Annotated in this window: 48 protein-coding genes (1 of these 48 running past the window's edge); 30 read left to right on the forward strand and 18 right to left on the reverse strand. The window is 66.3% G+C overall.

Annotated elements, in window-relative coordinates:
• Nucleotides 1-35: 35 nt before the first annotated feature.
• Nucleotides 36-764, reverse strand: a complete 729-nt coding sequence (locus tag ACEN9P_RS12265) for a TerC family protein (protein ID WP_477662118.1) — start codon at nt 762-764, stop codon at nt 36-38.
• A gap of 438 nt (nt 765-1,202) precedes the next feature.
• Here ACEN9P_RS12265 and ACEN9P_RS12270 point away from each other — a divergent pair, with 438 nt between their 5' ends.
• From ACEN9P_RS12270 to ACEN9P_RS12280, 3 genes are all read left to right on the forward strand, one after another.
• A complete protein-coding gene (locus tag ACEN9P_RS12270; protein ID WP_495619396.1) occupies nt 1,203-2,903 on the forward strand; it encodes a T6SS phospholipase effector Tle1-like catalytic domain-containing protein in 1,701 nt (566 codons plus the stop codon).
• A gap of 127 nt (nt 2,904-3,030) precedes the next feature.
• A complete protein-coding gene (locus ACEN9P_RS12275) occupies nt 3,031-3,468 on the forward strand; it encodes a DUF3717 domain-containing protein (RefSeq protein ID WP_495619397.1) in 438 nt (145 codons plus the stop codon).
• A 56-nt stretch (nt 3,469-3,524) separates the two neighbouring features.
• Nucleotides 3,525-3,845 carry a DUF2007 domain-containing protein gene (locus ACEN9P_RS12280; RefSeq protein ID WP_495619398.1) on the forward strand — a complete coding sequence of 107 codons (321 nt, stop codon included), beginning with the start codon at nt 3,525-3,527 and terminating at the stop codon, nt 3,843-3,845.
• Here the strand turns inward: ACEN9P_RS12280 and purB are convergent.
• Nucleotides 3,842-5,233, reverse strand: coding sequence for an adenylosuccinate lyase (gene purB, locus ACEN9P_RS12285; protein WP_477701160.1), 1,392 nt, complete (start codon nt 5,231-5,233; stop codon nt 3,842-3,844). The two genes, ACEN9P_RS12280 and purB, sit on opposite strands and share 4 nt — an antisense overlap.
• Before the next feature lie 136 nt (nt 5,234-5,369).
• On the opposite strand from purB, the gene ACEN9P_RS12290 reads away from it, so the two are divergent.
• The gene (locus ACEN9P_RS12290; RefSeq protein ID WP_495619399.1) at nt 5,370-5,987 is read left to right on the forward strand and encodes a glutathione S-transferase family protein; all 618 of its coding nucleotides are present in this window, start codon (nt 5,370-5,372) and stop codon (nt 5,985-5,987) included.
• 396 nt (nt 5,988-6,383) lie between these two features.
• On the opposite strand, the gene ACEN9P_RS12295 is transcribed toward ACEN9P_RS12290, so the two are convergent.
• Nucleotides 6,384-7,019: a glutathione peroxidase gene (locus tag ACEN9P_RS12295; protein WP_495619400.1), complete on the reverse strand. Its 636-nt coding sequence runs from the start codon at nt 7,017-7,019 to the stop codon at nt 6,384-6,386.
• Nucleotides 7,020-7,310: 291 nt separating this feature from the next.
• On the opposite strand from ACEN9P_RS12295, the gene ACEN9P_RS12300 reads away from it, so the two are divergent.
• Genes ACEN9P_RS12300 through rfaE2 form a run of 3 tightly spaced genes read left to right on the forward strand, consistent with a single transcriptional unit; the run spans nt 7,311 to nt 9,043 of the window.
• Complete coding sequence (locus ACEN9P_RS12300) at nt 7,311-8,180, forward strand: ferritin family protein (RefSeq protein WP_477662112.1); 870 nt, start codon at nt 7,311-7,313, stop codon at nt 8,178-8,180.
• Nucleotides 8,180-8,530: a Rid family hydrolase gene (locus tag ACEN9P_RS12305; protein WP_477662111.1), complete on the forward strand. Its 351-nt coding sequence runs from the start codon at nt 8,180-8,182 to the stop codon at nt 8,528-8,530. Before ACEN9P_RS12300 ends, ACEN9P_RS12305 begins: the two co-directional genes overlap by 1 nt.
• A 9-nt stretch (nt 8,531-8,539) precedes the next feature.
• Complete coding sequence (gene rfaE2 / locus ACEN9P_RS12310) at nt 8,540-9,043, forward strand: D-glycero-beta-D-manno-heptose 1-phosphate adenylyltransferase (RefSeq protein ID WP_477662110.1); 504 nt, start codon at nt 8,540-8,542, stop codon at nt 9,041-9,043.
• Between the two features lie 16 nt (nt 9,044-9,059).
• Here rfaE2 and ACEN9P_RS12315 read toward each other — a convergent pair whose 3' ends face one another.
• From ACEN9P_RS12315 to glnE, 8 genes are all read right to left on the reverse strand, one after another.
• On the reverse strand, nt 9,060-10,304 hold the full coding sequence (locus ACEN9P_RS12315) for a beta-ketoacyl-[acyl-carrier-protein] synthase family protein (RefSeq protein WP_477662109.1): 1,245 nt from the start codon (nt 10,302-10,304) through the stop codon (nt 9,060-9,062).
• A gap of 27 nt (nt 10,305-10,331) precedes the next feature.
• On the reverse strand, nt 10,332-10,559 hold the full coding sequence (locus ACEN9P_RS12320) for an acyl carrier protein (protein WP_051001974.1): 228 nt from the start codon (nt 10,557-10,559) through the stop codon (nt 10,332-10,334).
• Nucleotides 10,560-10,684: 125 nt separating this feature from the next.
• Entirely contained in the window at nt 10,685-11,731 is a 1,047-nt protein-coding gene (locus ACEN9P_RS12325; RefSeq protein WP_477701161.1) for an SDR family oxidoreductase, read from the reverse strand.
• A gap of 153 nt (nt 11,732-11,884) precedes the next feature.
• Complete coding sequence (locus tag ACEN9P_RS12330; RefSeq protein ID WP_477662107.1) at nt 11,885-14,992, reverse strand: efflux RND transporter permease subunit; 3,108 nt, start codon at nt 14,990-14,992, stop codon at nt 11,885-11,887.
• An 11-nt stretch (nt 14,993-15,003) separates the two neighbouring features.
• Complete coding sequence (locus tag ACEN9P_RS12335; RefSeq protein ID WP_477662106.1) at nt 15,004-16,167, reverse strand: efflux RND transporter periplasmic adaptor subunit; 1,164 nt, start codon at nt 16,165-16,167, stop codon at nt 15,004-15,006.
• A 48-nt stretch (nt 16,168-16,215) separates the two neighbouring features.
• Nucleotides 16,216-17,745 (reverse strand): efflux transporter outer membrane subunit, encoded by a 1,530-nt coding sequence (locus ACEN9P_RS12340; protein WP_495619401.1) that lies wholly within the window; start codon nt 17,743-17,745, stop codon nt 16,216-16,218.
• The gene (locus tag ACEN9P_RS12345; RefSeq protein WP_477662104.1) at nt 17,732-18,490 is read right to left on the reverse strand and encodes a CerR family C-terminal domain-containing protein; all 759 of its coding nucleotides are present in this window, start codon (nt 18,488-18,490) and stop codon (nt 17,732-17,734) included. The genes ACEN9P_RS12340 and ACEN9P_RS12345 overlap by 14 nt, the downstream gene beginning before the upstream one ends.
• A gap of 45 nt (nt 18,491-18,535) precedes the next feature.
• On the reverse strand, nt 18,536-21,298 hold the full coding sequence (glnE, locus tag ACEN9P_RS12350) for a bifunctional [glutamate--ammonia ligase]-adenylyl-L-tyrosine phosphorylase/[glutamate--ammonia-ligase] adenylyltransferase (RefSeq protein ID WP_495619402.1): 2,763 nt from the start codon (nt 21,296-21,298) through the stop codon (nt 18,536-18,538).
• A gap of 73 nt (nt 21,299-21,371) precedes the next feature.
• On the opposite strand from glnE, the gene ACEN9P_RS12355 reads away from it, so the two are divergent.
• Genes ACEN9P_RS12355 through ACEN9P_RS12370 form a run of 4 tightly spaced genes read left to right on the forward strand, consistent with a single transcriptional unit; the run spans nt 21,372 to nt 29,147 of the window.
• A complete protein-coding gene (locus ACEN9P_RS12355; protein WP_495619403.1) occupies nt 21,372-25,616 on the forward strand; it encodes a YhdP family protein in 4,245 nt (1,414 codons plus the stop codon).
• A gap of 2 nt (nt 25,617-25,618) precedes the next feature.
• Nucleotides 25,619-26,425: a carbon-nitrogen hydrolase family protein gene (locus ACEN9P_RS12360; protein ID WP_495619404.1), complete on the forward strand. Its 807-nt coding sequence runs from the start codon at nt 25,619-25,621 to the stop codon at nt 26,423-26,425.
• A gap of 13 nt (nt 26,426-26,438) precedes the next feature.
• Complete coding sequence (locus tag ACEN9P_RS12365) at nt 26,439-28,511, forward strand: two-component system sensor histidine kinase NtrB (RefSeq protein WP_477662100.1); 2,073 nt, start codon at nt 26,439-26,441, stop codon at nt 28,509-28,511.
• A gap of 9 nt (nt 28,512-28,520) precedes the next feature.
• Nucleotides 28,521-29,147, forward strand: a complete 627-nt coding sequence (locus ACEN9P_RS12370; RefSeq protein WP_007870111.1) for a response regulator transcription factor — start codon at nt 28,521-28,523, stop codon at nt 29,145-29,147.
• 15 nt (nt 29,148-29,162) lie between these two features.
• Here ACEN9P_RS12370 and ACEN9P_RS12375 read toward each other — a convergent pair whose 3' ends face one another.
• Nucleotides 29,163-29,306 (reverse strand): hypothetical protein, encoded by a 144-nt coding sequence (locus ACEN9P_RS12375; protein WP_477662099.1) that lies wholly within the window; start codon nt 29,304-29,306, stop codon nt 29,163-29,165.
• On the opposite strand from ACEN9P_RS12375, the gene mltA reads away from it, so the two are divergent.
• Nucleotides 29,254-30,501, forward strand: a complete 1,248-nt coding sequence (gene mltA / locus ACEN9P_RS12380; RefSeq protein WP_477662098.1) for a murein transglycosylase A — start codon at nt 29,254-29,256, stop codon at nt 30,499-30,501. The genes ACEN9P_RS12375 and mltA overlap by 53 nt on opposite strands.
• Nucleotides 30,502-30,519: 18 nt before the next feature.
• On the forward strand, nt 30,520-30,846 hold the full coding sequence (locus ACEN9P_RS12385) for a hypothetical protein (RefSeq protein WP_495619405.1): 327 nt from the start codon (nt 30,520-30,522) through the stop codon (nt 30,844-30,846).
• An 8-nt stretch (nt 30,847-30,854) separates the two neighbouring features.
• Here the strand turns inward: ACEN9P_RS12385 and ACEN9P_RS12390 are convergent, their stop codons facing one another.
• The gene (locus tag ACEN9P_RS12390) at nt 30,855-31,499 is read right to left on the reverse strand and encodes a hypothetical protein (protein WP_495619406.1); all 645 of its coding nucleotides are present in this window, start codon (nt 31,497-31,499) and stop codon (nt 30,855-30,857) included.
• 135 nt (nt 31,500-31,634) lie between these two features.
• Between ACEN9P_RS12390 and ACEN9P_RS12395 the strand changes: the two genes are divergently transcribed.
• The gene (locus ACEN9P_RS12395; RefSeq protein ID WP_495619407.1) at nt 31,635-32,060 is read left to right on the forward strand and encodes a hypothetical protein; all 426 of its coding nucleotides are present in this window, start codon (nt 31,635-31,637) and stop codon (nt 32,058-32,060) included.
• A 62-nt stretch (nt 32,061-32,122) separates the two neighbouring features.
• Here the strand turns inward: ACEN9P_RS12395 and ACEN9P_RS12400 are convergent, their stop codons facing one another.
• A complete protein-coding gene (locus ACEN9P_RS12400) occupies nt 32,123-32,596 on the reverse strand; it encodes an Lrp/AsnC family transcriptional regulator (RefSeq protein WP_007870093.1) in 474 nt (157 codons plus the stop codon).
• Nucleotides 32,597-32,779: 183 nt separating this feature from the next.
• Between ACEN9P_RS12400 and ACEN9P_RS12405 the strand changes: the two genes are divergently transcribed.
• The 5 genes from ACEN9P_RS12405 (at nt 32,780) to ACEN9P_RS12425 (ending at nt 42,589) form a co-directional block, all read left to right on the forward strand.
• Nucleotides 32,780-36,346, forward strand: coding sequence for an indolepyruvate ferredoxin oxidoreductase family protein (locus tag ACEN9P_RS12405; RefSeq protein ID WP_495619408.1), 3,567 nt, complete (start codon nt 32,780-32,782; stop codon nt 36,344-36,346).
• A 209-nt stretch (nt 36,347-36,555) separates the two neighbouring features.
• Entirely contained in the window at nt 36,556-36,897 is a 342-nt protein-coding gene (yajC, locus tag ACEN9P_RS12410) for a preprotein translocase subunit YajC (protein ID WP_036839126.1), read from the forward strand.
• A gap of 108 nt (nt 36,898-37,005) precedes the next feature.
• Nucleotides 37,006-38,883 (forward strand): protein translocase subunit SecD, encoded by a 1,878-nt coding sequence (gene secD, locus ACEN9P_RS12415; protein WP_495619409.1) that lies wholly within the window; start codon nt 37,006-37,008, stop codon nt 38,881-38,883.
• A gap of 37 nt (nt 38,884-38,920) precedes the next feature.
• Nucleotides 38,921-39,874: a protein translocase subunit SecF gene (gene secF / locus ACEN9P_RS12420; protein WP_495619410.1), complete on the forward strand. Its 954-nt coding sequence runs from the start codon at nt 38,921-38,923 to the stop codon at nt 39,872-39,874.
• Between the two features lie 27 nt (nt 39,875-39,901).
• The gene (locus tag ACEN9P_RS12425; RefSeq protein WP_495619411.1) at nt 39,902-42,589 is read left to right on the forward strand and encodes a DUF1631 family protein; all 2,688 of its coding nucleotides are present in this window, start codon (nt 39,902-39,904) and stop codon (nt 42,587-42,589) included.
• Between the two features lie 39 nt (nt 42,590-42,628).
• Here the strand turns inward: ACEN9P_RS12425 and ACEN9P_RS12430 are convergent, their stop codons facing one another.
• From ACEN9P_RS12430 to ACEN9P_RS12440, 3 genes are all read right to left on the reverse strand, one after another.
• Nucleotides 42,629-43,144 carry a Smg family protein gene (locus ACEN9P_RS12430; RefSeq protein ID WP_495619412.1) on the reverse strand — a complete coding sequence of 172 codons (516 nt, stop codon included), beginning with the start codon at nt 43,142-43,144 and terminating at the stop codon, nt 42,629-42,631.
• A gap of 78 nt (nt 43,145-43,222) precedes the next feature.
• The gene (gene dprA, locus ACEN9P_RS12435; protein ID WP_495619413.1) at nt 43,223-44,329 is read right to left on the reverse strand and encodes a DNA-processing protein DprA; all 1,107 of its coding nucleotides are present in this window, start codon (nt 44,327-44,329) and stop codon (nt 43,223-43,225) included.
• Between the two features lie 72 nt (nt 44,330-44,401).
• Nucleotides 44,402-45,625 (reverse strand): LysM peptidoglycan-binding domain-containing protein, encoded by a 1,224-nt coding sequence (locus ACEN9P_RS12440; protein ID WP_495619414.1) that lies wholly within the window; start codon nt 45,623-45,625, stop codon nt 44,402-44,404.
• 230 nt (nt 45,626-45,855) lie between these two features.
• Here ACEN9P_RS12440 and def point away from each other — a divergent pair, with 230 nt between their 5' ends.
• From def to pyk, 6 genes are all read left to right on the forward strand, one after another.
• Complete coding sequence (gene def / locus ACEN9P_RS12445; RefSeq protein ID WP_495619415.1) at nt 45,856-46,377, forward strand: peptide deformylase; 522 nt, start codon at nt 45,856-45,858, stop codon at nt 46,375-46,377.
• A gap of 88 nt (nt 46,378-46,465) precedes the next feature.
• Nucleotides 46,466-47,446: a methionyl-tRNA formyltransferase gene (gene fmt / locus ACEN9P_RS12450; RefSeq protein WP_495619416.1), complete on the forward strand. Its 981-nt coding sequence runs from the start codon at nt 46,466-46,468 to the stop codon at nt 47,444-47,446.
• A 13-nt stretch (nt 47,447-47,459) separates the two neighbouring features.
• The gene (locus tag ACEN9P_RS12455; RefSeq protein WP_477662085.1) at nt 47,460-48,203 is read left to right on the forward strand and encodes an AzlC family ABC transporter permease; all 744 of its coding nucleotides are present in this window, start codon (nt 47,460-47,462) and stop codon (nt 48,201-48,203) included.
• Nucleotides 48,200-48,535, forward strand: a complete 336-nt coding sequence (locus ACEN9P_RS12460) for an AzlD domain-containing protein (RefSeq protein WP_495619417.1) — start codon at nt 48,200-48,202, stop codon at nt 48,533-48,535. Before ACEN9P_RS12455 ends, ACEN9P_RS12460 begins: the two co-directional genes overlap by 4 nt.
• Before the next feature lie 115 nt (nt 48,536-48,650).
• Nucleotides 48,651-49,844 carry a phosphoglycerate kinase gene (locus ACEN9P_RS12465; RefSeq protein ID WP_495619418.1) on the forward strand — a complete coding sequence of 398 codons (1,194 nt, stop codon included), beginning with the start codon at nt 48,651-48,653 and terminating at the stop codon, nt 49,842-49,844.
• Between the two features lie 115 nt (nt 49,845-49,959).
• A complete protein-coding gene (gene pyk / locus ACEN9P_RS12470) occupies nt 49,960-51,393 on the forward strand; it encodes a pyruvate kinase (RefSeq protein ID WP_074579120.1) in 1,434 nt (477 codons plus the stop codon).
• A gap of 16 nt (nt 51,394-51,409) precedes the next feature.
• On the opposite strand, the gene ACEN9P_RS12475 is transcribed toward pyk, so the two are convergent.
• Nucleotides 51,410-52,150, reverse strand: coding sequence for a phosphatase PAP2 family protein (locus ACEN9P_RS12475; RefSeq protein WP_495619419.1), 741 nt, complete (start codon nt 52,148-52,150; stop codon nt 51,410-51,412).
• A gap of 129 nt (nt 52,151-52,279) precedes the next feature.
• Between ACEN9P_RS12475 and ACEN9P_RS12480 the strand changes: the two genes are divergently transcribed.
• The 5 genes from ACEN9P_RS12480 to ACEN9P_RS12500 all read left to right on the forward strand — a co-directional run.
• On the forward strand, nt 52,280-52,975 hold the full coding sequence (locus ACEN9P_RS12480) for a response regulator (RefSeq protein ID WP_477662081.1): 696 nt from the start codon (nt 52,280-52,282) through the stop codon (nt 52,973-52,975).
• Nucleotides 52,972-54,309 carry a histidine kinase dimerization/phospho-acceptor domain-containing protein gene (locus ACEN9P_RS12485; RefSeq protein ID WP_495619420.1) on the forward strand — a complete coding sequence of 446 codons (1,338 nt, stop codon included), beginning with the start codon at nt 52,972-52,974 and terminating at the stop codon, nt 54,307-54,309. The genes ACEN9P_RS12480 and ACEN9P_RS12485 overlap by 4 nt, the downstream gene beginning before the upstream one ends.
• 145 nt (nt 54,310-54,454) lie before the next feature.
• Entirely contained in the window at nt 54,455-55,519 is a 1,065-nt protein-coding gene (gene fba, locus ACEN9P_RS12490) for a class II fructose-bisphosphate aldolase (RefSeq protein ID WP_477662079.1), read from the forward strand.
• A gap of 102 nt (nt 55,520-55,621) precedes the next feature.
• On the forward strand, nt 55,622-56,530 hold the full coding sequence (locus ACEN9P_RS12495) for a phosphoribosylaminoimidazolesuccinocarboxamide synthase (protein WP_495619421.1): 909 nt from the start codon (nt 55,622-55,624) through the stop codon (nt 56,528-56,530).
• A 25-nt stretch (nt 56,531-56,555) separates the two neighbouring features.
• Nucleotides 56,556-56,839, forward strand: the 5' portion of a protein-coding gene (locus ACEN9P_RS12500; RefSeq protein ID WP_495619422.1) for a hypothetical protein. It continues 106 nt past the right edge of the window; only the first 284 of its 390 coding nucleotides appear in the window; its start codon is at nt 56,556-56,558; its stop codon lies beyond the right edge, outside the window.

Consider the following 56,839-nt stretch of genomic DNA (forward strand, 5'->3'; position numbering starts at 1 on the left):
TGTCGTCGTTTTAGAAAGCTTGCTGGTTGCGGGTTTCAGTGCGGGATCAGGTCTGCGTCGCGGGTGGAGCGGTTGCGCCGGGTGGCCCACCAGCCCGCGCCTAGCACGCCGGCCACCGCCACCGCGTAGGTGATCCACTGGGCGGCCGTGTGCAGGGTGGCGGCGGAGGGCAAGGCGCCGGGTCCGCCGTAAATCGGGTCGAGCAGCTGTTCGCTCACGATCATCTTGGCGGCGGTGAAGGCCAGCACCGCGGCGCCGATGTTGATGATGACGGGGAAGCGTTCCACCAGCTTGAGCACCAGGGTGCTGCCGAACACCACGATGGGGATGCTCACCAGCAGGCCGATGACGACCAGGTCGAAAGAGCCGTGCGCGGCGCCGGCCACGCCCAGCACGTTGTCAATGCCCATCAGGGCGTCTGCCACCACAATGGTTTTCATCGCGCCCCAGAAAGTGCTGGCGACGGGGCCGTCGTGCTCTTTGTCGCCCTGGTCGGCCAGCAGCTTGTAGGCGATCCACAGCAATCCCAGGCCGCCGACCAGCATCAGGCCGGGGATTTTCAGCAGCCACACCACGCCGACGGTCATGGCCGAGCGGACCACGATGGCGCCCACTGTGCCCCAGACGATGGCTTTTTTCTGCAGGTGGGACGGCAGGTTGCGCGCGGCCAGGGCGATCACGATGGCGTTGTCGCCGGCGAGTACCAGGTCAATGAGGATGATCGCCAGCAGGGCGGACCACCAGGGGGCGGTAAATAGTTCCAAAGCTCACACTCCATGTCAAGTTTCGACTTGGAAATCCGAACGGGCGGATTTCCGGGCTCGTGAAACCGGAACAGGTTTGTGGGTGGTTCGGGTCGGGTAAGGGTGCCGCGAACGCCTCGATCAAACCTGTTCAGGTTTCAATCGAAGGTCTGGCTCGACATGCAGTGTCGCTGCATGCCCAACAAGCCGGAAGTGTGAACTTCGTAATGACGACTTGCTGTTAGCGATTTTGCTGTGGTGTCTGTTATCGAATATTGCAGCAAAACGAGGGAGTTACTCCCCTTCGTCCGGATATTTGACAATAAAAATGGATTTTTTGCAAATCCCCCTGTTCATCCGGGCCTGGCGCGCCCTGCTCCTCCATCCGGGGGGTGACAGCAGCCCGCGCCGGGCTTAAGGTTGCTCCCGTTCCCCCACCCACGGCGAAGGAGCGCGTCCATGAACAGGCAATTGATCATCTGCTGCGACGGCACCAACAACAACCTGACCGGTGGCGCCAGGGACACCAACGTCACCAAGCTGTGCGGCCTGCTGGCGCCGGACGACAACGACCAGTTGCTGTACTACGACCCCGGCGTGGGCAACCCCGGCGAGCTGCCCGGCGCGTCTCTGACCGACAGCCTCAGCCGCATTTTCGAGCGGCTGCACGGCCTGGCCTTCGGCAAGGGCGTGTATGAAAACATCGCCGAGGCTTATGTGTTCCTGATGCGGCACTACCGGCCCGGCGACCAGCTTTTCCTGTTCGGCTTTTCGCGCGGCGCCTTCACGGCGCGCAGCATAGGCGGGCTGGTGACGCAGTTCGGCCTGCTGCGCCCTGAGATGGAAGGCCTGGTGCCCACCCTGCTGCACGTCTATTTTTCGGACCGCGAGCGGGGCGCACGCAAATACACCGCGATCCGCGACCAGATCAGCCGGCTCTTTGGCTCCGAGCAGGCCCGCGCGGCGCCGGTCTGGTTTGTCGGTGTCTGGGAAACCGTGTCTTCAGTGGGCGCGCCCTTGCTGAGCCGCACCATCACCGCCTCGCCGACCATTGTCGGCAAGCGCTTTCACCATGTGCGCCAGGCGCTGGCCCTCGACGAATACCGCCGCTCTTTCGAGCCGCGTCCCTACTACGTGGATCCCGCGCACGACTACGCGGCCGGCGGGCAAAGCATTGCCCAGCTGTGGTTTTCGGGCGCGCATTGCGACGTGGGCGGGGGTTACGCCCAGGCCGAGTCACGCCTGTCGCGCGATCCGCTGTTCTGGATGCTGCAGGAAGCGGCGGCCTGCCAGCTGCGCTTGCGCGCCGGCATGGTGGATGCCGCGAGCCAGCTCGACACACAGGCGGTGCTGGCCGCGCTGGCACCGCCCACCCCTGGCGGACCGCCTCCCCGGCCTCGCATCCACAGCGAGACTTATTCCACGGCCCTGTGGGCGCTGGCCGGCCTGCAGCAGCGCAACCCGCATGTGGTGCTCGACGCCGGGAAGCCGCAGCAGGTGGTGCCGGTGGAGCACCCTTCGGTGGCGGCGCTGGGCCTGTCCTTTCCCGCTGATACGGTCTGGGCGCGCCACCGGCCCGTGGCGGGTCTGCTGGTGGCGCTGGGGCTGGCCGTGGTTTTCTGGCTGCTGGCAGGCGGGTTGTTGAACGGTAGCATCGTGCCGGCCCGCATGACGCTGTGGGAATGCCTGCTGGCCTTGGGCCGGGATGCCGGCCAGGCGGCGGCCGCCAACCTGGCGCTGGCCCGCTGGCAGATTGGCTGGGTGGCGTCCTGGGCCTATCCGCTGGCCACACTGCCGCAAGCGGCTGCCCGCGTGGCCGGTGCTGTATGGGCCGATTTCGGCCTGGTGGCCGCTTATGCCTTCATTCTGGCCCGCGCCGCGACCTGGGCGTTTGCCCGCATCGTGCGTGTGCAGCGCGCCGGGCACAGGCCGCCGGGCTTGCTCAATGCGCTGGGGCTGGCCGCCATGGTGGCCGTGCTGGGCGACGCGGCGGAAAACCTGCTGACGCTGGCCCTGGTGTCGGCCTTTCCCTGGCCCTTGCTGGCCGGGGTGGAGCCGCTGCTGGGGCTGGCCATGACCGTGGCTGCGCTGACCAAGTGGGTGGGGCTGCTGGGCTGTGGGGCCCTATTCTTCTGGGGGCTGGCCGCCAGGTCGTCCTGATGGCGGCTAAACCCGGGCGGGGAAAGCGATTTTGCCGTCTGGCCGATAATGAACGGCCCGGCTCTGCGGCTTCGCGCATCCTTTTTCCTTGGCGCGGCCAGCCCCCTAATTTGGTACTTTATTTTCCATGCCCGGCATCCACATCACCGATATCGAAGCCGCCATCAATTACTGGCGCGACAAAAAGCCCTCGCCCGACGGCGTGACCCTGGCGCCCGAACTGCGCGCCCTGGCCGAGGTTTATGCGCTCATGGTTTTCTACCATGAGGACGAGGCCGACGAAAAAACCTTCCCGCCCAAGGCGCTCGCGGCCTGGCGCGCCTGGTACGACACCACCGCCGACACGCCCTGCATCGCCATCTGCTCGACCAGCCAGGGCGATGCTTTGTGCAAGGGCTGCGGACGCACTTTCGACGAAGTGCAGCGCTGGCCCGAAATGACGCCCGGCGAAAAGCGGGCGACCTGGCGGCGCATCACGCAGGAGGCCAGCGCCTGGCGCTTTGGCCGTTATGCCGACCGGGCGCTGGAGGGGAAAACACCGGTCCCTGCCGATGAGAAGGCCTGAGGCCGTCAGCGATTAATCTGGCAGCGGTGGGCGGCCGGGCGGGCTAAACTGGCTGCATGCTCAGACTGGCCCGCGCCCCCAATATCGCCATTGCCGCGCTATGGGTGGACGCTTTGCAGCAGGCCGGTTTTGCGGCCAGTGTGCAGCGTTATTTCCTGGGCAGCGTGGCCGGCGAATTGCCGCCTGACCAGTGCCTGCCCGAAGTCTGGCTCACACACGACCACGAGGAGGCGCGCGCGAAGGAGTTGCTGCACAGCTTGCAGAACATCCCGCAGCGGCGCTGGCTGTGCACCTGCGGCGAAATGGTGGAAGGCGGGTTTGAGCAGTGCTGGCAGTGCGGCGCCGACATGCCGGTGCCGCCTGTGGCGTCTGCCTAGACGCGTTTGGCTAGCTCGGCCGCCAGGCCGACGTAGCTACCCGGCGTCATGGCCAGCAGACGCGTTTTTTCGGCTTCGGGAATTTCCAGCGAGCGAATCAGCGCATGCAGGTCCTCGGCCTTCACGGTTTTGCCGCGCGTGACCTCCTTGAGCTTTTCATAGGCGCCCTGTACGCCGTAGCGGCGCATGACGGTCTGTATCGGCTCGGCCAGCACTTCCCAGGAATTGTTGAGGTCGTCGCTGAGCGCCTCGCGGTTCAGCTCGAGCTTGTTCAGGCCCACGCTCAGGGAGTTGTAGGCCAGCACGGCATAGCCCAGCGCCACGCCCATGTTGCGCAGCACGGTGGAGTCCGTCAGGTCGCGCTGCCAGCGGGAGATCGGCAGCTTCTCGCTCAGGTGGCGCAGCAGCGCGTTGGCCAGCCCCAGGTTGCCTTCGGCGTTTTCAAAGTCAATCGGGTTGACCTTGTGCGGCATGGTGGAGGAGCCGATTTCACCGTCTTTCAAGCGCTGCTTGAAGTAGCCCACGCTCACATAGCCCCAGATATCGCGGGCCAGGTCAATCAGGATGGTGTTGGCGCGCGCCACGGCGTCGAACAGCTCGGCCATGTAGTCGTGCGGCTCGATCTGGATGCTATAGGGCTGGAAGGTCAGGCCCAGGCCCAGCGGCTCGGGCGTTTCGATGACGCTGCGGCTGAAGGCCTCCCAGTCGAAATCGGGCCAGGCCGAGAGGTGGGCGTTGTAGTTACCCACGGCGCCGTTCATTTTGCCCATCAGCTTGACCGCGGCGATCTTCTCGCGCGCATTGGCCAGGCGCACCACGACGTTGGCGATTTCCTTGCCGACCGTGGTCGGGCTGGCGGTCTGGCCGTGCGTGCGGCTGAGCATGGGCTCGGCGGCGAACAGATGGGCCATGTCGCGCAGCTGGGCGATCACCTTGTCGAGCGCCGGCAGCACCACCAGGTCGCGGCCGCTTTTGAGCTGCAGCGCGTGGCTGGTGTTGTTGATGTCTTCGCTGGTGCAGGCAAAGTGCACAAATTCGCTGGCGCCCTTGAGTTCGGGCCTGGCCTCGAATTTGGACTTGATCCAGTACTCGACGGCTTTCACGTCGTGGTTGGTGGTTTTTTCGATGTCCTTGATGGCCGCGGCGTCGCTTTCCGAGAAATTCTTGACCAGGCCCAGCAGATAGGTGCGGGCGCCCGGGCTCAGCGGCTTGAATTCGGCGAATTTGGCGTCGGACAGCGCGATGAACCAGGCCACCTCCACCTGGACGCGGCGGTGCATATAGCCCTGCTCGGACATCAGGGGGCGTAACTGGGCAAGCTTGCCGGCGTAGCGGCCGTCCAGCGGGGACAGCGCGTTGATGGTGGAAAACGGGGTGGAAGAGCTCATCCTCCAATTGTAGGGGCGGCCCCGGGGGCCGGTCTGCGGGACTGTCCAGATTTGCGACGTTTGGAGGAGCCTGTCAGCCGGCGCCCGGGCTTACTCGATAGAATGCACTTCCCTCGGACCACGATCTCACACCACCATGAAACTCATCGGATCCGCCACCAGCCCCTATGTGCGCAAAGTGCGCATCGTAATGGCCGAGAAAAAGCTCGACTTCCAGTTCATCCTGGAAGATGTCTGGGCGGCGAACACCACCATCAGCGCGTCCAACCCCCTGGGCAAGGTGCCCTGCCTGGTCATGGAAGGCGGCGAAGCCGTGTTCGACTCCCGCGTGATCGTCGAATACCTGGACACCCTGTCGCCCGTCGGCAAGCTGATCCCGACCCAGGGCCGTGAGCGTGCCGAAGTCAAAACCTGGGAAGCCCTGGCCGACGGCCTTATCGACGCCGCCATCCTGGCGCGCCTGGAAGCCACCTGGAGCGGCCGCAGCGCCAAGCAGCGCAGCGACGCCTGGATCGACCGCCAGATGGGCAAGATAGACGCCACCCTCAAGGCCATGAGCACCGGCCTGGGCGACAAGGCCTTTTGCAGCGGCATCCACTTCAGCCTGTCGGACGTGGCGGTCGGCTGCGCGCTGGGTTATCTTGATCTGCGCTTCACGCAGGTCAACTGGCGCGAACTCTATCCCAATCTTGCCAAGCTGCAGGACAAATTGATGCAGCGCCCCAGCTTCGCGGAAACGATTCCACCGGGCTGATCAAAAACAGGGATTGGCTTCCGCCCGGTCATTCGCCGCGGCGGGGCGAGCGCCCGGACCCAAAGGACCGCAACGCGCAAGGACACGCCGCCCATGGGCGGGGCCTTGCTGGCTGGAATATAAAAATGCTGCGAAGCGCCCCGGCGCGAACGAGGGAGGGAGGGAGGAGGAGGAGCGCCCCGGGATTGCAGCTGAACCTGGACGGCTCAGAAGGCTTCGCAACAATGAAACTGTTTTGTGCCAGCGCTGTTTGCTTGTGACGGCAAATGCGCTTGCGTAAGTATGAGCGCACAAGCCGCCCGGAGTTCCCCCCGGGTAGGCTGCATCAGGTAAATTTTTGTTAACGACGCAGCGGCCGGTATGGCGAGCCGAAATGGCCGCGGATGGCATTGCGCTTCACGGCGCCACTGCCAGCTGTTTTTCGATCTCCTGGATGAAGGCTCGGCCGGCCGGATCAGCCGTGGAGTTGAAACTGGTGACGCTGCTGCCGTCCCGCGCGATCACGTATTTGTAGAAATTCCAGCGCGGCATGGTGCCTGTTTTGGCCGCCAGCTGCTTGAAAAGCGGATTGGCGTCTTTGCCGGTCACACTGGTTTTGGTGAACATGGGAAATTTCACCCCGAAGGTGTTTTCGCAGAAGTCCGCGATTTCCTTGTTGCTGCCGGTTTCCTGCGAAAAGTCGTTGGAGGGAAAGCCCAGTACCACCAGCCCCCGGTCCTTGTACCTGGCGTAGAGCGCTTCCAGCCCCTGGTATTGGGGCGTGAAGCCGCAAAAACTGGCGGTGTTGACCACGACCACCACTTTTCCCCTGTACTGGCACAGCGACTGCGGCTTTTCATCCTGCAGGCGCAAAAAGCTTTGTTGCAAAAGACCCGGGCAAGCCGCGGGCGTCGGGCTGGCCGGAGCGGCCGACGCGAGGGAGGCGGCCAGCAGGGCGCCGCAATAAAACATGGCCCGCAGGAGGCTTCGGGGCTGGAAGGCGGGCATGGTTAAACTCACGGGCAATTGGGTGATGGGTGGACGGCGGCTCATTCTGGCGCTGTTCGGCTAGCGGCACAAATCGCCTGCGCGGGAGACCCCACAGCCGGCGCTGCGGCACTTGCGGAATTCAAGCCGCGTTTTGAGTGAACAATGCGGTCGAAATCGAACTCCACGTAGGCAAACATGCCGGAATAAGCCTGAATTTGCCTGATTTGCCGGTAAATTGCCGACAAATCGCAAGTTGTCACATTAGCCGCCTAAAATCACCCCCTAATACCCAGGATGCGCCCGGCAGCGTCCGAGGCAGATTTATCCGCGAATTCGATCGCGAAGGAGTTCTCAATGCTTTACCCCGAACTGTTCAAACAACTTGAATCCGTCCGTTGGGACATGGATAAGGACATTCCATGGGCCAGTTTTGACCCTGCCAAGCTGACCGATGAGCAGGCCCAGACCATCAAGATGAATGCCATCACCGAATGGTCCGCATTGCCCGCCACGGAAATGTTCCTGCGCGACAACAAGGATGACAGCGATTTTTCGGCCTTCATGTCGATCTGGTTCTTCGAGGAGCAAAAACACTCGCTGGTGCTGATGGAATACCTCAAGCGCTTCCGGCCCGACCTCGCCCCCACCGAAAAAGAACTGCACGAGGTTCGCTTCGAGTTCGAACCCGCGCCCGCGCTGGAAACCCTGATGCTGCATTTTTGCGGCGAGATCCGCCTGAACCACTGGTATCGCCGTGCCAGCGAATGGCACACCGAGCCGGTCATCAAGCAGATTTACACCCAGCTGAGCCAGGACGAAGCGCGCCACGGCGGCGCCTACCTGCGCTACATGAAGCGCGCCATCAACAACTTCGGCAATGAAGCGAAATCCGCCTTCACCAAGGTCGGCGTGCTGATGGCCAGTGCCCGCCGTACGGCGCAGGCCCTGCACCCGACCAATCTGCACGTGAACAAGAGCCTGTTTCCGCGCGACACCATCCAGAGCCGCTTGCCCAACCCGGAATGGCTGGAGCACTGGCTGGACACGCAGATCAAGTTCGACGCGGTGTGGGAAGGCAAGGTGGTCGAGCGCATCCTGCACAACCTGAGCCTGCTGATGAACCAGAGCTTCAAGACCGTGCAGGAGCTCAACCGTTACCGCAAGGAGATCGGCAAGGAGCTTGCCGATTCCATCAGCGCCAAGCCGTCTCCCGCCGGGGCCTGATGCAGGACCTGCGCTGGCCGAGCAGCGCCGGCGGCCGAAGCCGGGTGGTCGCGCGCGGCGCGCAGGTATTCGCGGTGGCGAACGCCAGCGACCCCCTGCTGGATTTTGATGGCCAGCTTTCGCAGACGCTGGAGATGCTTGATGCCCACCTGGCGCATGTAGGCGCTTCGCGTGCATCGCTGCTGAGCGTGCAGATCTTCCTGCCCGACATGCGGCACAAGAAACAATTGGACGCCGTTTGGCGCGCGTGGGTAGGCGAGGACAGCGCCGCCTGGCCCCAGCGTGCCGTGGTGGGCGCCGAGCTGGACGGTGGCCTGCTGGTCGAGATCGTGGCCCAGGCCTTCCGTTAAAGTCTCGGGATGTCCAGCCATCCCCAGCCCCCCGAATTCCTGAAAAAAATCGTCTCCCGAGAGGAGGCGCCGCGGCGCCTGGCCGCGCTGCCCCGCCCTATCGTCTTTACCAACGGGGTGTTTGACGTGCTGCACCGCGGGCATGCCAGCTACCTGGCCCAGGCGCGCGCGCTGGGCGGTAGCCTGGTGGTTGCCCTGAACACCGACGCCTCGGCCCGGCGGCTCGGCAAGGGGCCTGACCGGCCGCTCAACAACGAGCAGGACCGAGCCGTCATGATGGCCGCGCTGGAGTCGGTGAGCCTGGTCACCTGGTTCGACGAGGACACGCCGCTGGAGCTGATTTCCGAGCTGCGGCCCGACCTGCTGGTCAAGGGTGGCGACTATGACATGGACAAGCTCGCCGAAACGGCGGTGGTCAGGGCCTATGGCGGCGACGCCCGGGCGATCCCGTTTGTGGACGGCTACTCCACCACGGCGCTGGTGAAAAAAATCAGGGCTGCAGGCGGCACTTGAGGCCGGTGCGGCAGCGTCAGGCCGTCTTGGCGATCAGCACGGCATTGGAGCCGCCAAAGGCAAAGGAATTGGACATCACCGCACGCAGGCCCTTGGCGCCGCGCGGCGTCAGCGGGACGTAGTCCAGGTCGCAGCGCGGGTCGGGCTGGTGCAAAAAGGCCGTGGGCGGCAGTTGCCCGGCGCGCAGGGCCATCACGCTCGCGATGAATTCCATGGCGCCGGCCGCGCCCATGGCATGGCCGTGCACGCCCTTGCTGGAACTGATGGGCAGGTCCCAGGCAAGGTCCTGGAAGGCCAGCTTGATGGCGCTGGTTTCCACCACGTCGCCTACGTCGGTCGCGGTGCCGTGGGCATTGAGGTAGCCGATATCGGAGGCCCGCATTCCCGCATCCGCCAGCGCCAACGTCATGGCGCGCGCCTGGCCTTGGGCGTCGGGCTGCGTCAGGTGATGGGCATCGGTGGTGGAGGCGTAGCCGCAGAGCTCGGCCAGGATGGTGGCGCCGCGGCGTTTGGCGCTTTCCCATTCTTCGAGCACCAGCATGGCAGCGCCTTCGGCCAGCACCAGGCCGCTGCGGTCGGAAGAGAACGGGCGGCAGGATGTTTCGGGGCCGTCGGCGTGGGGCTTGGCCAGGGTGTGCATGGCCTGCCAGGCCTTGATGGTGCCGCGGTTGAGCAGCGCTTCCGAGCCGCCGGCCAGCATGGCGTCGGCATAGCCATGGCGGATTTGCCGGAAGGCCTCGCCAATGGAAGCGGCCGAGGAAGCGCAGGCGTTGGAGATGGTGCTGCTCGGCCCCTTCAGGCCGAACTCCATCGATACATGGGCGGCAATCGCGTTATTCATTGCCAGCACCACGGTCATGGGGCGCAGGCGGGCAACCTTTTGCTCGAGCAAGGCCGTGTAAGCCACGTCGGTGGAGCTGGCGCCGCCGCTGCCCGTGCCCAGGGATACGCCAAAGCGCTCGGCGGCAAAGCTGTTGTGCACGGCGGCGGGGTCTCCCAGGCCGGCCTGCGACATGGCTTCGCGGCCCGCCACCAGCGCAAACTGGCTGACGCGGTCCATGGTCAGCAGCCGGGCGCGCGGGAAATGGGGGTCGGGATCAAAATCGATCGCGCCGGCCAGCACGCTTTCGGTGCCGGTGGGAAAGGGAATGTCGACGGCGCGGATGCCGGAGCGGGCGGTCAGCAGGGCGTCAAAAAAAGCCGGGGTGCCGGTCCCCACGGCGGAAATAACGCCCAGACCCGTGATGGCAACGCGACGCATGGATGTCCTGGGGCGCCCGCCAGGGGCTTAAGCGGCGGGCTTGCCCGATGGCAGCAAAGGCTCGATCAGCTGGACCATTTCGGCCAGGGTCCGGGGCGGATTGGCCTGGTCGGGAATCTGGATGCCGAACTGGTCTTCAATCTGGAAGAGGAATTCGATGACCGCCAGGGAGTCCAATCCAAGGCTTTCCAGCGTGGCATCAGGCAGCAGTTTTTCCTCGCTGATGCCAAATGTCTCGGCAAAAAGTTTGATCAAATCAGAATTCATCACCCAACCAGTACGTATATGCAAAGCGTCATTGTCCCACCATCGCCGTGACAGCTGACCTTTGTTCAAACCTCGAGGTTATTTTACAAAAGCGGTGGCGTTGTTTTTGTGCTTCAGGGGGTGTACATCTGCCGGACGGCATCCGACAGGCTGAACGTTCCCAGGAGCTCCCCTAAATAGCTGACAGGCGCCGGTGCAACGGCCGCCGCGCCGATTTCAGCGCGCAAACGGGCGTTGCTGAACACCGCATCGGCTGTCAAAAAAGGCAGGTAGGGTTGCAGTGCCTCGAACATCCAGCGCTGGCGGGCGAATTTGGGTGTCGGCACGAAGTCGCGCCCCCGCATCACCAGCTTGCCTATGCCCGGCATGGTGGCCGTCAACTCGTCGGCCAGCACTTTGAACGTCATGGAGTCTTCGCCGGTTGACACGTGGTAGCAGTCGTGGGCCAGTTCGCCCTTGAGCAGCATTTCGGCGAAAGCGCCGGCGATGAAGTCCACAGGCGCGAAATCGAGCTTGGCCAAGGGATCCAGGGGAACGTCCCCTAACTCGGCCATCACGGGAATCGACCACAGCATATTGCGGGAAAGCTTGGCGTCGTCAATGCCGCGCGACAGCACGATGCCGGGGCGCAGGCTGACAAAGGGGCTGCCGGCGGCGCGCAGCAAGGTTTCGGCGTCGCGCTTGGACCGGATGTAGTCATTGGCGTAGCCGGCGAATGGCATGTCTTCCGTGATCACGCCGCGCGGCTCGGTGGTAACCGCCGCGGTGCCGACAAAAAAGCCGCGCTGCGACGGAGCCAGGTTTTTAAGGATGCCGGAAAACTGCTCGGCGGCCTTGATGTTGATAGGGTAAACCCCTGCGCCGGGCTTGAAGGAGGTGCTGGCCGCCGAGTGCAGGATCACGTCGGCGGACTGCAGCACGGCCGTGCTCAGGCCGAAATTGGGCTCGATGACGTCGCCGGCTTCGGCGGACACCATTTCGGCGAATTCGGGTTTCCACAGAACGCTCTTTTTCAGGCGCTCCAGGAGGCGGTCACGGGCTTGGTTCGAATCGGCGGCGCGCACCACAGCGGTGCTGTAGACGCCGCGCGCGGCCAGAAGAAGCATTAACTCGCCGCCAATCAGGCCGGTTGCGCCCGAAAGCAGTACGCGTTTAGACATGTGAAGAAATGTAAAGCTGAACCAGTGAGTATAAGCCAGCCCATCTCAGGAGGCTACAAAACCCGGCTGGGCGAAACCGTCTAAATCAGCACAATCGCACGCCGGCCGGGCTTTTTTTGGCGAGCAGGCAAGAGCCCCCTCGCCGCACCCGGCTTATTCCCCGGCCTGCGCCGGAGCGGGGGCGTCGCCGTGCCGGCCGCGCAATCGCCTGCTGGTGCGCCGGACGAAGTGCTCCAGGTCGTCGATATAGGTGAACACCGCGGGCACCACCAGCAGGCTGAGCACGGTGGAGGTGATCAGGCCGCCGATCACGGCAATCGACATCGGCGAGCGAAAGCTCGGGTCGGCCGCGCCCAGGCCCAGCGCGATAGGCATCATGCCGGCGCCCATGGCCAGCGTGGTCATGATGATGGGCCGCGCGCGCTTGTGGCAGGCGTCCAGCAGCGCGTCCCAGCGCGACATATTGTGGTCGCGCCGCGCCACGATGGCGTACTCCACCAGCAGGATGGAATTCTTGGTGGCGATGCCCATCAGCATGATCAAGCCGATCAGCGAAGGCATGGAGAAGCTCTTCTGTGCGACCAGCAGGCCGACGAAGGCGCCGCCCAGGGACAGCGGCAGGGCCGCCAGAATGGTGACCGGATGCAGGAAGTCCTTGAACAGCAACACCAGCACGATGTAGATGCACAGCACGCCGGTCAGCATGGCCAGGCCGAAGCTGGCAAACAGCTCTCCCATGACCTCGGCATCGCCGATTTCCACCACCTTGACGCCCGCCGGCAGGTTCTTGATGGCCGGCAACTGCTTGACGGCCTCGGTGATGTCGCCCAGGGCCCGGCCCGAGAGCTCGATCTCGAACTTGACGTTGCGCGACCGGTCGTAGCGGTCTATGACCGCCGGCCCGCCGGTGATTTCCAGCGTGGCCACCTGGCCCAGCATGACCGGGCCGACGCCGGGCTTGACGCTGGGCACGGCCAGACGCTCGAGCACACTCAGGTCCTTGCGGGCCGCATCGTCGAGCTTGACGACGATGGGCACCTGGCGCTGCGAGAGGTTGAGCTTGGGCAGCGATTCCTCGTAGTCGCCGACCGTCGCGATACGCAGTGTCTCGCCCATGGCCGCGCTGGTCACGCCCAGGTCGGCCGCGCGCGCGAAGTCCGGCTTGATGGCGATTTCAGGCCGCACCAGGCTGGCGCTCGATGAAATATTGCCCAGGCCGGGAATGGTGCGCAAATCTTTTTCCACCGCCATTGCGGCGGCCTGCAGGGCGTTGGCGTCTTCGGCCGTCAGCACCAGCATATAGGCTTCGCCGGATCCGCCCAGGCCGACCTTGCTGCGCACGCCGGGCAAAGATTCCAGGGCCGCGCGCATCTTGTTTTCGATGCCCTGCTTGCGCGGGCGTTCGTTGCGCTCATCGAGCAGCACGGTCAGCGTGGCCTTGCGGGTTTCCGCCGCGCCCTGCATGGCAAAGGGGTCGCCGCCGGCCGTGCCCCCGCCTATGGTGGTGTAGACGTTCTTGACGTGCTCGACCTTGCTGATGAGCTGGCGCGCATGCTCGGCCGAGGCCCTGGTCTGCGCCAGTGTCGCGCCGGGCGGCAGCTCCAGGTAAACCTGGGTCTGCGAGTTGTCGTCGGGTGGGATGAAACCCGTGGGCAGCAGCGGCACCAGCGCCACCGAGCCGAAGAAAAACAGCGTGGCCATGGCCATGGTCTTCACGCGGTGATGCAGGCACCAGGTGGCGGCCCGCATGTACCACCGCATCCAGCCCGGGTCGGTGTGCGTGCCCACCACGGGCTTGAGGATGTAGGCCGCCATCATGGGCGTGAGCACCCGCGCTACCACCAGCGAGGCGAACACGGCCAGCGAGGCGGTCCAGCCGAACTGCTTGAAGAATTTGCCGGCCACGCCGCTCATGAAGGCGGTGGGCAGGAACACAGCGATCAGGGTGAAGGTGGTGGCAATCACCGCCAGGCCGATTTCGTCGGCCGCTTCCATCGCGGCCTCATAAGGCGTTTTCCCCATGCGCAGGTGGCGCACGATGTTTTCCACCTCGACGATGGCGTCGTCCACCAGGATACCTATCACCAGCGAGAGCGCCAGCAGCGTGATCACATTGATGGAAAAGCCCAGCAAGTGCATGCCGATGAAGGCCGGGATCACCGACAGCGGCAGCGCCACCGCGGAGACGAAGGTGGCGCGCCAGTCGCGCAGGAACAGCCACACCACCAGCACGGCCAGGATGCCGCCCTCGTAGAGCAGGTGCATGGAGCCGTCGTATTCCTCTTGCACCGGCTTGACGAAGTTGAAGGCTTCCACAAGTTCCACGTCGGGGTATTGCCGCTTGAGTTCGGCCAGCGCGGCCTGCACGGCGGCGCCCACGGCCACTTCACTTTCCCCGCGGCTGCGCGAGACCTCGAACCCGACCACAGGTTTGCCGTCCAGCAGCGCGGCCGCGCGCGGCTCGGCGGTGGTGTCGGTCACGGTGGCGACCTGATCCAGCCGTATGCGCCGGCCGTCGCTCAGGGCCAGCTCGATGCCGGCCAGTTCCGCGGCCGACTTCACCGTCGCCAGGGTGCGCATGGGCTGCTCGCTGCCGCCCAGGTCGGCGCGCCCACCGGCGCTTTCCGTCTGCACCTGGCGCAGCTGGCGCGAGATATCGGACGCCGTGGCGCCCAGGGCCTGCAGGCGCGACGGATCCAGCGCCACGCGCACCTCGCGCGAGACGCCGCCCACGCGGTTGACCGCGCCCACGCCGCGCACCGCCAGCAGCTTGCGCGAAACGTCGTTGTCGACGAACCAGGACAGTGCCTCCTCGTCCATGCGCGGCGAGCGGATGGTGAAGGCCAGCACGGGCTGGCCGGCCAGGTCCATCTTGGAGACCACCGGTTCGCGCACGTCGGCGGGCAGTTCGCTGCGCACCTTGGACACCGCGGCGCGCACGTCGTCCACGGCTTCCTGCACGGGTTTTTCGAGCCGGAACTCGGCCGTGATGGTGGCGCCGCCGTCCTGCACCTTGGTATAGATGTGCTTGAGGCCCTGCACCGTGGCGATGGAGTTTTCCAGCTTGCGCGCCACTTCGGTTTCAAGCTGGGCGGGCGCCGCGCCCGGCAGCGAGGCCGACACCGTCACCGTGGGCAGGTCGATGTCGGGAAAGTTTTGCACCTTCATCGCCTTGAAGGACAGCATGCCGGCGAAAGTCAGCAGCACAAACAGCATGACCGCCGGAATCGGGTTCTTGATCGACCAGGAGGAGACATTCATGGGCCTGCTCCTTACTTGCTGGCGGCCGTCGCCGGCCTGGCGGTGGCCGGTGCGGCGGGGACGGCATCGCTGACCCTGACCAGGTCGCCGTCGTTCAGGAAGCCCGCGCCGCTGACGATGATGCGCGCGTCCGCGGCCAGGCCGGAGGTGATCTCGACCCTGTCGCCTGCCAGCCGGCCGGTCTGCACCTTGAGCTGGCTGATGCGGTTATCGGCATTGAGGCGAAACAGGTAGTTAAAGCCGTCGCGCACCACCAGCGCCGGCTGGGGCACGGTCAGTGCGGGCGTCTCGCCCAGCTCGAATTCCCCGCGCGCGAACATGCCGGCCTTGGCCGGCGAGGCCATGCCGGCGGAAACCGGCAGGTCCACATAGACCAGCGCCGCGCGGGTTTGCGGGTCCACGCTGGGGGCGATCATGCGCACCCGGCCCTTGAGTTCGGCACCGCTGGCGGCCACCACCCTGGCCGTGGTGCCGGCCTTGATACGGCCCAGCTCGGCCGAGGTCACCTCCGCGCGCCACTCGAGGCGCCCGCCCCGTATCAGGCGGAACAACTCGGTGCCCTGGGGCACCACCGAGCCCACCGTCGCGGTGCGCGCGGAGATCACGCCGCTGTCGGGCGCCAGCACCTGGGTGTTCTTGCCGCGCAGCTGCTGCGCGTCAAGCACGGCCTTGGCCGCCTCGACACGCGCCTTGGCGGTCTGCTCGGCGGTGTTGTACTGGTTGATCTGCTGGTCGCTCAGCGCGCCCGAGCTGGCCAGGGTGCGCGCGCGCGCCGCATTGTCGGCCGCGTCGGCCGCGTTGGCCTGCGCCTCGATCAGGCTGGCGCGGGCCTGCGCGGTGTCGGCTTGCACGCTGTCGCCCGAGAACACCGCGAGCACCTGCCCGGCCTTGACCTGGTCGCCGACGTTGGCCTGCACCTGCACCAGCCGCAAGCCGTTGGACTCGGAGCCGATCACGGCTTCCTGCCAGGCCGTGATGTTGCCGTTGGCGCTGAGCTTGACCGGCAGGCTCATCTGCCGCGGCAGCGCCGTGGCGACGGTCAGGGCCGGCTTGGCGGTGGGCGGGGCATCGCCTTTGGCCTCCGAGCGGGAAAGGAAAAAGGCGGCGCCTCCCGCCACCAGCACGGCAGCGGCGATCAAGGCGATGGCAAAAGGGGTGGGCTTGAGTTTGGGCATGGTGTGCAAGGGCTCTGTCAAAGGTGGCGGAGTGATGGCGTGGCGGCCTCAGGGCGCGGTGATGGCGGCGGGGGTGAATGGGGCGGGCACGTCCGACACCAGGGGCGGCACCGGCGGCTCGGCCGTCGTCCAGCCGCCACCCAGCGCGCGGTACAACGCGACCCAGGCGCTGCGGCGCTCGCGCTGCAGCGTGACCACATTGCTTTGCGCCGCCAGCAGCGTGCGGCGCGCGTCCTCGAGTTCGACCAGGCTGGCCAGCCCGCTCTTGTAGCGGGCCTCGGTGCCGGTGAAGGAGGCGCGGTAGCCTTGCGCGGCGACCCGCGCGTCGTCGTTGCGCTCGGCGGTGCTTTGCAGCTTGACCAGCGCTTCCTCCACCTCCTGCACGGCTTTGCGCACGCTGGCACGGTACTGGGCCACGGCGTCCTCGTAGCGGGCCTTGGCAGCCTCCACATTGGCCTCGCTGGCGCCGCCGTCAAACAGCGGAACCGTCAGCTGCAGCGGCCCGACCGTCCAGGTGTCAAAACGCTGCGTGGAGGCGCTGGTGCGCGACTTGGTGGTGAACACCGAGCCGCTCAGGCTGAGCCTCGGGAAGCGTTGCGCGCGCGCGCTGCCCACTTCCAGGTGGGCCGCATCCACCTCGCGCGCCGCGTTGAAGATGTCGGGCCGCTGGGCCAGGACCTCGGCGGGCACGCTGATGATGGGCGCCATCGACTCGCGCGCCAGGTCGGCGGGCGCGGTGGCGAGTTTTTGCCGCAGGGCGGGCTCTTCGAGGGCCGTGAGCGCCACCAGTGACTTGATGTCCAGGTCGCACAGTGTGCGCTGCTGGATGGCGTTGCCGTGCCCTTCCGCGGCGCTGGCGCGGGCCAATGCCGCGGTGGCGGGTGCCTGGAAGCCGGCTTTGGTGCTCAGCTCGGCGAGCCGCGCGGTTTCGGCCCGCGAGGCGGCGTCGGCGCGCGCGACCTCCAGCAGTTTTTCGCAGGCGCGCAAGCTGTAATACTGCGTCGCGACTTCGGCAGCAACCGAGACGCGCGCCGCATGCCACAGGGCCTGCGAACCTTCAAGGCGCTGCTGGTCGGCATCCCGGCTGGCCGCGTACTGGCCGAACAGGTCGATTTCCCAGGACGTCTGCAGGCCTGCCTCCAGCGTCGTGGCGATCGGCGGCGTTGCCCGGTTCACCGGGGCCGAGCGCCCGCGGCTGGCGCTGCCGATGGCGTCCAGCGTGGGCAGCATGGCCGCGCCGGAAGCCACGCGCGAAGCCCGCGCCTGCTCGATGTTGGAGCGCGCCGTCGAGACGCTGGGGCTGGCGGCCTCGGCTGCCATGATCAGTTCCACCAGCAGCGGGTCGTTTTGCTGCTCCCACCAGCGGGACAGCCCGGCCAGGCTGCCGCTGTGGGGCAGTGCCGCGGTGGTGCCCGCCGCCGCAGCCGGCAAGGGCGCCTGCCATTGCGTGGGCACGGGGGCGGCCGGTGTGTTGTGAGGCAGGTCCGTGGCGCAGCCGGCCAGCAGCAGTGCACAGGCGGCCAAAAGCCCCAGCGCCGGCAGGCGGGACGGCGTGCCCCGGGAATCAGGTTTTTTCATGGCTTGCGGTTTTCAGGTGCGGCGTGCCGGCCGCGGGATGGTCGGGAAGGTGTTTGCGCCGGGCCGCTTCGACGGCGACCATGGCTTCGGCATAGGCCACCAGGCTGGCGGCCCACTGCTCCACGGCGTCGGGCGTGCCGAATAGCTGGGGCCGGATCGCATCCACCACCTCGCGGCTGATGAACATGTGGATGGCCAGGCCGGTGATGGAAAAGGCCAGCCTGTGCACCTCGTCGTCGGCCTTGGCGAGCCCCAGGTGGCGGCACAGCACCTTCACCAGGGCCGCGTGCGCGGGCTTGATGCCGTTGTCGATTTCTTCGGCCCACAGGCCCGTGGGCTCCAGCATTTCGCGAAAATGCAGCCGGGTCGACAGCTGCACCAATTCCCCCTGGCGCAAAGGCTCCAGGAAACCCGCGAAAAAACCTTCCAGCGACTGGCGCAGCGTGAAGCTCGGCTGGTCGTACAGCGCGATGTCGTCGCGCGCGCTGCCCAGCGGTTCGGTGAACACGGCGCGGTACAGCCCCGCCTTGTCGCCGAAGTAATAGCTGATGGCCGCCACGTTGGCGCTGGCGGCCTGGGCGATGTCGCGTATCGAGGTCTTGGCAAAACCCTTCTCGGAGAACAGGCGCAGCGCCGCGTGCAGCAGGTGCGCCCTGGCGTGGGCGCCGTCGGAGCGCTGCTTGCGGGTTTCGCCTTCAGTGCCGGCGGAGCGCGAAACTGTTTTGGGGCGTGGATCGGCAGTCATGTGCCCGCATTAGAGCACATGAGTCAAACAATTGATTGAATTAAATCAATCGTTTGATTTGAAGGTGGATATCCACAACTGCCGGATGGCGTCGCACTCGGCCTGCAGTGCCGGCGGGCTGACCTGGGTCGGCTCCTCGTTGAGGCGCGCGCGGTGCTGCACGCGCCGCAGTTCGCGGTAGGCGGCGGCCGCGCGCTGGCCCACGCCGGGCGGCAGCAGGCCGGCGGCCTCGGCGCGCTGCAGCAGGGAGATGTTGCCCACGTTGGCGATCAGCTCCGGGTGCCGCGCGGATTCGGACAGCACCAGGAATTGCACGGCGAACTCGGCGTCCACCATGCCGCCGGGGCTGTGTTTCACGTCGAATTTGTCGCCCCGCACCGGGCGCGCGCTGCGCACCTTCTCGCGCATGGCGACGATTTCCCCGCGCAGCGCCGCGGTGTCGCGCGGGGCGGTGATGACGGTCTCGCGCACCTGGTCAAAGCGCTGGCGCAGCGAATCGCCGCCGAGCACGCAGCGCGCGCGCGTCATGGCCTGGTGTTCCCAGGTCCAGGCGGTGTTGCTGCCGCGCTGCTGCTGGTAGCGGGTGTAGGCCTCGAAGCTGGTGACCAGCAGGCCCGAATTGCCGTTGGGGCGCAGGGCCGTGTCGATCTCGAACAGGTCGCCTTCGCCGGTCTTGATGGTCAGCCAGTTGATCAGCTTGCGCACAAAGGCCGCATAGACCTCGGGCGCGCGTTCGTCCTCGTCCTCGTAGACGAAGACGATGTCCAGGTCGCTGCCGTAGCCGAGCTCCTTGCCGCCCAGCTTGCCGTAGGCAATGATGGCGAACTGCGGCGTTTCGCGGTGGCGGTTTTTCAGGCGCTGCCAGCACCAGCGCGCGGTGATGTCCAGAATCGCCTCGGCCAGCGCGCTCAGGTCGTCGGCCACCTGCTCGACCGTGAGCACGCCTTCGAGGTCGCGCGCCAGCGTACGAAAGACCTCGGCATGGTGGGCGCGGCGCAGCAGGTTCAGGCAGGTTTCCTCGTCGTCCTCGCCGGTGCTGCGCAGAGCCGCCAGCCGCTGCTCAACGTCGCGGGCGAAAGCCGCGCCGTCAAAGCGTTCCTTGAGCAGCTCATCGCTGGCCAACTCGTCAATCACGCCGGGGTGCTGCAGCAGGTAGCGCGCGGGCCATTTGGCCGCGCCCAGCAGGCGCAGCAGGCGTTCATGCACGGCCGGACGTTCCAGCAGCAGCGCCAGGTAGCTTTCGCGCCTGAGCAGGGGTTCTATCCAGTCGATGATGCGCACCGCGGCTTCTTCCGTCACCGTGCCCTCGGCCAGCCAGGCGGCGGTGCGCTGCACCAGCCGCGTCAGGCGCGCGCGCGAATCCTCGCGCAGGCCCAGCACGCGGGGATGCTGGCGCCACAGCGCCAGGCGGGCGCGGAACTGTTCGGGCCATTGTTCCGAGAGCTGCTCCAGCAGGTCGTCAAGCTGCTGCGGCGCGGCCTTAGCCTTGCCGCCGCAGCCCTTGCAGTCGGCCTTGCCGCCCAGCAGCTTGTCGAACTCGCCGGCCACCAGTTCGCGGTGCGCGTCGAGCTCGCTGAGAAAGGGGCAGCAGTTGCCGTAGCCCAGTGTTTCCGCGATCCAGGCCAGGTCGTCGTCGCGTGTGGGCAGCACGTGGGTCTGCTGGTCGTCCAGGTACTGGATGCGGTGCTCTACCCGGCGCAGGAAATCGTAGGCCCGCGCCAGCGCGTCGGCCGTTTCCTGCGGCATCAGGCCCGCGCGGGCCACGCGCTGCAGGGCGTCCACCGTGGGGCGGGTGCGCAGCTCCGGAAACTGCCCGCCGCGCACCACCTGCAGCAGCTGCACGGTGAATTCGATTTCGCGTATACCGCCGCGCGACATCTTGACGTCGTTGGCGCGTTCGGGATGGCCGGCGCAACGTTTGGCCGCATGCTCGCGAATCTGCCGGTGCAGGGTGCGCAGCGCGTCGAACACGTTGTAGTCGAGGTAGCGCCTGAACACAAAGGGCAGCACCGGGCCGCGCAGCGCCTGCGCGGCGCCGCTTTGCACGCACGCCAGCGGTGCCACCACACGGCTCTTGAGCCAGGCAAAACGCTCCCATTCGCGGCCCTGCGCCTGGAAATATTCCTCCAGCGCGCTGAGCGAGACGGCGGCGGGGCCGGAATTGCCGTTGGGCCTGAGCGCCAGGTCCACCCGGAAAACAAAGCCGTGCTCGGTGGCGTCGCCGATCAGGCTGAAGACGGCCTTGACCTGGTGCGCGAAGTATTCGTGGTTCGAGATCTGCCCGCGGCCGTCGCTGCGCCCGGCGGTTTCGCCGTGGTGGTCGTAGACATAGATCAGGTCGATGTCGCTGGAGACATTGAGTTCGCGCGCGCCCAGCTTGCCCATGCCGACCACCCACATCCGGGCGCGCTCCCCACCGGGGGCTTGCGGCGCGCCGTGCTGGGCGTCTAGCATGCGCGCCGACTCCCGCATGGCCACATCGAGCGCCAGTTCCGCCAGCTCGGTCATGGCGCAGGTCACGACTTTCAGCGGCGCCTGGTCTTCGCTGGCGCCGTCGCAATCGAGCACCACCAGCCTTTCCATCACGAGCTGGCGCAGCACCCGCAGCGCGGCGCCGGTTTCCAGCCCCTGCGCCAGCAGGGCATCCAGGGCGGTCTGCATGCTTGCCCGAACTGGTGCGCCGGGGGGTAGCAGCGGGAGCCATTCGGCGTAGCGGCGGCGCACGCGCTGGACAAAGCGGGAATAACCTGACGCGGCCGGCCCGGCGGCGGAGGGAGAGTCAGGGCTGGCGGTCAGGGCAACGGTCATCACACTACTTCACAAAACTTCATGGTCCCCCGCCGGGCGGATAAGCGCCCCGGCGGTCATAATTCTCTGGTCAATGGAGCCAACGATTCCCAGCCTGTCCACCCTGCCGCCGCGCCGCCTGCACTGGCTTGCCTTGATCCTGCGCATCCTGTTGTGGCTTGTCGCCGCGGCCTGGCTGCTCTTTGGCCTGAGCTGGTTCGTGCTGCATGGCTGGATTGTGCCGCGAATCGGCGAATTCCGTCCGCGCCTGGAAATAGAGGCCAGCAAGGCCTTGGGGGTGCCTGTGCGCATAGGCGGCATCACCGCGCATTCCCAGGGCATGATCCCTTCCTTCGAGTTGAGCGACGTCACCTTGCTGGACGCGCAGGGCCGCGAAGCCCTGAGGCTGCCGCGCGTGCTGGGCGCCCTGTCGCCTTCCTCGATCTGGGGGCTGGGCTTTGAGCAGATCTACATCGACAAGCCCGAATTGGACATACGCCGCGCCGCGGACGGGAAAATCTATGTGGGCGGGCTGGACGTCTCGCAGGACCGGGCCGGCGGCCAGAGCGCCGCGGCCGACTGGTTTTTTTCGCAAACCGAATTCGCCATACGCGGCGGCACCGTGCGCTGGACCGACGAATTGCAGCGGGCGCCGCCGCTGGCGCTCACGCAGGTCGATTGGGTCATGCGCAACGCGCGTCGCCGCCACCTCTTGCGCCTGGACGCCACGCCGCCCCCCGAATGGGGCGACCGCTTCACCGTCAGGGGCATATTCCGCCAATCCCTGCTGTCCGGCAGCGCCGGCGACTTCGACGCCTGGACCGGGCAGCTGTTTGCCGAATTCGTCCGTGTGGACGCGTCGCGCATCCGCCAATACCTGAACATGGACACACTGGGCGTGGAGCTGGCGCGCGGCAACGGCGCGCTGCGCGCCTGGGCCGACGTGAGCAAGGGCCGCATCACCGGCGGCACCGCCGACGTGGCGTTGCAGGACGTGGATGCGCGCTTCGGCGCCAAGCTCCAGCCGCTGGCCTTCGAATCCGTCGCGGGGCGCATAGGCGGTGGCCAGCGCGCCAACGGCTTTGACTTCAGCACCGAGGGCCTGCGCTTTCGCACCCGTGACGGCCTGCAGTGGCCGGGCGGCAATGTGGCCCTGGCGCACACCGGCGACGAGGCCGGCGTGCCGCAGCACACCGAGCTCAAGGCCGACAAGCTCGACCTGGCCGCGCTCGCGCAGATTGCCAACCGCCTGCCGCTCGATGCCGCCACGCACGGTTTCATCGCCTCCTTCGCGCCCAAGGGGCTGGTCGAGACCGTCGAGGCGCGCTGGCAAGGGCCCATCGCCGCGCCCAGCACCTATGCCGCGAAAGGCCGGGTGGCCGGCCTGAGTGTTGCGGCGCTGCCGGCACCCCAGCCGCCGGCGGCGGCCGCTCCCGCACCCGCTGCGCCGCATGCCGCGGTGCATCCCAAGACCGGCAGGCCGGGCATCAGCGGCGCCGCGATTGACTTTGACCTCACCCACGAAGGCGGGCAGGCCAAGGTCAAGATCGCCAACGGCGCGCTCGACCTGCCCGGCGTTTTTGAGGATTCCCTGGTGCCCTTCGACCAGCTGGCTGTCGAGGCCCAATGGAAGTTCTCGGGCCGCAAAATCGAGGCGCAGCTGCGCAACCTGCAGTTCGCCAATGCCGACGCGCAGGGCCAGGCGCAGGCCAGCTGGCGCACGGAGGACGTGGCCGGCCCGGCGCCCGCCGCGGGCGCGCCCGACCTGCGTTTTCCCGGCGTGCTCGACCTGCAGGGCAGCCTGAGCCGGGGCGACGGCGCGCGGGTGCACCGCTACTTGCCGCTGGTGTTGCCCGAGCAGGTTCGCCACTACGTGCGCGACGCGGTGGTGCAGGGCCAGGTCAGCGACGTGAAGTTCAAGGTCAAGGGCCCGCTCGAGCACCTGCCCTTCACCAACCCGGCGCAGGGGGATTTCCGGGTGTCCGCCAAAATTCACGGCGGCCACTTCGCCTATGTACCCAAAACCATACAGCCGGCCGGCACGGCGCCCTGGCCGGCCCTGGCCGAGCTGGGCGGCGAACTGGTCTTCGATCGCGCCTCGCTGGAAGTGAATGGCGCCAGCGGCAAGGTCGCCGGCCTGCCGGGCCTGCAGCTGGCCAAGGGCGAGGCGCGTATTCCGGACCTGACCCATGATTCGACGGTCCACGTGAATGTCGAACTCAAGGGGGCGCTGGCCGACGCGCTGGGCTTCGTCAACCAGTCGCCGGTGGGCAGCATGACCGGCCACGCGCTGGCCGGGGCCAAGGCCGGCGGCACGGGCGACTACCGCTTTCGCCTGGAGCTGCCCATTCATTCGATCGACAAATCGCGCGTCGAAGGCACGGTCACCCTGCCCGGCAATGACGTGCAGTTCGCGGCGGCCGTGCCCATGCTGGCAAAACTCAAGGGCGTGGTGAACGTCAGCGAAAAGGGTTTCTCCGTCGCTGGCGGCCAGGCCAAACTGCTAGGCGGCGATGTACGCTTTGACGGCGGCCTGAGTTCGCAGCCGCGTGCCACGGGCAGCGCCGAGACGGAAACCGTCGCGACCTTCAAGGCGCAAGGCAGCGTGAGCGCCGAAGGCATGCGCCAGGCCAGGGAGCTGGGCCCGCTGGCGCGCATGGCGCAAAACGCCAGCGGCAGCACGGCCTACACCGCGACGCTCGGGTTTCGCCGCGGCGTGCCGGAGCTGGCGATTTCCAGCAACCTGCAGGGCATGGCGCTGAACCTGCCCGCGCCCTTGAACAAAACTGCCGACGCGATGCTGCCGCTGCGCTTTGAAAATGCCTTGCTGCAGGCTTCCATGGGCCCCGGGCAAAAACTTGAAGACCAGCTGTCGGTCTCGATAGGGCGCACGGCCTCGGTGGTCTACGTACGCGACCTGAGCGGCAGCGAGCCGCGCGTGATTCGCGGCGGCATCGCCGTGGGCCTGGAGCCCGGCGAAGCCGCGCCCATGCAGGAGACCGGCGTGGCGGCCAACATCAACCTGGCCCATGTGGACCTCGACGCCTGGCAGAGGCTGCTGGGCGACTCCACGGTCGGCGGAACCTTGCAGGCGGCCCCGCCGGCGGCGTCCGCGGCGCTCAACCGCTCGGCCGCGAACGCCGCCATGAGCTACCTGCCGACCACCATGGCCATACGCGCCCGCGAACTGGTGGTGGAAGGGCGCAAGCTCAACAACGTGGTGGTGGGCGGCTCGCGCGAAGGCTTCACCTGGCGCGCCAACATCGACGCCAGCGAGCTCAATGGTTATGTTGAATTCCGCCAGCCCGGCGGCTTGGGCGCCGGGCGCGTCTATGCGCGGCTCTCGCGCCTGAGCCTGGAACCCGGCGCGGCCAACGAGGTGGAAGCCATCCTGAACGAGCAGCCGGCCAGCATCCCGGCCCTGGACATCGTCGTGGAAGACCTGGAACTGCGCGGCAAGAAACTGGGACGGGTCGAGATCGACGCCGTCAACCGCGGGGCCTCCAGCGCGGCGCGCGACGGCGTGCGCGAATGGCGGCTGAACAAACTCAACGTGATCCTCCCCGAGGCCGTGCTGACGGCCAACGGCAACTGGGTGGCCCTGAACGCGCAGGCCGTCGCTGCCGCGGGCGGCAACCGCGCCGCGCGTGCGGCCGCCGAACGCCGCCGCACGGTGATGAATTTCAAGCTCGAAGTCGCCGACTCGGGAGCCCTGCTCAAGCGTTTCGGCATGGGCGAGGTGATTCGCCGCGGCAAGGGCAAGCTCGAAGGCCAGGTGGCCTGGGTGGGCTCGCCGCTGAGCTTTGACTATCCGTCCATGAGCGGGCAATTCAACGTCAATGTCGAATCGGGGCAGTTCGTCAAGGCCGACCCCGGCATCGCCAAGTTGCTGGGCGTGCTGAGCCTGCAATCCCTGCCGCGCCGGCTGGCGCTGGATTTCCGCGACGTTTTCTCCGAAGGCTTCGCCTTCGACTTCGTGCGCGGCGACGTCAACATCAACCAGGGCGTGGCCTATACCAACAACCTGCAGATGCGCGGCGTCAATGCCGCCGTGCTCATGGAGGGCTCGGCCGACATCGCCAGGGAGACGCAGGACATCAAGGTCGTGGTGGTGCCCGAGATCAACGCCGGCACGGCTTCGCTGATCGCCACCGCCATCAACCCGGCCATAGGGCTGGGCAGCTTCCTGGCGCAGATGTTTTTGCGCCGGCCCCTGATACAGGCGGCCACCCAGGAGTTCCACATCGACGGCACCTGGTCCGACCCCCGGGTCACCAAGCTGGACCGCAAGGCCCAGGCCGACAGCAAGCCCAGCCAGGCTTCCACGGAGACGCGCTGACCATGAAAGTAGCCGCTATTCAAATGGTGTCGGGCACCCGCATCGAGGACAACCTCGAGGTGGCGCGCCAGTTGCTCGGGCAAGCCGCGGCGCAGGGCGCCGAACTCGCGGTGCTTCCCGAGTACTTCTGCATCATGGGCCGCAAGGACACCGACAAGCTGCAGTTCCAGGAGTCTCCGGGGCAGGGGCCCATCCAGGATTTCCTGGGCCGCTCGGCGCGCGAACTGGGACTCTGGATCGTGGGTGGCACCCTGCCCATGGCCACGGAGGATCCTGCCCGCGCGCGCAACTGCTCGCTGGCCTACGCGCCTTCGGGGGAAAGCGCGGCCCGCTACGACAAGATCCACCTGTTTCGCTTCGCCCAGGGCCAGGAAGACTACGACGAAAGGCGCGTGCTGGAACCCGGCGCGCAGCCCGTGCGTTTCGAGCTTGCGTCGCGCGACGGCCATGTCTACACCATAGGCATGAGCGTCTGCTACGACCTGCGCTTTCCCGAGCTGTACCGCGCCTTGCAGGCCGACGTGCTGCTGGTGCCCAGCGCCTTCACCTACACCACCGGCCAGGCGCACTGGGAAGTCCTGCTGCGCGCGCGGGCCATCGAAAACCAGGCCTATGTGCTGGCGGCGGCCCAAGGCGGTGTCCATGAAAACGGGCGCCATACCTGGGGCCACACCATGGCCGTCGATCCCTGGGGGCAGATCCTCGCCGAGCGCGAGGAGGGCGCGGGGGTGGTGATGGCCGAAGTCCAGGCCGCCAACCTGCGCGGCGTGCGCGAGCGCCTGCCGGCCTTGGGCCACCGCGTCCTGTGAGGAGCCGCAGGGCGTGAAGTTTGCGCGCATCAACGTGAGCCGGGCCAGCCGGCGATGGGCGCTGTGGGGCCTGCTGGTGGCGCTGGTCGTCGCCTTGCTGGGCATCCTGGTGTGGCTGGCGGGGCGCTATGAATCCAGCATGGTGCAAAGCCGGCTCGAGCACGACGCCGCTGAAACCGTCACCGACATCCGCTCGGGCCTCACGCGCAACATCCAGACTTTCCAGGCGCTGCAGTCCGGCGAGCGCACCCCCGGGGCCTGGCATGCGCCGGCCGCCGAAGTGCTGCGCGAGCACCGCGAGATCATGCGGCTCGAATGGCGCAGCGAGTCGCTGGACGTGCTGGCCTTTGTCGAGACTCCCTACCGCACTTCGGTGTTCGAGCGGCTGGGCAGGGCCAGCATGCAGGCCGACGTGGCCCTGACCTGCACCACGGCCCGGCGCCTGAGCGGCTCGGCCTATTCCACCAGCTATTTCATGCCGCAGCCCGACGGCCTGGGCCTGGAGGTGCTGGACATGTGCCTGCCCATCGTGGTGGGCGGCCGCCTCGCGGGCTACACCGTGGCCACCTATTCGCTGCAGGACATTCTGGGCGAGCTGGTGGGCCGGCAGCTGGCGCGCGGCGTCGGCCTGTCCTTCACCGAGGCCGACGGCACGCGGCTGGCGCTGCACGGCGTACCCTCGCGTGGCAACCGCATCTACATCGCGCAGCAGCTGCTGGACCTGCCGGGCAACACGCTGGTCGTGCGCATGGAGAGCCGGCTGGGCACGCCGGCCCTGTTTCCCAACGTGCTGACCGCGCTGGTGACCGCCATGTCGCTGGCGCTGATGGCGGTGCTCTTCCTGCTGGCCAGGGACATGCGGCGCAGGCTCAAGGTCGAACACGACCTGGGCGAGGCGCTGGCCTTTCGCAAGGCCATGGAGGACTCGGTGCTCACCGGGCTGCGCGCGCGCGACCTGCAGGGCCGCATCACCTATGTGAATCCGGCTTTTTGCAAGATGGTGGGCGTGGAAGCCAAGGATTTGCTGAACCAGAGTTTTCCCTCGCCCTACTGGCCGCCGGAGCTCGCCGGTGTCTACCAGCAGCGCCAGGAAATCCGGCTGGCGGGCAGCAACCTGCCGCGCGAAGGCCATGAGTCGGTGTTCATGCGGCGCGACGGCACGCGCTTTCCGGTGCTGATCATGGAGGCCCCGCTGATCAACGCCGTGGGCAAGCACACCGGCTGGATGAGCGCCATCCTGGACGTGAGCGAGCAGCGCCGCGTCGAGGAGCTCTCGCGCGCCAGCCAGGACCGCCTGCAGGCCACGGCCAGGCTGGCCATGGTCGGTGAAATGGCCTCGCTGCTGAGCCACGAACTGAACCAGCCGCTGGCGGCGATTTCGAGTTACGCCACCGGATCGCTCAACCTGCTGCAGGAGGAAACCGGCGCGGCTGCCCCGACGCCGGCCCCGCTGTCCGAAGACCTGCAGTTGGCCATGCGCCGCATCGCCGAGCAGGCCGAGCGCGCCGGCAAGGTCATCAAGAGCGTGCACGACTTCGTGCGCCGGCGCGACCAGGTGCGCGAGGCGGTCCAGCCGCGCGCGCTGCTCGACGCCATCATGCCGCTGGTGAGCCTGCAAGCCCGCAAGCTCGGCGTGCGCGTCGTCATCGAGGTCGATGAAGCCTGCGAGCCCGTGTTGTGCGACCGCACCATGGTCGAGCAGGTGCTGCTCAACCTCTCGCGCAACGGCATGCAGGCCATGCAGGCCCTGGCCGAAGGCGCGCAGCCGGCCGGCGGCGCGGCGCAGGCCGAAAAGGTGCTGACCCTGCGCATACGCCCGGCCGCTTCCAACGCGCACAGCCGCTGGGTCGAGTTCGCGGTGATCGATCGCGGCGAGGGCATTGCCGGGGACGTCGCGGAGCGGCTGTTCACGCCCTTTTTCACTACCAAGGAAGAAGGCATGGGCCTGGGACTCAGCCTGTGCCGCACCGTGATAGAACAGCACGGCGGTTTCCTCGGATTTGAAGCCGCCGAGCCGCAGGGTACGATTTTCAGTTTCACCCTGCCCGCGGCGCCGCCCCGGGACGGCGATCCACCGCAAGCCTGAAGGACAGCCATGGAACCGATTCACAATGCCACGGTCTACATCGTCGACGACGACGCCAGCGTGCGCGACGCACTGGCCTGGCTGCTGCGTTCGCGCCGCCTGTTGAGCGAGACCTTCGACAGTGCCGAGGCCTTTGACGCCCGGGTGTCCAAGGGCTTCGAGGTGCGCTCGCCCTCCTGCCTGCTGCTGGATGTGCGCATGGCCGGCCTGAGCGGCCTGGCCATGTTTGAAAAACTGATCGGCTATGGCTTGCTGCCGACCTTGCCGGTGATTTTTCTCACGGGCCATGCCGACGTCCCCACCGCCGTCGACGCCGTCAAGCGCGGGGCCTTTGATTTTTGCGAAAAACCGTTTTCGGACAATGCGCTGGTGGACCGCATCGAGCAGGCGCTCAAACATTCCGCCGCGGCGCTGGCGCAGCACAGCGAGTCCACCGGTCTGCAGTCCCGCATCGACGGCCTCACCGACCGCGAGCGCGACGTGATGCGGCTGGTCGTGGGCGGCCTGCCCAACAAGCTGGTCGCGGACCAGCTGGATATCAGCGTGCGTACCGTGGAAGTCCACCGCGCGCGGGTGTTTGACAAAATGGGTGTCAAATCGGCGGTGGAGCTCGCCAACCTGCTGCGCAACCTGTAGTGCCGCAGGCCGGATTTAATCCTTGCGGGGCTGTGCGGCGGGCGCCGGCGGTTCCGGCTCCTTCAGTTCGCCGTTCTTGCGGCCTGAAAACATCGTCCACCACACAATGAACACCAGCAGCAGCAATGCCCCCAGGGCTTCCAGCAAAAGTAAGGCCATGACATTTCCTTGGATTCCGTCGATACGCGCCAGGCATGAAAGGCGTCCCATGCGCTCCATGCGGATGGGGACGATTATCGCCATCGCGGCTTTGCTGGCCTCCTGCGCCAGCCCGCCGCTGCCGCCTTCATCGGTACCGGGAGAGCCCACCGCAGCCGGCAGCCGCCCCGGCGATTCCGGCCCCTTGCCCGCGCCCATGCTGCAGGGCAAAAGCCGCTGGGTCGCGGTGCGCTGGGCCGAACTGCCGGGCTTTGAGGAGGACGCGCTGTTCGAGGGTTGGAACGCCTGGCTCAAGAGCTGCGAGCGGCCGGGCCCGGTGTTTGCGCCCCTGTGCGCCGAGGTCAGGCGCCTGAGCATCGCCTCGGCCGAAGCGCAGCGCAACTGGATGGTGAGCCGGCTGCAGCCCTACCGGGTCGAGAACCTGCAGGGCGCGGCCGACGGGCTGCTGACCAGTTATTACGAACCCGTGCTCAAGGCCAGCCGCCAGGCCGGCGCCGGCTACGAAGTGCCGCTGTACCGCCCGCCGGCCTCGCTGGCCAGCCGCAAGCCCTGGTACTCGCGCCAGGAAATCGACACCCTGCCCGAAGCCAGGGCGGCGCTGCGCGGCCGCGAGATCGCTTGGCTGGCCGACCCGGTCGAGGCCATGTCGCTGCACATCCAGGGCTCGGGCCGGCTCAGCCTGACCGAGGCCGACGGCTCGCAGCGCATGGTGCGCGTGGCCTATGCCGGCTCCAACGAGCAGCCCTTTCGCAGCGTCACCCAATGGCTGCTGGACCAGGGCGAAGGCCGCATGACGGCACCCTGGGTCGAATCCACCAAGGCCTGGGCCGCGAGAAACCCGCCGCAGCGCGTGCAGCAGATGCTCTGGAGCAACCCGCGCTACACCTTTTTCCAGGAGCAGCCCCTGAGCGAGCTCGACGCCGCATTCGGCCCCAAGGGCGCGCAGGGCGTGGCGCTCACGCCGGGTCGCTCCATCGCGGTCGATCCGGGCAGCATTCCCTACGGCACGCCCGTGTGGCTGGCCTCGCGCGGCGGGGCCGGCAGCCTGCAAAAACTGGTGCTGGCCCAGGACACCGGCAGCGCCATCGTGGGCGCGGTGCGGGCCGACTATTTCGCCGGCACCGGGCCCGAGGCCGGCCAGCTCGCCGCGCGCATGAACCAGCCGTTGCGGCTGTGGGTGCTCTGGCCCCGCTGAACCCTCCAGGAGCCATCAATGAACAAGCCATGGAACATCTGTGCGGCGCTGCTGGCCGCGGCGGCATTGGGCGGCTGCGCCGGCGGCAACTGGCAGGCCGACGGCCCGCTGTACCGCTGCGAGCACGGCATAACGTTCCGCGTCAAATTCATCGACGACACCGCGCTGCTGGAAGGACCCGGCGGCCAGGACCTGCTGCAGCGCGATGCCGGCGGCGAGGGACCGCGGCAGACGGTGTACAGCAACCCGCGCATGCGCGCCGAATTCGGCCTGGGCGCCAGCGGACGCGAGGCGGTGCTGCGTTATCCCCTGCTGCCTCTCGTCGCGCGCTGCGTGCGCGACTGAATTCTTTTCTAACGTACGGAGAGGCGGACTTCGACCCGCATTCCGTCCCGCCGGGTGGATTGCCGGCTGTCGGCGATGCCGCTGCTGTTGCCGGCGCTCGCGTCGTCGGACTCCGCCACGGTGACCCATTCCCCGAGGCGCACGCTCAGCGACGTGCTGGTGGACGATGAGGACAAGGGCGCCATCGGCGACGAGCCGGTGCGGCTGGCCTGCCCCGCGGCCAGTTCCAGCTCCACGCTGTCGCCGCCATACCAGAGCGGTCGGGCCGAAAAACCGCTGTTGGCATCGATGAACACGGTGGCGGCCTGGCGTCCCTGCACCAGCCGCAGCGGCTGGCTGTTGCCCAGGTTGATGTTGGCGGGGCGGCCGTTGAGCACCAGCACACGCTGCACCAGATCGCGCGTGTCGCTGCGTTGGTTGTCCTGGGCCGTGATGTGGGCATTGGCGCCCGAGCGGCCCGGCTGCAGCACGATCCCGCCCTGCGCGCCCAGGGCACTTTGCGAGCGCAGGCTGCTGCCGGCTTGCCGCACTTCGATCTGCAGGTTGCGCATGGGCAGCGCCTCGGGGCCGGCCGGCTGCGCCATCAGGCTGCCTGGTGCCAGCATGAAGGTCATCAGGAACAGCGCGCAAATGGCATTGCGGAATTTCGTCATGGCGGGCTCCGGGGTGGCAAAGAGGAAAAACGAAAAGGGCGGCCTCACGGGGAGATAAAGTACCCGCTTGCGTCAAGGCAAGCTAACATCGTACTGAAGTCAGCCGGGCAATTGCCGTTTCACGCCATAGAGGCCATGAGCGCCGCGCCCAAACCTGTGTTCCCCATGAGCCCGAAAACAAAAGTCATCGCCTGGATTTTTGGCATTGTTGCCGCGTATGCCGCCAGCGTCGGCATCGGTGCCTATCGCATCGTTTCCTCGGAAATGTTTCCGCCGGCCAAAAAAGGCGTGGCGGCGTATCTGGTTGCCACGAACTCAAATGAAGCCAATAAGCCTGTCTACTTTAAGTGGTGGTCTTCCTGGTATTTCAAAAATAGCGCCTCGGACGGGCTGGCCCAGTTTTTACTTTGCACTTCCTCGGCAAATTGCCACTCCGTCGTCGCCTATATGGATTTGGGCAAATGGCGAATCAACGTTGACGGCAATATGATCAATACCGACAAGTGGGTAATCCTGCCCGACGGCAGAATGGTGAATGGCGAGAAACCGTCCCGGAAATAAAGCCCTGGGCGATCTCCAGCCATACAAGCACCTCACTTTTGCAAGCACTTGCCCGCGTGCATCTAGGCTAAATGCCCCAGCGGCAGCGCGCTGCTGGCCTTGACCTCCCCCAGTGAAAAACTGGTGTGCAGGTCCTTCACATTGGGCAGGTTGATCAGGTTCTGCAGCGCAAACTTGCTGAAGGCCTCCAGGTCCTGCGCCACCACCTGCAGTTCAAACGTGCCGGTGCCGCTGATGTAGTGGCAGGACACAATTTCCGGCAGCTTTTTGATGGCCTCCTCCAGCTGGCGCGTGGCGTCGCCGCTGTTGCGGTCGGCGTCCAGCCGCACAAAAGCCAGCACGCCCAACCCTATCTTGTGGCGATTGATCTCGGCCCGGTAGCCGGTGATGAAACCGCTTTCTTCCAGCGCCCGCACGCGCCGCCAGCAGGGCGCGGCTGACAGGCCCACGCGCGAAGCCAGTTCGGTGTTGGTCAGCCGCGCGTCGCGCTGCAACTCATTCAGGATGGCGATGTCAAACTTGTCTAATGTTTCCATATTTGCCATTTTGCAGCAAGATTCTTTCTGAAAGTGGGCTAAATAGGGCAAACAAAGCAAAGACATATCAGGGCCGGCGGCATACACTTTGCATGCATATAGAGGGCCCGCCCTAAGCGGGCGGCGGCCCTTTTGCAGCTGCCCACAAGGCGGTATCAAAAACAGTCCTGGAGACCCACGAACATGAACGCGCCCCTACCTGAACACATCCGCAAGGCCCTGGAAACCGTCACGCTTGACGATAAATATTCTTTAGGGCACGGCCGCGCTTTCATGAGCGGCGTGCAGGCGCTGGTCCGCCTGCCCATGCTGCAGCGCACGCGCGATGCCATGGCGGGCCTGAACACGGCGGGTTTTGTCAGCGGCTACCGCGGCTCGCCGCTGGGCGGCTACGACCAGGCGCTGTGGGCCGCCAAAAAGCACCTGGCCGCGCAGAACATCGTGTTCCAGCCCGGCGTCAACGAGGAACTGGGCGCCACCGCCGTCTGGGGCACCCAGCAGCTGGACCTGTACCCGCAAAGCAAAAAATTCGACGGCGTGTTCGGCATCTGGTACGGCAAGGGCCCGGGCGTGGACCGCTGCTCGGACGTCTTCAAGCACGCCAACATGGCGGGCACCGCCAAACACGGCGGCGTGATCGCGATTGCCGGTGACGACCATGTCTCCAAGAGTTCCACCGCCGCCCACCAGAGCGACCACATCTTCAAGGCCTGCGGCCTGCCGGTGTTCTTCCCGTCCAATGTGCAGGACATCCTGGACATGGGGCTGCATGCCTTTGCCATGAGCCGTTTTTCGGGGGTCTGGTCGGGCATGAAAACCATCCAGGAAGTCGTGGAGTCGTCGAGCTCCATCCTGGTCGACCCCGACCGCGTGAAGATCATCCTGCCCGAAGACTTCGAAATGCCGCCCGGCGGCCTGCACATCCGCTGGCCCGACGCGCCGCTGGAGCAGGAAGCCCGGCTGATGGACTACAAATGGTATGCGGCGCTCGCGTACATCCGCGCCAACAAGCTCAATTACAACGTCATCGCGGGCCCCAAGGACCGTTTCGGCCTGATCGCCAGCGGCAAGGCCTTCAACGACACGCGCCAGGCCCTGGCCGACCTCGGGCTGGATGAGCCCACCTGCCACCAGCTGGGCATACGCCTGCACAAGGTCAACGTGGTCTGGCCGCTGGAGGCGACCATCACGCGCGACTTCGCCGAAGGCCTGCAGGAAATCCTGGTGGTGGAGGAAAAACGCCAGGTCATCGAATACCAGCTCAAGGAAGAGCTCTACAACTGGCGCGCCGACGTGCGGCCCAATGTGCTGGGCAAGTTCGACGAGCCCGAAGGCGACCAGTCCGGCGGTGAATGGGGCCGCTCCAACCCGAGCGACAACTGGCTGCTGCGCGCCAAGGCCGACCTGACGCCGGCCATCATCGCCAAGGCGATCGCCAAGCGCTTGAAAAAACTGGGCGTGCCGGCCGACGTGGTCTCGCGCATGGACGAGCGCCTGGCCGTGATCGAGGCGCGCGAGCGCGCGCTGGCCGAAGCCAAGGCCGACACCGGCGAGCGCGCGCCCTGGTTTTGCAGCGGCTGCCCGCACAACACCAGCACGCGCGTGCCCGAGGGCTCGCGCGCCGTCGCCGGCATAGGCTGCCACTACATGGCGACCTGGATGGACCGCTCCACCTCCACCTTCACGCAGATGGGCGGCGAAGGCGTGACCTGGGTGGGCCAGGCGGCCTTCACGACCGACCAGCACATTTTTGCCAACCTCGGCGACGGCACCTACTTCCACAGCGGGTTGCTGGCGATACGCCAGGCCATCGCCTCGGGCGTGAACATCACCTACAAAATCCTCTACAACGATGCGGTCGCCATGACGGGCGGCCAGCAGGTCGGCGAGCGGCCCGAGGGCCACTCGGTGCTGCAGATCATGCAAAGCCTGCGCGCCGAAGGCGTGGCCAAGCTGGTGATCGTGACCGACGAACCGCAGAAATACGACGGCGCGCCGCTGCTTGAGGGCGTGACCGTGCACCACCGCGACGAGCTGGACCGCATCCAGCGCGAGTTCCGCGAGATCAAGGGCACGACCGCCATCATTTACGACCAGACCTGCGCGACGGAAAAGCGCCGGCGCCGCAAACGCGGCACCCTGGTGGACCCGGAAAAGCGCGTGGTGATCAACGAGCTGGTCTGCGAGGGCTGCGGCGACTGCTCGGTGCAGTCCAACTGCCTGTCGGTCGAGCCGCTGGAAACCGAATTCGGCCGCAAGCGCCGCATCAACCAGAACACCTGCAACAAGGACTATTCCTGCGTGAAGGGCTTCTGCCCCAGCTTCATCACCATCGAGGGCGGGCAGCTGAAGAAACCGAAGAAAGAAAAGAAGGGCGGCGTCTCCGGCCTGCCGCCGGTTCCCGAGCCGGTATTGCCCGTGGCGGAAAACGCCTGGGGCATTGTCGTGGGCGGCGTGGGCGGCACCGGCGTCATCACCATAGGCCAGTTGCTGGGCATGGCGGCCCACATGGAAGGCAAGGGCGTGGTCACGCAGGATGCGGGCGGCCTGGCGCAAAAAGGCGGCGCCACCTGGAGCCACATCCAGATCGCCAACCGCCCCGAGGCGATCTACACCACCAAGGTGGACACCGCCAAGGCCGACCTGGTCATAGGCTGCGACCCGATCGTGGCCGCCAGCAAATACACCCTCACCGTCATGCAGCCGGGCCGCACCTACGTGGCCATGAATTCGCACGGCACGCCGACGGCGGCCTTTGTGAAGAACCCGGGCTGGCAGTTCCCCGGCGGCAATTGCGAAAGCGCCGTAACTTCCGCAGTGGGCGCTGACTTGCTGGGCAGCTTCGATGCCGAGGAGGTGGCGGTGCAGCTGGTGGGCGACTCGATTTACACCAACCCGTTGATGCTGGGCTTTGCCTGGCAAAAGGGACGCGTGCCGCTGTCGCATGCCGCGCTGATGCGGGCCATCGAGCTCAACGGCGTGCAGGTCGACAACAACAAGGCGGCTTTTGAATGGGGCCGTCGCTGCGCGCACGACCTGGCCTCGGTGCGGGCGCTGTTCAAGGCGGCGCAGGTCATCGAATTCGTGAAGAAGCCGGCCCTGGCCGAAATGCTGGCCAAGCGCGTGGACTTCCTCACGGCCTACCAGAACGCCGCCTACGCCCAGGCCTACCAGTCCTTTGTCGAACAGGTGCGGGGTGCCGAGGCGGTGCTGGGCAAAACGACGCTGACCGAAGCCGTGGCGCGCTACCTGTTCAAGCTGATGGCCTACAAGGACGAGTATGAAGTGGCGCGCCTGCACACCGACACGGCCTTCCTGGGCAAGGTCAACGCCATGTTTGAAGGCGACTTCAAGCTGCATTACCACCTGGCGCCGCCCCTGATCGCCGCCAAAAACGACAAGGGCGAGCTGCAGAAGAAGCAATTTGGCCCCTGGATGCTGGGAGCGTTCAAGCTGCTGGCCCGCCTGAAGGGCTTGCGCGGCACGCCGCTGGATGTGTTCGGCCGCACCGAAGAGCGGCGCACCGAGCGCGCCCTGATCGAGGAATACAAGGCCAGCCTTTCGGAAGTGCTGGCGGGGCTGACGGCCGAAAACCATGCCACGGCACTGGAAATCGCCCGGATTCCCGAAATGATCAAGGGTTATGGCCATGTCAAGGTGCGCCATCTGGCCGCCGCGCGGCCGCAGTGGGCCGCCTTGATGCAAGCCTTTCGTAGCCCCGGATCTACCGTCCAGCGGAAAGCGGCCTGAGCCCGCCCGGGCCTTTCCCTCCCGATGAGGGCCGCCGCGGCCATGCCCGCGGCGGCCCTTTGCGCGTAAAGCCGGCTTGAAAAGCCCCTGGCGCGCGCCAGTTACCCCTTGGGGCGCTTGCCCCGCCGCATACAATCGTGGACTCCGTGCACCGTCCGTGCCGGACGGCGCGCGCGCCAGTGTGTTTTTATTATGTTGTGGAGTTAGCCGTGTTCATTTCTTCCGCCTTTGCCCAAACCGCTCCCGCTGCAGCCGCCGGTGGTGACATGATGTCCTCGCTGACGGGCATGCTGCCCCTGGTGCTGATGTTTGTGGTGCTGTATTTCGTCATGATCCGCCCGCAGATGAAGAAGCAAAAAGAGCACCGCGCCATGATCGACGCGCTGGCCAAGGGCGATGAAGTCGCGACGGCCGGCGGCCTGCTCGGCAAGGTGACCAAGCTGGGCGATGCTTACCTGACCCTGGAACTGGCCCCCGGCGTTGAGGTGCAGCTGCAGCGCAGCGCCATCATCCAGGTCCTGCCCAAGGGCGCGATCAGCACGGCCAAGTAAGTCTTCAAGGCCCCGTGAAGCTTCACGGGGCTTTTCGGTATATCGGGGCTGCTGCGGCTTGATGCGGGCGCCCCTTTTGTTCATTTGTCCACCAGGAACAGCCCTCCCATGAATCGTTATCCGGCCTGGAAGTACGCCATCATCGTGGTCGCGCTGCTGATCGCGGCTTTGTATACGCTGCCCAATTTCTTCGGCGAAGCGCCCGCGGTACAGGTATCCAGCAGCAAATCCACCATCAAGGTCGACAGCACGACGCTGGCCAAGGTCGAGCAGGCTCTGAAGGACACCGGCATCGCGGCCGACGCCATCACGCTCGAGGGCAGTTCGATCAAGGCGCGTTTCGGCGACACCGACACGCAGCTCAAGGCCAAGGACGCCATCCAGAAAGCCCTGGCGCCCGACGCGAACGACCCGGCCTACGTGGTCGCGCTCAACCTGCTGTCGCGCTCGCCCGCCTGGCTGACCTCGCTGCACGCTTTCCCGATGTACCTGGGGCTGGACCTGCGCGGCGGCGTCCACTTCATGCTGCAGGTGGACATGCAGGCGGCGCTGACCAAACGCGCCGAGTCCCTGGCCGGCGACATCCGCCTGTCCCTGCGCGAAAAGAACATCCGCCACGGCGGCATCAGCCGCAACGGCCAGGCCATTGAGATCAGGCTGCGCGACTCCGCCACCCTGGCCTCGGCCAAGGGGCTGATCCAGGACCAGTTCGCCGACCTGCAGACTGTCGATGTGCCGGACGGCACGGAGTACAAGCTGACGGCGTCCATCAAGCCCGAAGCCGCGCGCCGCATCCAGGACCAGGCGCTCAAGCAGAACATCGTGACCCTGCACAACCGCATCAACGAGCTGGGCGTTGCCGAGCCGGTGATCCAGCAGCAGGGCATAGACCGCATCGTGGTGCAACTGCCCGGCGTGCAGGACACGGCCAAGGCCAAGGACATCCTGGGCCGCACCGCCACGCTGGAAATGCGCCTGGTGGACGACAGTGCCGAAGCCCGGGCCGCCGCCAGCAATACCGGCGCGGTTCCTTTCGGCGACGAGCGCTTCTTCGAGCGCAACGGCCAGGCGGTGATCGTCAAGAAACAGGTGATCCTGACTGGCGAGAGCCTGACGGACGCGCAGCCCGGCTTTGATTCGCAGAACCAGCAGCCCAAGGTGGACCTCACGGTCGACGCCAAGGGCGGGCGCATCATGCGCGACACCAGCCGCGAGAACCTCAAGAAGCGCATGGCCATTTTGCTGTTCGAAAAAGGCAAGGGCGAGGTGCTGACCGCGCCCGTCATCCAGGGCGAACTCGGCAACCGCTTCCAGATTTCCGGCTCCATGAGCGTGACCGAGGCCAATGACCTGGCGCTGCTGCTGCGCGCCGGCTCGCTGGCCGCGCCCATGGAAATCATCGAGGAGCGCACCATAGGCCCGACCCTGGGCGCCGACAACATCTCCAAGGGCTTTCACAGCGTGTCCTGGGGGTTTGTCGTGATCGTCGCGTTCATGGCGGCCTATTACATGCTGTTTGGCTTGTTCTCCGGCCTGGCCCTGGCCGTCAACCTGCTGCTGCTGGTGGCGGTGCTGTCCATGCTGCAGGCGACCCTGACATTGCCCGGCATGGCGGCCATGGCGCTGGCGCTGGGCATGGCCATCGACTCCAACGTGCTGATCAACGAACGCGTGCGTGAGGAGCTGCGCAACGGGTCGTCGCCGCAGGCGGCCATCCACGCCGGCTACGAACGGGCCTGGGCCACCATCCTGGACTCCAACATCTCGACGCTGATCGCCGGTCTGGCATTGCTGGCCTTCGGCTCAGGCCCGGTGCGCGGCTTTGCGGTGGTGCACTGCATAGGCATTCTGACCAGCATGTTCTCGGCGGTGTTTTTCTCGCGCGGCCTGGTCAACCTCTGGTACGGCCGCCAGAAAAAGCTCAAGTCGGTCTCCATTGGCACCGTGTGGCGGCCCGCCGCCTCCGGCGCCGTGGCGACTAAATAATCCCGGCCTTTTTCTCGAGTTTCCCCAAGGACCCCAGATGGAATTCTTCAAAATCCGGCGCGACATCCCGTTCATGCGGCATGCCCTGATTTTTAATGTCATCAGTTTTGCCACCTTCGCGCTGGCCGTCTTCTTCCTGATCACGCGCGGCCTGCACCTGTCGGTCGAGTTCACCGGCGGCACCTTGATGGAGGTGAACTACACCCAGGCGGCTGACGTCGGCAAAATCCGCGACACCGTGGCCGGCCTGGGATTCACCGACGTGCAGGTGCAGAACTTCGGCACCTCGCGCGATGTCATGATCCGCTTGCCGGCCCAGAAGGGGGTAAGCACCGCCCAGCAAAGCGACAAGGTGCTGGCGGCCCTGAAGGCGGCCAGCCCCGAGGTGACGCTGCGCCGCACGGAATTTGTCGGCCCGCAGGTCGGTGAGGAATTGGCCCACGACGGGCTCAAGGCGCTGGCCATGGTGGTGTTCGGCATCATGGTCTACCTGGCCTTCCGTTTTGAATGGAAATACGCGGTGGCGGCCATCATCGCCAACCTGCACGACGTCGTCATCATCCTGGGCTTCTTCGCGTTCTTCCAGTGGGAGTTTTCGCTGGCCGTGCTGGCCGCCGTGCTGGCGGTGCTGGGCTATTCCGTCAATGAGTCGGTGGTGATCTTCGACCGGATCCGCGAGAACTTCCGCCGTTACCGCAAGATGAACACCGTAGAGATCATCGACAACGCGATCACTTCCACCATCAGCCGCACCATCATCACCCACGGCTCGACCCAGATCATGGTGTTGTCGATGTTGCTGTTCGGCGGCCCGACGCTGTTCTACTTCGCCCTGGCGCTGACCATAGGCATTCTGTTCGGTATTTATTCCTCGGTTTTTGTGGCCGCCGCGATCGCGATGTGGCTGGGCATCAAGCGGGAAGACCTGGTCAAGGCGCCGGCCAAAAAAGGCGAAGATCCGAATGACCCCAACGCAGGGGCTACGGTGTAAGCTATAGGTTAATCACCCAGGGCGGTCGTGCCAAGCAACAAAAATAACAGTCTTCTGGTCGAGCAGGCTCGCGCGCTGTTTACGGAGCGTGCCGCACGGATATTGCCCGCGCTGGCCAAAACCATTCAAGACAAGCTGTCCGCGCTGGTCGACCAGCCGGGCAGCGCCCGCGACATGCAGGAAAGGCGCGACGGCTGGCTGGCCTTCCAGAAAAGCGGCGATGCCTGGGTCCGCGGCACGACCGCCGCCTGGGCCAATGCGCGGACCATCCCCGCCGCCAATTCGCCGGCCCGCTTCCTGGACAGCGGAAAATTCGAATTGATGGACAACGACGTGATGGAGGACAAGATCCTCGCCTCACGCTTGGCCTTGCGCCTGCTCGATTTCACGAGCTGGGAACTCAACGACCTTCGTTTGCGCATCCAGAACCTGGAGGGGATCGCCGAGCTCCACAAGCAGGACATCCTGCGCCCCGAAGTGCTCGCCCAGCACCTGGTGGAGCAATGGGGCAAGGCCGGCCTGCCGCGCGAGGTCTGGCTGGCGGTCCAGAGCGGCATCCAGAAGGACATGGGCGAGCACCTGCTCGAAACCTACCATGCCACCAACGAATTCCTGGTGCAGCAGGGCGTGATGGCCGAGATCGACCTGAGGCCGCTGGTCAAGCGCACGCCCTCGGCCGCCGGCACCGGCGTCCCGGCCAAAACGGCACCCGAAGCGCAAAGGGGAAGAGATCCGCAGGGTGAGGGCGGTCCGGCCGGCTCCGGCATGGGGGGCGGCGGGGCTTACGGCGGCGCCGGCGGCGGCAATGCCTCCCCTTCTTATGGTGAATCCACCGGAAGCGCAGGCCCGTCCTTATCCGGCGGCCGCGGCCCGGCTTCCATGGGTGGCGTCCGTGGCGGCGTCGCCCGGGGAGGCGCTTCCGGCGTGGCTTCGTCCAGGGCCGGCGGCGCTGAATCTGCCTACGGCGGCACCGGCGCTGGTGCCGGCAGTGCTGCGCGGGGCGCAGCAGGTGCCGCGGCCGGTGGCGGTGCGCGAGGCGGGCAGGGTGGCGGCCGCTTCATGGGCGCCGGCGCGGCCGGTCCGGGCTTCCAGGGCGGCCCAGGCAACGGTGCCGTACACGCCGGCCAGCACCAAGCGGCAAAAGGCCCGGAAGCCACCACGGGCCCCGGCCAGGGGGTGTACGACGAAACCCGCCTGCAGACCGCCACCACGCCCCTGGCCCGGGCGCGCATGCGCGCCCAGGGCGTGATGGGGCAACTCAAGCGCCTGCTGTCAAACCAGGCGGCGGGCTTCGACGATACGCGGCCCAGCCAGGCCTCGCCGCAGCTGGCGCAGGCCATGGCCAGCGTGGAGCGCGTGCAGGAAACCGGCGGGGAGCGTACGCTGCTGGTGGATGCGCCGGGACAAGTCTACGGCCAGGCGCAGGTGGACCACGCTGTGGGCGTCCTGCGCGAACGTACCACCAAGCTCAAGGAGGCCGCGTCCACTTCCTCCGAGAAGGCGACGATTGAAATCGTGGCCCTGATGTTCCAGAGCATCCTCGCGGAAGACCGGATTCCCGCGGTGATCCGTGTCTGGTTCGCGCGCCTGCAAATGCCGGTGCTGCGCGTGGCGATCTCGGAGCCCGAGTTCTTCGAGTCGCTGCAGCATCCCGCGCGCCGGCTGATAGACCGCATGGGCTCGTGCGTGCTCGGCTTCGACGTCACGGTGGCGGGCGGCGTGCTGGAAGCCGAGATCAAGCGCGTCGTGCAGGTGATCGAGCAATACCCCGAAACCGGTCGCCGGGTGTTCCAGCTCGTCTACGATGAATTCGACAAATTCCTGTCCCGGTTTCTTTCGGAGCACGGCAACGCCGCCCGCGTGGTGAGCGTGGCCCAGCAGGTCGAGCAAAAAGAGACCATGACCATCCAGTACACCATTGAGATGCGCAACATGCTCAATGACATGTCGGTGCGCGATGAAATCCGCGAGTTCCTGTTCAAGGTATGGGCCGAGGTGCTGGCGATCGCCGCCATGAAGAACGGCCCGCAGCATGAAGAGACCCTGACGCTCAAGCGGGCCGCCGTCGACCTGGTGTGGGCGGCGAGCGCCAAACCCAACCGCAATGACCGCGCGCGCGTCATCGCCGACCTGCCCAAGCTGCTGCAGCTGCTGCGCCTGGGGATGTCCATGCTGGGCCTGAGTGTCGCCGACCAGGACGGGCACCTGAAAGTCATCAGCGATACGCTGGCCGATGCTTTCATGTCCAAAACCGAGGCCATTCCCGTGGAGAAGGTGGAGGCCATGGCCAAGCGCCTGACCAACCTCGAGGATTACCTGTCCGATGAAGATGTCGGGGACCTGCCCCTGGACACCGACAGCCTTGTGACCATGATCGGCATAGATGCCACCGACATCGAGGTGATCGCCGACGGCGGCAGCCACCCCACCGAGGCCATGCGCGCCTGGGCCAAGGAATTGCAGTTGGGTTCCTGGTTCAGCCTGGACCACAACGGCAAGGTCAGCCATGTGCAGTTCGCCTGGTGCAGCGGCCGCAAGCAGCTGCACCTGTTTGCCTCCGCCGACGGCCGCAATTTCCTGATCCAGGCGCGCCGCCTTGCGGCCTACCTGCAGGCGGGCTTGCTGGTGCCGACGGAAGAAGAAGCGCTGACGGTGCGCGCTACGCGCGATGCGCTGGCCAAGCTGGACGCCAATCCCGAGCGCCTGCTGGGCTAGGCCTTTAATTTACGTATTTGGGGGAGCGGCCCCTGGCGCTCAGTGGGCCAGGCGGAACTCCGTGTCGTCGCACAGTTCATCGAGCACCAGCGCGTCGGGCTCTTCGCCAAAGCTCCAATACACCATGAGGACGATGATTTTGAGGTCGTCCAGCGTCACCGGGTCGCCGGGGGCCGCCATGGCGCGGTCTATGACGATCTCGCGCATGTGCGGCGGCAGCACGCCGGAGGACTCAAGAAAGCTCACAAAACCCAGGCTTTGCGCGCCCAGGTGCACCTGCTCGGCGACGGAGTACACGCGCAGGCTGGCGGCCGATTGCGGCTGGATGGCGGGAGAGCTTGCGGGGGATTCATCGCCTGCCTGCGGGGTTTTGGCCGGCAGGCTGATCTGCGTGCCCTGGGCCGCGACATTCAGGCCGTCGAGCCAGACAAGGGCCGCCTGGATTTCCTCGGCATCGAATCCCGCCGCGGTGAGTTTGCGGCTCAGTCGGTGGAGTTCGGGACAAGCGTCACCTTGCCAGTAATTCTCGTAGACGTACACCAGTACTTCAAACATGCACCCAATATAACGCAGATGCCGCCGGCCGTGTCAAACCCCCGGCGAGGTTCGCCGCGTGCGGGAAATCCGCAGGCCTCAACCGGTGGCCAGGCGCTGGAACAGTCCGCCCGGCAGGCGCACCACCTGCCCGCACAGCTCAAGCTCCAGCAGCCCGGCCTGCAGCCGCGGGGTGTCCAGCCCGGTGCGCGCCTGCAAGGCGTCCAGGCTCACAGGGTCAAAGCCCAGGGCCGCGACCAGCGGATCAGCGGCGTGTGGCCCCGCCGCCGCATCGTCGCCGCTGGGCGCGGGGACTGCGGCGGAGAGATTCAGCTCTTCCAGGACATCCTGCGCCACTTCCACCAGTTTGGCGCCCTGTTTGATCAGCGCGTGGCAGCCGCGCGACTGGGGTGAGTGGATGGAGCCGGGAATCGCAAAGACCTCTTTGCCCTGCTCGGCCGCCAGCCGCGCCGTGATCAGCGAGCCCGATTGCAGCGCGGCCTCCACGACCAGGGTGCCGCGGGACAGGCCCGAAATGATGCGGTTGCGCCGCGGGAAATTGGCCGCCAGCGGCGGCGTACCGAGAGGAAATTCGCTGACGATCATGCCCTGCTGCGTGATCCGGTGCGCCAGCGCGAGATGTTTTTTGGGATAGACCCTGTCCAGGCCGGTGCCCACCACCGCAATCGTCTCGCCGCCGCCCAGCAAAGCGCCGTCATGCGCCGCACCGTCAACGCCGAGGGCCAGACCCGACACCACACAAAGTCCGGCAGAGCCGAAGGCCTTGGCGAACTGCCGGGCGTTGGCTTCACCCTGCGGCGTCGGGTTGCGGCTGCCCACGATGGCAATATGGGGCGCCGTTGCCGGCTTCCCGGCCAGCGTGCCCAGCATGTAAAGCATCAGGGGCGGGTCTTCGATGTCGAGCAAGGCCGCCGGGTAGGCGGCATCGCCCAGCGTGGCGAGCTGCCTGTCGTCGCCGGCCTGCAGCCATTCGAGGGTGAGCCGCAACTGGGCCGCCAGCGCCGGCGGCTCCTCCAGGATGGCTTTGGCCAGTTTTTCGGTGCCGAGTTGCCTGAGGGCGGCCGCGCTCTGGCCAAAGATGGCTTGCGCCGAGCCAAAAGCGGCCAGCAATTTGCGCGCGGTGTCGTTTCCCACACCGGGGGAAAGCGTCAGCCGCAGCCAGGCCTGAAGCTCTTGGGTATCCACGTCGGTCTGGACGGGCGGGGAAGCCGCTGCCGGTGGGCCGCGCCACGGCGCGCCCGGCCGCAGGCAGCGCCCTTAGTTCGGGTTGGTGAAGCGGTCGCCGACTTTCACGCCGTCGGTGATCTGCAGGATCAGCGCGTAGGAAAGCTTGTCGAAGGTGCGGAACACCATCATCAGGCCGTTGCGCTCATTGGGCAGCTTGATTTGCGGCCGCGCGCTGTCGGTTTTGTCGGCCAGCCGTTCGCCGTCCTTGAGGATGGCCACGACATGGCCGCGCTCCAGGCCGTCCTTGGCGCCCCGGTTGATCACCACAACCTGGTTTTCCGCCGCATTCGCCACGGCGCTGCCGTAAATCGACACGATCTGGCCCGTGACCGGGGTGGCGGGTGCATGCGGAACGTAGCTGACCATCTCCCGAGGCGGGTCGGGAAGCAGGCGGTCTCCGACCCGCATTTCTTCCTTGGTGGAGACGATATCAATCGTGGCGGGCACGATTTCCGGGTGCGGATTGCCGTCCTTGCCCGGCACCTGCATGACGGACTCGCCGCGCATCAACTCGGCCTTGCCGATGTATTGCGCCTCGTAGCCCAGGATCTGCTGGGTGGTCGGGTCTTTCAGGGGGGTGGCATTGCGGTAGACGCGGTAGTCCAGCGGCTGGTCTTTGGCATCGCTCAAAGGGGTGCCGGTGGCCACACCGCCCACGTATTCGCCGCGCGCATAGGCGCGGTCGCCACGGCTGAGCAGCACGCGGCCTTCCTGGGCGGCGACGATGCGGGGCGCCCTGGAGAAAGTCGCGTCGTCCACCAGGACGGCTTCCGAGAGGAAGGGTTCGATGACGTTGGGCGACAGTGTGGGAATGGAGTTGTCGGCCAGGGACTCATAGCGGGTGCGGGGCGAAACGCGCACCGTGTCGGTCGGTGGGCCGTCGCTGGAGGCCTGGCGCGTGCGCAGGGTGGCGCGGCCGCCGGTTTTGTCCAGGTACAGGTGCTGGCCCGGGTAGATACGGTGCGGGTTGCGGATGTCCTGCAGGTTCATGCCCCACAGTTCCGGCCAGCGCCACGGGCTTTTGAGGAACAGGCCGGAGATGGCCCACAGCGTGTCGCCGCGCTTGACCGTGTATTCGTCCGGTGCATTGGGCGCCAGCTCACTGAGAGGGACCCCGGCCTGGGCCACCTGGGCAGCTGTTGCTTTTTGGCCCGGTGTGATGGGGAAATTCTGGGCATGCAGGCCGCCGGCGAGGCCCAGAAGGGCGGTGGCGGCTATTGAAATTTGACTGAAACGACCAAAAATTGTTTGCATCTTTGTAGGCCTTCGGCGCTTTTAGGGGATTGGCACGGCGCGATCCGCAGCGGAATCAGGCGGAAATGGTCGTGTCATATCTTGATAAATTACTAACGATTTTGTACCTAAGCCCTTGATTAAGCAACGAATACACGATTCTGGGAATATCAGGATGCCGAAAAACCGAGAAAAGTGGCGAAAATAGCGACATCTCCCCCTCGGGCCTTCATTTCCCCTTGCTTTCCCCCATGAGCCAGCTGACCATTCTTCGTTACCCCGACCCCCGCCTGCACACGGTGGCCAAACCCGTGGCCGCCGTTGATGCACGCCTGCGCAAGCTGGCCGACGACATGTTTGAAACCATGTACGAGGCCTCCGGCATAGGCCTGGCCGCCACCCAGGTCAATGTGCATGAGCGCCTGATCGTCATCGACGTGAGCGAAGAGCGCAACCAGCCCATGGTGCTGATCAACCCCGAAATCCTCTGGGCCAGCGAGGAAAAGCGTGTTGGCGACGAAGGCTGCCTGTCGGTGCCCGGTATTTATGACGGGGTCGAACGCTCCATCGCCATCAAGGTCCAGGCCCTGGACCTGGACGGCAAGTCCCAGGTCTATGAAGCCGAAGGCATGCTGGCGGTCTGCATTCAGCATGAAATGGACCATCTGCTGGGCAAGGTGTTTGTGGAATACCTCTCACCCTTGAAGCGCAACCGCATCAAGACCAAGATGATCAAGCAGAAAAAGGACGAGGAGCGCGAGTCCGCCGGCTGAGCGTTCGTTCACGGCCGGCTTGCGTGATACGCGGGGCTTTGCCGCCGCTACCCCGGGATTTCCCCAGGGGTCTTTAGAATCGGACGCCATGCGCGTCATATTTGCCGGTACCCCTGAGTTCGCCCGCGTGGCCCTTGAAAGATTGCACGCAGCCGGTTTTGAAATCCCCCTGGTCCTGACCCAGCCCGACCGCCCCGCCGGCCGCGGCATGAAACTGCAGGCTTCCCCCGTCAAACAATGGGCGGCAAGCGCCCACATCCCCGTCGCCCAGCCGCGCAGCCTGCGGCTGGACGGCAAATTTCCCGACGACGCGGCTTCAGCCCGTGAGGCCATCCTGGCGGCCAAAGCGGACCTCATGGTGGTTGCCGCCTACGGGCTGATCCTTCCCCAATGGGTGCTGGACACCCCCCGGCTGGGCTGCCTCAATATCCATGCCTCCTTGCTGCCGCGCTGGCGCGGCGCCGCGCCCATACACCGCGCCATCGAGGCCGGCGACGCGGAAACCGGCATCACCATCATGCAAATGGATGCCGGGCTTGATACCGGCGACATGCTGCTGGTGGACAAGCTGCGCATTGCCGCGGATGACACCACCGCTTCCCTGCACGACAGGCTGGCCGGCCTCGGCGGGCGGCTCATTGTTGAGGCGCTCGAACTGGCGGCCTGCGGCGGCCTCACGGCCACGCCCCAGCCGGCCGAGGGCGTGACCTATGCCCACAAGATTGAAAAGCACGAGGCCATGATGGACTGGGCGCAACGCGCCGCCGTGCTGGAGCGCCGCATACGCGCCTTCAACCCCTTTCCGGGCGCGGCCGGCGTGCTGGAGGGCCAGACCCTCAAGTTCTGGCGCGCCGAAATCGTCGCCGGCGCGGCCCGGCCTGCCGGTGCGGAGGTCGGCCAGGTGCTGGCCGCCGGCGCTGAAGGCATAGACATCGCGGCCGCCGACGGTGTGCTGCGTGTGAGCCGCCTGCAAAAAGCCGGCGGCAAGGCGCTGGATGCGGCCGATTTTTTGCGCGGTTTCGACATCCGGCCCGGCATGGTGTTCAGCCAGGCGCCGGCAGATCAATAGGAATGAGGGTTTTGTGAAGACATTGTTCAAGCATCCGGAGTTCCGCATCGGAGCCAGCGAACTCGCGGCGGTGGCGCCCGGCATTGCCGCCTGGGGCCTGATGACCGGCGTGGCCATGGCCAAGTCGGGCATGAGCCTGATCGAGGTGCTGCTGATGGCGATACTGGTATTTGCCGGCAGCTCCCAGCTGGCGGCCCTTCCGCTCATCGTGGCCGGCGCTCCCATGTGGGTGATCCTGGCCACCTCGTTTTGCGTGAACCTGCGCTTCATGGTCTTCAGCGCCCACCTGCGTCCTTATGTGATGCACCAGAGCCTGTGGCGGCGCCTGTTTTACGGCTATGCCATGGCCGACCTCAACTACGTGCTGTTCACCAAGCGTTTTCCGCACCCATCCAGCGACCCGCTGGTGATCAAGGGGCAGGAGGCCTACTGGGCCGGCAGCTGCGGCGTCAGCTGGGTCAGCTGGGTGGGCGCCAGCCTGCTGGGCATCGCGCTGGCCAATTCCATCCCGCTGTCCTGGGGCCTGGGCTTCGCCGGCATCCTGGCCTTGCTGGGCATCATGTGCTCGCTGGCCACCACGCGGCTGCGCGTGGTGTCGGCCGGCATTGCCGGCGCGGCGGCGGTCGCCGCTTTTGCCCTGCCGCTCAAGCTCAACATCCTGGTGGCCATCGCCGCGGCGGTGGCCGTCTGCCTGCTGCTGGAAAAACCGGTGGCCAAATCCGCAGCACCCGCCCCCGGTACCGGAGACGCCGCATGAACCAGACCGATCTCTGGACCGTGGCCACCATACTCGGCATGACGGCCATCACCGTCATCACGCGCTGCTTCTTTTTCCTGTCGGACAAGCCCTGGACCCTGCCGGCCTGGGCCCAGCGCGGCCTGCATTACGCGCCCATTGCCGCGCTGGCGGCGGTCATCATCCCCGAAATGGTGATGAGCCAGGGCCACCTGATCGCCACCTGGAAGGACGCGCGCCTCTTTGCCGTCGTCGCGGGCACGGCCTGGTATTACTGGCGCCATGGCGTGCTGGGTACCATCCTGGCCGGCATGGCGGTTTACTTGCCGCTGCATATCGTTTTAGGTTGGTAGGTAAGCAAACGCAAAGGCGCCTCGCAGCCGGGCTTGCAGGAAAAACGCCCGCCTACAATTGCGGCAGCTCAGGCCGGCACCGGCCTGAAACTTCACTTCCCTTGCGAGCCTTCCCATGAATTTCATCCGTTTTTCCGACCTGTGCGCCAGCGGCAAAGTTGCCGGCAAGCGCGTCTTCATCCGTGCCGACCTCAATGTGCCGCAGGACGATGCCGGCAACATCACCGAAGACACGCGCGTGCGCGCCTCGATTCCCTGCATACAGATGGCGCTGGATGCCGGTGCCGCGGTCATGGTGACCTCCCACCTCGGGCGCCCCGTCGAGGGCGAGTTCAAGCCCGCCGATTCGCTGGCGCCCGTGGCCAAACGCCTGGGCGAACTCATGGGCCGCGACGTGGCCCTGGTGCCCAACTGGGTGGACGGCGTCGACGTCAAACCCGGCCAGCTGGTGCTGCTCGAGAACTGCCGCCTCAACAAGGGCGAGAAGAAAAACAGCGAAGAACTCGCACGCAAGATGGCCGCACTTTGCGACATCTTTGTGCATGACGCCTTCGGCACCGCCCACCGCGCCGAGGCCTCCACCTACGGCATCGCGCAGTACGCGCCCGTGGCCAGCGCCGGCCCGCTGCTGGCCGCTGAAATGGACGCGATCTCCAAGGCGCTGTCCAGCCCGCGCCGGCCGCTGGTCGCCATCGTGGCCGGCAGCAAGGTGTCCACCAAGCTGACCATCCTCAAGTCGTTGGCCGCCAATGTGGACCAGCTCATCGTGGGCGGCGGCATCGCCAACACCTTTATGCTGGCCGCCGGCCTCAAGATTGGCAAAAGCCTGGCCGAAGCCGATTTGCTGGCCGAAGCCAAGGCCGTGATCGACGCCATGAAGGCGCGCGGCGCCGAAGTGCCGATCCCGACCGACGTGGTCACCGCCAAGACTTTTGCCGCCGATGCGCCGGCCACCGTCAAGGCCGCCACCGACGTGGCCGATGACGACCTGATCCTCGACATAGGCCCGCAAACCACGGCGCGGCTGGCCGCGCAGCTCAAGGCCGCCGGCACCATCGTCTGGAACGGCCCGGTCGGCGTGTTCGAATTCGACGCCTTCGCCAAGGGCACCGAAGGCATTGCGCGCGCCATCGCCGAAAGCAGCGCATTTTCCATTGCCGGCGGCGGTGACACGCTGGCCGCGATCGCCAAGTACGGCATCGAAAAGCAGGTCGGTTATATCTCCACCGGCGGCGGCGCTTTCCTCGAAGTGCTGGAAGGCAAGACCTTGCCGGCCTTCGAGATTTTGCAAAAACGCGCCGCGGGCTGAGCGCCTTCTTTCCCGCCGCAAGGCCCCCGGGATGACCACGGGCGCCGAATTGGTAACGCCTTTGTAACTATTTCCGTGTGAAAATCGGAAACTAAATTACATGGAGACATTCACTATGCCGCGTCGCGCCACCAAGATCGTTGCCACCCTCGGACCCGCCTCCAGCGACCCTGCACTGCTGGAGAAAATGATCCGTGCCGGCGTCAACGTGGTGCGCCTCAATTTCAGCCACGGTACTGCCCAGGATCATGTGGACCGGGCCCAGCTGGTGCGCGAAGCCGCCCAGCGCGCCGGCCGCGAAGTCGCCATCATGGCCGACCTGCAGGGCCCCAAGATACGCGTCGGCAAGTTCGCCGAAGGCAAGGTCCAGCTCGAGCCCGGCGAGAAGTTCATCCTCGATGCCTCGCGCACCGAACCCGGCGATCTCAAGGGCGTGGGCCTGGACTACAAGGAACTGCCGCGCGACGTGAAAGCCGGCGACGTGCTGCTGCTCAATGACGGCCTGATCGTGCTCACCGTCGACATGGTGCGCGGCGAAGAAGTGCACACCACCGTCAAGCTGGGCGGCGAGCTGTCCAACAACAAGGGCATCAACAAGCAGGGCGGTGGCCTCACCGCCCCGGCGCTGACCGCCAAAGACATGGAAGACATCAAGACGGCCATGAGCTTCCAGGCCGACTATGTGGCCGTGAGCTTTCCCAAGAACGCCACCGACATGGAAATGGCGCGCCAGCTGTGCAACGTGGCCGCCGCGCCCTATAAACACAAGCCCGGCCTGATCGCCAAGATCGAACGCGCCGAAGCGATCCCCAAGCTCGAGGAAATCCTGCAGGTCAGCGACGGCATCATGGTGGCCCGCGGCGACCTGGCCGTGGAAGTCGGCAACGCCGCCGTGCCAGCCCTGCAAAAACGCATGATCAAGATGGCGCGAGCCGGCGACAAGGTCGTCATCACCGCCACGCAGATGATGGAGTCCATGATCGTCAACCCGGTGCCCACGCGCGCCGAGGTCAGCGACGTCGCCAACGCGGTGCTGGACGGCACCGACGCGGTGATGCTCAGCGCCGAAACCGCCGCCGGCAAGTACCCGCTGGAGACCGTCGAGGAAATGGCCAAGATCTGCGAGGAAGCCGAGAAAGCCGAATACAAGGAACTGGAAGGCGATTTTTCCGGCAAGACCTTCAGCCGCATCGACCAGTCCATCGCCATGGGTGCGCTGTTCACCGCCCACCACCTGGGCGCCAAGGCCATCGTGGCGCTGACCGACAGCGGCTCCACCCCCTTGTGGATGAGCCGCCACGATATCCGCGTGCCGATCTACGCGCTCACGCCGCGCCTGGCCACGCAGCGCAAGATGGCGCTGTACCGCAACGTGCGCCCCCTGCTGATGGACACCAGCGCCGATCGCGACACCGCGCTCGAGCAGGCCGAAGGCCACCTGCTGCGCCGCAATATCGTGCAAAGCGGTGATGTGTATGCCATCACCTGCGGCGAGCCCATGGGCGCGCCCGGTGGCACCAACATGCTGAAAATTTGCAGAGTAGCCTGAACCTTACTGCTGCGGACTAGCGTCCCGGTGCGAGCATGGGCACCTGCGCCCGGGCCGGTGACGGCTTTTGCGAAAGCATCTGGGTGACGATGTTGTCGACCAGCGCCGCCGAGGCCCAGCACAGCCAGGCGGTCCAGAGCGTGTGGCTCATGTAATGGGCGCCGCGCACCTGCTGCGCCAGCCCCAGTGCCAGACCCGCCGCCAGGGCCCCTGCCAGCCAGCGCCGCGCCGCCCGGGGCAGGGTATGGCGCAGCGCAAAAAAGCCACCGATAAACGCAAAACCCGCCGAGGCGTGGCCGCCCGGAAAGCAGCCGCCGCTGCCGCCGTCGCGCAGGCCCCAGGCCCAGTGCGACACATAGGCCACCGTACCGCCGAACTCGCGCAGCTCCCAGGGGCAACTCGTGAGGCTGTGCAGCTTGAGGGTGGACACCACCAGCAGCGAGACCAGCGTGCTCAGCGCCAGCTGCACCCGGCGCTCTACGGCCAACCCTCGCAGGGCGCCGAAAGGCCGCGCCACGGCCGCCAGCAGCGCCAGTTCGACCGTCCATGGCAGCCAGCGTATGTCGTCGTGCAGCGTGCCGCGCCAGAACCAGTGGTCTTCATAGGCAAAGCCGGTGGCGGAGCCGAACCAGTGCGCCATCCACAGGTCCAGGCCTGAATGGTCCCAGGCCAGCAGCAGCGCCAGGCCGAGCAGGCTTGCCAGGAACACTTGGGATGAAACAGGGGCGCTGTCGTGAAGGGAGCGGGAAGCGGTCATGGGCATGTCGCGCAAGCGGGTGGGCAGGGGATGCCGCAAGATAGGGTGAGCGTCTTAACTCACCCTTAAGGCCCTGCGGCGGGCGGTGAAACGCCCCCGCCGCGGCCCGCAACGCCGACAATGGCCCCCATGCGAATCCTGGTGGTCGAAGACGATGCGGGCATCGCCCTGGGCCTGCGGACCAATCTGCAGCAGCGGGGCTATGCGGTCGATGTCTGCGCCAGTCTGGGATCGGCCTGGGCCGCCCTGTCCAGCGAGCCGTTTGACCTGGTGCTGCTGGACCTGGGGCTGGCCGACGGCGACGGTGGCGACCTGCTGCTGCGGCTGCGCCAGGCCCGTGCGGGCGCGCCCGGGGCGTTGCCCGACCCGCTGACACCGGTGCTCATCATGACCGCGCGCGACCAGGTCGCAGACCGCATCTCGGGCCTGAACCTGGGTGCCGACGACTACCTGGTCAAGCCTTTTGACCTCGACGAGCTCGAGGCGCGCATGCGCGCGCTGCTGCGGCGCGCGGCGGGCCGGGCCCATCCGCTGCTGGTTCACGGCGACCTGGTGATAGACCCGGCGGCCCGCACGGTGCTGCGCGCGGGTGAGGGCGTGGAGCTGGCGCCGCGCGAATTCGCCTTGCTGCTCCTGCTGCTGGAGTCGCGCGGCCGGGTGCTGTCGCGCCAGCAGCTCGAAGCGCGCCTCTACAACTGGCAGGATGCCGTCGGCAGCAATGCGGTGGAGGTCCACGTTCACCATCTGCGGCGCAAGCTGGGCGAGGGCCTGATCCAGACCTTGCGCGGCGTCGGCTACTTCATACCGCGGGAGGACGGCGCATGAAGCCCGCGCTGCCTGCGCAGGCTTCGCTCACGCGCCGCCTGCTGCTGTGGGTGCTGGCGGCGCTGCTGCTGGTGTGGGCCGGCTTTGTGGCGGTGGGTTACCGCACCGGTATCCATGAGGCGGGCGAACTGACCGACGGGCACCTGGCCGGTACCGCGGCCCTGATGCTCAACCTGGACTTGCCGCCCTTCGTCGACGCGGCGAGGGAAACCGTCCGTCCCGCCATTCCCACGCTCAAGAGCCATGACTACCAGCCTTCCCTCAGCGTGCTGGTGCGCGGCGCCGGCGGCCGGCTGCTGGCCCGCTCGGGCGACGCACCTGTGCCGCCTTTCAGCGAACGCTCCGGTTTCGCCGACCTCGAACTGGGCACGCCACCGGCCACCTGGCGCAGCTTTTCACAGTGGGACGCCTCGCACGCGCGGCAGGTCACCGTGCTGGTGCGTGCCGACGAGCGCGACGAGATGGCCGCCGACGTTGCCGGGCAGCTGGCGGAGCCGGGCCTGTGGCTGCTGCCCGTGGTGGCGCTCGCGCTGGGCGCGGCCATCTGGCGCGGCTTGCGCCCCCTGCAGGCGCTGTCGCGCGACGTGGCCGAGCTTGAAGTGGACAAGGCCGAGCGCCTGGAGGCCCGCCATCCCTACCGCGAATTCAATTCGGTCGTGCGTTCCATCAACACGCTGGTGGGCCAGCAGCAGGCGTCGCTGGAGCGCGAGCGGCAGCTGGCCAGCGAGGTGGCCCATGAATTGCGCACCCCACTGTCTTCCATCGCGCTGCAGGCGGCCTCGCTGCGCGGCGAGCTTTCGCCCGCCGCGCGCGAGCAGGCGCTGGCGCAAATCGGTGCCGACGCGATGCGTGCCGGGCACGTCATCACCCAGCTGCTTTCACTGGCGCGGGCCAGCCGCGCGGACTTGCAGCAGCAGATGCAGCGCCTGGACCTGGGGACCCTGGCCGGGCGGGTGGTGGCGGGGTACGCGCAGGCTTCCTGGGAAAGCGGGCATACGCTCAGCGTGCAGGGCGAGGAGGGGCTTGAGGTCCTGGCCCATCCGCTGCTGCTGGAACTGGCCCTGCGCAACCTCGTCGACAACGCCCTGCAGCATACGGCCCGGGGCACTTTCGTCTGTGTCCAGTGGGGCCGCGACGCCGACGCGGCGTGGCTGCAGGTCTGCGATGACGGCCAGGCCCGTCCCGGCGCCGTGGCGCCTTCCGCCGAAAGGCTGGGCCTGGGCCACAAAATCGTCGGCCGCGTGATGGACGTGCACGGCGGCCGATTTACCCAGCCAGCCGCGCCCGCGCCTTTTACACGCTGTTACCGCATGGTTCTGCCGCTAACTCCCTAAATAAGTGGTCTTTACGCAGCCGGTAGAATGAAGGCCTCGGTTACTTGGCGGTTACGGCCCATGCAGGCAGCCCTCGTGCTGCGCGGCCCTCCGCGGGGACCTCGCCTTTTTCGGCAGCGTTTTTAACTTTCTGGGGATTCTGATCATGGCACTCGTTTCGATGCGCGAGCTGCTGGACCATGCGGCAGTCAACGGCTACGGCATTCCGGCTTTTAACGTCAACAACCTCGAGCAGGTGCAAGCCGTCATGGAAGCGGCCAAGGAAACCGGCGCGCCCGTGATCCTGCAGGCCAGCGCCGGCGCGCGCAAATATGCCGGTGAGCCCTTCATCAAGCACCTGATCCAGGCCGCCATCGAGATGTACCCCAACATCCCCCTGGTCATGCACCAGGACCACGGCCAGAACCCCGACGTCTGCCAGGGCGCCATCGACCTCGGCTTTTCGTCGGTGATGATGGACGGCTCGCTGGAAGCCGACGGCAAGACCATTGCCAGTTACGACTACAACGTCGAGGTGACAAAAAAGGTCTCGCAGCTGGCCCACAAGTACGGTGTCACCGTCGAAGGCGAGCTCGGCTGCCTGGGTTCGCTGGAAACCATGAAGGGCGACAAGGAAGACGGCCACGGCACCGACGCGACCATGACGCGCGAGCAGCTGCTGACTGACCCCGAGCAGGCAGCCGATTTCGTCAAACGCACGCAGATCGATGCGCTGGCGATCGCCATAGGCACCAGCCACGGCGCCTACAAATTCACGCGCAAGCCCACCGGCGACATCCTGGCGATTGACCGCATCAAGGAAATCCACAAGCGCATTCCCAGCACCCACCTGGTGATGCACGGCTCCTCCTCGGTGCCGCAGGAGCTGCTGGCCCTGATCCGCCAGTACGGCGGCAACATGAAGGAAACCTACGGCGTGCCCGTCGAGGAAATCCAGGAAGCCATCAAGCACGGCGTGCGCAAGATCAACATCGACACCGACATCCGCCTGGCCATGACGGCCGCGGTGCGCAAGTTCCTGGCCGAAAACCCCGAAAAGTTCGATGCCCGCGAATGGCTCAAGCCCGCCCGCGAAGCTGCCAAGCAGATCTGCAAGCAGCGCTACATCCAGTTCGGCTGCGAAGGCCAGGGCGCCAAGATCAAGGGCGACACCCTGCAGGCCGTGGCCGCCAAATATGCCAAGGGTGAACTGGCTCAAGTGGTGCATTGAAAATTCCCGCCGTCCGCCCGCGCGGATTGGCGATAATTCAAAGCCCGCGGCTCTTGCGAGTCGCGGGCTTTTTACGTTGACTCCCCCTCCCACGCCTGCACCATGACCCAAGCACTCCATACCTCCGCCCTGACCTCCCTGCCCCTGCTCGCGCGCGGCAAGGTGCGCGACAACTACGCCGTGGGCAAGGACAGGCTGCTGATGGTGGCCAGCGACCGGCTCAGCGCCTTCGACGTCATCCTCGGCGAGCCGATTCCCGGCAAGGGCGCGCTGCTCACGCAGATGGCGCTGTTCTGGTTCGGCAAGCTGGGCCACATCTGCCCCAACCACCTGACCGGCGAGGCGCCCGAAAGCGTGGTCACGCCGGCCGAAGTGCCGCAGGTGGTGAACCGCTCCATGCTGGTCAAGCGCCTCAAGCCCATCCCGGTCGAGGCGGTGGTGCGCGGCTACCTGGCCGGCAGCGGCTGGAAGGAATACCAGGAGAGCCAGGCCGTTTGCGGCGTGCCGCTGCCCGCGGGCCTGAAGAACGCCGGCAAGCTGCCCGAGCCCATCTTCACGCCGGCCGCCAAAGCCGAAGCCGGCGAGCACGACGAGAACATCAGCTACGAGCAGGTGGTCAAGGTTGTCGGCCCTGAACTCGCCGCGCAGATCAAAAAAATCAGCATAGAGATTTACAGCACGGCCGCGGCCTTCGCGCTGACCAAAGGCATCATCATTGCCGACACCAAGTTTGAGTTCGGCCTCGACGAAAACGGCACGCTGACCTTGATGGACGAAGTGCTGACGCCCGACTCCTCGCGCTACTGGCCCATAGAAGGCTATGAAGCCGCCTACGCTCTAGGTGCGAACCCGCCCAGCTACGACAAGCAGTTCGTGCGCGACTGGCTCGAAGCCGTGCGCATCAACGGCAAGCCCTGGGACAAGACCCCCCCCTCGCCGCACCTGCCGGCCGATGTGGTCGCCAAAACGGCGGCCAAATACCAGGAAGCGCTGACCCGGTTGACGGCCTGAAGCCCAGGCCCAGCCCGGCGCCGCGATGGAATTCCTGCTGGAACTGCTGTTCGAGTTTTTCGGCGAGCTGTTTCTGCAGCTTTTTGGCGAGATGTTCGGCGGGGCGTTCAAGGCCGCCTGGTACAAGCTGCGCGGGCGCGACCACGAACTGACGGCGGCGCAGGAAGCGGCGTGGTCCGTCATGACCGGCATTGGCGCCGGCATCCTGACCGTGCTGGTCGTGCCCCACCTGGCGATACGCCTGCACTGGCTGCAAATCCTCAACCTGCTGCTGGCGCCCGTGGTGGCGGGCCTGCTGGTCGAGCGGCT

Source organism: Polaromonas sp. Polasp52 (assembly GCF_059491565.1).

Excerpts from the sequence above, each read along its gene's own strand:
- ACEN9P_RS12330 (WP_477662107.1), bottom strand. The coding sequence starts at position 14,992 with ATGAATGTCTCCTCCTGGTCGATCAAGAACCCGATTCCGGCGGTCATG.
- ACEN9P_RS12485 (WP_495619420.1), top strand. The coding sequence starts at position 52,972 with ATGAAGCCCGCGCTGCCTGCGCAGGCTTCGCTCACGCGCCGCCTGCTG.
- mltA (WP_477662098.1), top strand. The coding sequence starts at position 29,254 with ATGAACACCAGCAGCAGCAATGCCCCCAGGGCTTCCAGCAAAAGTAAG.
- ACEN9P_RS12400 (WP_007870093.1), bottom strand. The coding sequence starts at position 32,596 with ATGGAAACATTAGACAAGTTTGACATCGCCATCCTGAATGAGTTGCAG.
- glnE (WP_495619402.1), bottom strand. The coding sequence starts at position 21,298 with ATGACCGTTGCCCTGACCGCCAGCCCTGACTCTCCCTCCGCCGCCGGG.
- ACEN9P_RS12480 (WP_477662081.1), top strand. The coding sequence starts at position 52,280 with ATGCGAATCCTGGTGGTCGAAGACGATGCGGGCATCGCCCTGGGCCTG.
- ACEN9P_RS12355 (WP_495619403.1), top strand. The coding sequence starts at position 21,372 with ATGGAGCCAACGATTCCCAGCCTGTCCACCCTGCCGCCGCGCCGCCTG.
- ACEN9P_RS12375 (WP_477662099.1), bottom strand. The coding sequence starts at position 29,306 with ATGGCCTTACTTTTGCTGGAAGCCCTGGGGGCATTGCTGCTGCTGGTG.
- secD (WP_495619409.1), top strand. The coding sequence starts at position 37,006 with ATGAATCGTTATCCGGCCTGGAAGTACGCCATCATCGTGGTCGCGCTG.
- ACEN9P_RS12305 (WP_477662111.1), top strand. The coding sequence starts at position 8,180 with ATGCAGGACCTGCGCTGGCCGAGCAGCGCCGGCGGCCGAAGCCGGGTG.
- ACEN9P_RS12465 (WP_495619418.1), top strand. The coding sequence starts at position 48,651 with ATGAATTTCATCCGTTTTTCCGACCTGTGCGCCAGCGGCAAAGTTGCC.
- ACEN9P_RS12325 (WP_477701161.1), bottom strand. The coding sequence starts at position 11,731 with ATGTCTAAACGCGTACTGCTTTCGGGCGCAACCGGCCTGATTGGCGGC.
- ACEN9P_RS12370 (WP_007870111.1), top strand. The coding sequence starts at position 28,521 with ATGGAACCGATTCACAATGCCACGGTCTACATCGTCGACGACGACGCC.
- def (WP_495619415.1), top strand. The coding sequence starts at position 45,856 with ATGAGCCAGCTGACCATTCTTCGTTACCCCGACCCCCGCCTGCACACG.
- ACEN9P_RS12280 (WP_495619398.1), top strand. The coding sequence starts at position 3,525 with ATGCTCAGACTGGCCCGCGCCCCCAATATCGCCATTGCCGCGCTATGG.
- ACEN9P_RS12475 (WP_495619419.1), bottom strand. The coding sequence starts at position 52,150 with ATGACCGCTTCCCGCTCCCTTCACGACAGCGCCCCTGTTTCATCCCAA.
- purB (WP_477701160.1), bottom strand. The coding sequence starts at position 5,233 with ATGAGCTCTTCCACCCCGTTTTCCACCATCAACGCGCTGTCCCCGCTG.
- ACEN9P_RS12270 (WP_495619396.1), top strand. The coding sequence starts at position 1,203 with ATGAACAGGCAATTGATCATCTGCTGCGACGGCACCAACAACAACCTG.
- ACEN9P_RS12315 (WP_477662109.1), bottom strand. The coding sequence starts at position 10,304 with ATGCGTCGCGTTGCCATCACGGGTCTGGGCGTTATTTCCGCCGTGGGG.
- ACEN9P_RS12300 (WP_477662112.1), top strand. The coding sequence starts at position 7,311 with ATGCTTTACCCCGAACTGTTCAAACAACTTGAATCCGTCCGTTGGGAC.
- ACEN9P_RS12345 (WP_477662104.1), bottom strand. The coding sequence starts at position 18,490 with ATGACTGCCGATCCACGCCCCAAAACAGTTTCGCGCTCCGCCGGCACT.
- fba (WP_477662079.1), top strand. The coding sequence starts at position 54,455 with ATGGCACTCGTTTCGATGCGCGAGCTGCTGGACCATGCGGCAGTCAAC.
- ACEN9P_RS12390 (WP_495619406.1), bottom strand. The coding sequence starts at position 31,499 with ATGACGAAATTCCGCAATGCCATTTGCGCGCTGTTCCTGATGACCTTC.
- ACEN9P_RS12440 (WP_495619414.1), bottom strand. The coding sequence starts at position 45,625 with ATGCAAACAATTTTTGGTCGTTTCAGTCAAATTTCAATAGCCGCCACC.
- ACEN9P_RS12430 (WP_495619412.1), bottom strand. The coding sequence starts at position 43,144 with ATGTTTGAAGTACTGGTGTACGTCTACGAGAATTACTGGCAAGGTGAC.
- ACEN9P_RS12460 (WP_495619417.1), top strand. The coding sequence starts at position 48,200 with ATGAACCAGACCGATCTCTGGACCGTGGCCACCATACTCGGCATGACG.
- rfaE2 (WP_477662110.1), top strand. The coding sequence starts at position 8,540 with ATGTCCAGCCATCCCCAGCCCCCCGAATTCCTGAAAAAAATCGTCTCC.
- ACEN9P_RS12335 (WP_477662106.1), bottom strand. The coding sequence starts at position 16,167 with ATGCCCAAACTCAAGCCCACCCCTTTTGCCATCGCCTTGATCGCCGCT.
- ACEN9P_RS12275 (WP_495619397.1), top strand. The coding sequence starts at position 3,031 with ATGCCCGGCATCCACATCACCGATATCGAAGCCGCCATCAATTACTGG.
- pyk (WP_074579120.1), top strand. The coding sequence starts at position 49,960 with ATGCCGCGTCGCGCCACCAAGATCGTTGCCACCCTCGGACCCGCCTCC.
- ACEN9P_RS12290 (WP_495619399.1), top strand. The coding sequence starts at position 5,370 with ATGAAACTCATCGGATCCGCCACCAGCCCCTATGTGCGCAAAGTGCGC.
- fmt (WP_495619416.1), top strand. The coding sequence starts at position 46,466 with ATGCGCGTCATATTTGCCGGTACCCCTGAGTTCGCCCGCGTGGCCCTT.
- secF (WP_495619410.1), top strand. The coding sequence starts at position 38,921 with ATGGAATTCTTCAAAATCCGGCGCGACATCCCGTTCATGCGGCATGCC.
- ACEN9P_RS12405 (WP_495619408.1), top strand. The coding sequence starts at position 32,780 with ATGAACGCGCCCCTACCTGAACACATCCGCAAGGCCCTGGAAACCGTC.
- ACEN9P_RS12395 (WP_495619407.1), top strand. The coding sequence starts at position 31,635 with ATGAGCGCCGCGCCCAAACCTGTGTTCCCCATGAGCCCGAAAACAAAA.
- ACEN9P_RS12295 (WP_495619400.1), bottom strand. The coding sequence starts at position 7,019 with ATGAGCCGCCGTCCACCCATCACCCAATTGCCCGTGAGTTTAACCATG.
- ACEN9P_RS12340 (WP_495619401.1), bottom strand. The coding sequence starts at position 17,745 with ATGAAAAAACCTGATTCCCGGGGCACGCCGTCCCGCCTGCCGGCGCTG.
- ACEN9P_RS12385 (WP_495619405.1), top strand. The coding sequence starts at position 30,520 with ATGAACAAGCCATGGAACATCTGTGCGGCGCTGCTGGCCGCGGCGGCA.
- ACEN9P_RS12495 (WP_495619421.1), top strand. The coding sequence starts at position 55,622 with ATGACCCAAGCACTCCATACCTCCGCCCTGACCTCCCTGCCCCTGCTC.
- ACEN9P_RS12360 (WP_495619404.1), top strand. The coding sequence starts at position 25,619 with ATGAAAGTAGCCGCTATTCAAATGGTGTCGGGCACCCGCATCGAGGAC.